Source organism: Streptomyces sp. MspMP-M5, from assembly GCF_000373585.1.
Classification (GTDB): Bacteria; Actinomycetota; Actinomycetes; order Streptomycetales; family Streptomycetaceae; genus Streptomyces.
In genome coordinates, this window is sequence record NZ_KB891855.1 from 171,073 (window position 1) to 216,614 (window position 45,542).

General features: G+C 72.0%; 41 protein-coding genes and 2 pseudogenes (1 of these 43 running past the window's edge). 31 read left to right on the top strand and 12 right to left on the bottom strand.

The genetic code is table 11. The features are described 5' to 3' along the window. On the bottom strand, window positions 1-527 hold the 5' portion of the coding sequence (locus tag B073_RS0105945; RefSeq protein WP_018537178.1) for a response regulator. The gene continues 145 nt to the left of window position 1, outside the view; only the first 527 of its 672 coding nucleotides appear in the window; its start codon is at window positions 525-527; its stop codon lies off the left edge, out of view. A gap of 250 nt (window positions 528-777) precedes the next feature. Then, window positions 778-1,692, bottom strand: coding sequence for a PD-(D/E)XK nuclease family protein (locus B073_RS0105950; RefSeq protein WP_018537179.1), 915 nt, complete (start codon window positions 1,690-1,692; stop codon window positions 778-780). Window positions 1,693-1,882: 190 nt separating this feature from the next. On the opposite strand from B073_RS0105950, the gene B073_RS0105955 reads away from it, so the two are divergent. The 3 genes from B073_RS0105955 to B073_RS0105965 all read left to right on the top strand — a co-directional run bounded on the left by B073_RS0105955 (window position 1,883) and on the right by B073_RS0105965 (window position 5,169). Then, window positions 1,883-3,187 (top strand): site-2 protease family protein, encoded by a 1,305-nt coding sequence (locus B073_RS0105955; RefSeq protein WP_018537180.1) that lies wholly within the window; start codon window positions 1,883-1,885, stop codon window positions 3,185-3,187. A gap of 209 nt (window positions 3,188-3,396) precedes the next feature. Continuing rightward, entirely contained in the window at window positions 3,397-4,380 is a 984-nt protein-coding gene (locus B073_RS0105960) for a tRNA (adenine-N1)-methyltransferase (RefSeq protein ID WP_018537181.1), read from the top strand. 201 nt (window positions 4,381-4,581) lie between these two features. Then, window positions 4,582-5,169, top strand: a complete 588-nt coding sequence (locus tag B073_RS0105965; protein ID WP_018537182.1) for a hypothetical protein — start codon at window positions 4,582-4,584, stop codon at window positions 5,167-5,169. Between the two features lie 99 nt (window positions 5,170-5,268). On the opposite strand, the gene B073_RS0105970 is transcribed toward B073_RS0105965, so the two are convergent. Further along, window positions 5,269-5,562 (bottom strand): ferredoxin, encoded by a 294-nt coding sequence (locus B073_RS0105970; RefSeq protein ID WP_018537183.1) that lies wholly within the window; start codon window positions 5,560-5,562, stop codon window positions 5,269-5,271. A gap of 249 nt (window positions 5,563-5,811) precedes the next feature. Between B073_RS0105970 and arc the strand changes: the two genes are divergently transcribed. The 6 genes from arc (at window position 5,812) to prcA (ending at window position 12,171) form a co-directional block, all read left to right on the top strand. Beyond that, complete coding sequence (gene arc / locus B073_RS0105975) at window positions 5,812-7,578, top strand: proteasome ATPase (protein ID WP_018537184.1); 1,767 nt, start codon at window positions 5,812-5,814, stop codon at window positions 7,576-7,578. Between the two features lie 273 nt (window positions 7,579-7,851). Then, window positions 7,852-9,363 (top strand): depupylase/deamidase Dop, encoded by a 1,512-nt coding sequence (gene dop, locus B073_RS0105980; RefSeq protein WP_346267773.1) that lies wholly within the window; start codon window positions 7,852-7,854, stop codon window positions 9,361-9,363. Between the two features lie 177 nt (window positions 9,364-9,540). Further along, window positions 9,541-9,759: a ubiquitin-like protein Pup gene (locus B073_RS0105985; RefSeq protein ID WP_018537186.1), complete on the top strand. Its 219-nt coding sequence runs from the start codon at window positions 9,541-9,543 to the stop codon at window positions 9,757-9,759. Window positions 9,760-9,811: 52 nt separating this feature from the next. After that, window positions 9,812-10,417, top strand: coding sequence for an endonuclease VII domain-containing protein (locus B073_RS0105990; protein ID WP_037810975.1), 606 nt, complete (start codon window positions 9,812-9,814; stop codon window positions 10,415-10,417). Next, window positions 10,369-11,214, top strand: a complete 846-nt coding sequence (prcB, locus tag B073_RS0105995; RefSeq protein WP_026247106.1) for a proteasome subunit beta — start codon at window positions 10,369-10,371, stop codon at window positions 11,212-11,214. The genes B073_RS0105990 and prcB overlap by 49 nt, the downstream gene beginning before the upstream one ends. 69 nt (window positions 11,215-11,283) lie before the next feature. Beyond that, on the top strand, window positions 11,284-12,171 hold the full coding sequence (gene prcA, locus B073_RS0106000) for a proteasome subunit alpha (RefSeq protein ID WP_018537189.1): 888 nt from the start codon (window positions 11,284-11,286) through the stop codon (window positions 12,169-12,171). A 57-nt stretch (window positions 12,172-12,228) separates the two neighbouring features. On the opposite strand, the gene B073_RS0106005 is transcribed toward prcA, so the two are convergent. Further along, window positions 12,229-13,320 (bottom strand): LacI family DNA-binding transcriptional regulator, encoded by a 1,092-nt coding sequence (locus B073_RS0106005; protein WP_018537190.1) that lies wholly within the window; start codon window positions 13,318-13,320, stop codon window positions 12,229-12,231. Between the two features lie 126 nt (window positions 13,321-13,446). On the opposite strand from B073_RS0106005, the gene B073_RS0106010 reads away from it, so the two are divergent. The 11 genes from B073_RS0106010 (at window position 13,447) to B073_RS0106060 (ending at window position 24,929) form a co-directional block, all read left to right on the top strand. Further along, on the top strand, window positions 13,447-14,706 hold the full coding sequence (locus B073_RS0106010) for an MFS transporter (RefSeq protein ID WP_026247107.1): 1,260 nt from the start codon (window positions 13,447-13,449) through the stop codon (window positions 14,704-14,706). Between the two features lie 9 nt (window positions 14,707-14,715). Beyond that, window positions 14,716-16,077, top strand: coding sequence for a Pup--protein ligase (pafA, locus tag B073_RS0106015; protein WP_016570833.1), 1,362 nt, complete (start codon window positions 14,716-14,718; stop codon window positions 16,075-16,077). A 154-nt stretch (window positions 16,078-16,231) separates the two neighbouring features. After that, window positions 16,232-17,242 (top strand): FKBP-type peptidyl-prolyl cis-trans isomerase, encoded by a 1,011-nt coding sequence (locus B073_RS0106020; protein ID WP_018537192.1) that lies wholly within the window; start codon window positions 16,232-16,234, stop codon window positions 17,240-17,242. A 69-nt stretch (window positions 17,243-17,311) separates the two neighbouring features. Then, window positions 17,312-17,686: an FKBP-type peptidyl-prolyl cis-trans isomerase gene (locus tag B073_RS0106025; protein WP_018537193.1), complete on the top strand. Its 375-nt coding sequence runs from the start codon at window positions 17,312-17,314 to the stop codon at window positions 17,684-17,686. A 114-nt stretch (window positions 17,687-17,800) separates the two neighbouring features. Beyond that, window positions 17,801-18,811 (top strand): helix-turn-helix transcriptional regulator, encoded by a 1,011-nt coding sequence (locus B073_RS0106030; RefSeq protein ID WP_018537194.1) that lies wholly within the window; start codon window positions 17,801-17,803, stop codon window positions 18,809-18,811. A gap of 14 nt (window positions 18,812-18,825) precedes the next feature. After that, the gene (locus B073_RS0106035; RefSeq protein ID WP_018537195.1) at window positions 18,826-19,776 is read left to right on the top strand and encodes a helix-turn-helix transcriptional regulator; all 951 of its coding nucleotides are present in this window, start codon (window positions 18,826-18,828) and stop codon (window positions 19,774-19,776) included. A gap of 72 nt (window positions 19,777-19,848) precedes the next feature. Continuing rightward, window positions 19,849-20,097, top strand: coding sequence for a hypothetical protein (locus B073_RS0106040; RefSeq protein ID WP_018537196.1), 249 nt, complete (start codon window positions 19,849-19,851; stop codon window positions 20,095-20,097). A 90-nt stretch (window positions 20,098-20,187) separates the two neighbouring features. Next, a complete protein-coding gene (locus B073_RS0106045; RefSeq protein ID WP_018537197.1) occupies window positions 20,188-20,397 on the top strand; it encodes a hypothetical protein in 210 nt (69 codons plus the stop codon). Between the two features lie 205 nt (window positions 20,398-20,602). Beyond that, window positions 20,603-20,899: a Sec-independent protein translocase subunit TatA gene (gene tatA / locus B073_RS0106050; protein ID WP_018537198.1), complete on the top strand. Its 297-nt coding sequence runs from the start codon at window positions 20,603-20,605 to the stop codon at window positions 20,897-20,899. Window positions 20,900-20,961: 62 nt separating this feature from the next. Then, window positions 20,962-21,915, top strand: coding sequence for a twin-arginine translocase subunit TatC (tatC, locus tag B073_RS0106055; protein WP_018537199.1), 954 nt, complete (start codon window positions 20,962-20,964; stop codon window positions 21,913-21,915). 197 nt (window positions 21,916-22,112) lie between these two features. Continuing rightward, on the top strand, window positions 22,113-24,929 hold the full coding sequence (locus B073_RS0106060) for a DEAD/DEAH box helicase (RefSeq protein WP_018537200.1): 2,817 nt from the start codon (window positions 22,113-22,115) through the stop codon (window positions 24,927-24,929). Between the two features lie 230 nt (window positions 24,930-25,159). Here B073_RS0106060 and B073_RS0106065 read toward each other — a convergent pair whose 3' ends face one another. Beyond that, window positions 25,160-26,011, bottom strand: coding sequence for a siderophore-interacting protein (locus B073_RS0106065; RefSeq protein WP_018537201.1), 852 nt, complete (start codon window positions 26,009-26,011; stop codon window positions 25,160-25,162). Window positions 26,012-26,089: 78 nt separating this feature from the next. Further along, on the bottom strand, window positions 26,090-27,004 hold the full coding sequence (locus B073_RS0106070; RefSeq protein WP_018537202.1) for a 5'-3' exonuclease: 915 nt from the start codon (window positions 27,002-27,004) through the stop codon (window positions 26,090-26,092). 258 nt (window positions 27,005-27,262) lie between these two features. Between B073_RS0106070 and B073_RS0106075 the strand changes: the two genes are divergently transcribed. The 4 genes from B073_RS0106075 (at window position 27,263) to B073_RS0106090 (ending at window position 32,793) form a co-directional block, all read left to right on the top strand. Further along, window positions 27,263-28,408 (top strand): quaternary amine ABC transporter ATP-binding protein, encoded by a 1,146-nt coding sequence (locus B073_RS0106075; RefSeq protein WP_018537203.1) that lies wholly within the window; start codon window positions 27,263-27,265, stop codon window positions 28,406-28,408. Beyond that, window positions 28,401-31,001, top strand: coding sequence for an ABC transporter permease/substrate binding protein (locus B073_RS0106080; RefSeq protein ID WP_018537204.1), 2,601 nt, complete (start codon window positions 28,401-28,403; stop codon window positions 30,999-31,001). The genes B073_RS0106075 and B073_RS0106080 overlap by 8 nt, the downstream gene beginning before the upstream one ends. Window positions 31,002-31,274: 273 nt before the next feature. Then, a complete protein-coding gene (locus B073_RS0106085) occupies window positions 31,275-31,694 on the top strand; it encodes a hypothetical protein (RefSeq protein ID WP_026247108.1) in 420 nt (139 codons plus the stop codon). 355 nt (window positions 31,695-32,049) lie between these two features. Next, entirely contained in the window at window positions 32,050-32,793 is a 744-nt protein-coding gene (locus B073_RS0106090) for a helical backbone metal receptor (RefSeq protein WP_018537206.1), read from the top strand. Between the two features lie 4 nt (window positions 32,794-32,797). Here B073_RS0106090 and B073_RS0106095 read toward each other — a convergent pair whose 3' ends face one another. After that, complete coding sequence (locus B073_RS0106095; RefSeq protein WP_018537207.1) at window positions 32,798-33,934, bottom strand: TDT family transporter; 1,137 nt, start codon at window positions 33,932-33,934, stop codon at window positions 32,798-32,800. A 70-nt stretch (window positions 33,935-34,004) separates the two neighbouring features. Here B073_RS0106095 and B073_RS0106100 point away from each other — a divergent pair, with 70 nt between their 5' ends. Continuing rightward, a complete protein-coding gene (locus B073_RS0106100) occupies window positions 34,005-34,964 on the top strand; it encodes a LysR family transcriptional regulator (protein ID WP_051093925.1) in 960 nt (319 codons plus the stop codon). Window positions 34,965-35,030: 66 nt separating this feature from the next. Next, a pseudogene (locus B073_RS39210) lies at window positions 35,031-35,444 on the top strand (cupin domain-containing protein); the annotation flags it as partial. Between the two features lie 18 nt (window positions 35,445-35,462). Here B073_RS39210 and B073_RS46225 read toward each other — a convergent pair. The 4 genes from B073_RS46225 to B073_RS0106125 form a co-directional block, all read right to left on the bottom strand. Continuing rightward, window positions 35,463-35,600 carry a hypothetical protein gene (locus tag B073_RS46225; RefSeq protein ID WP_018537210.1) on the bottom strand — a complete coding sequence of 46 codons (138 nt, stop codon included), beginning with the start codon at window positions 35,598-35,600 and terminating at the stop codon, window positions 35,463-35,465. 34 nt (window positions 35,601-35,634) lie between these two features. Next, the gene (locus B073_RS0106115) at window positions 35,635-36,345 is read right to left on the bottom strand and encodes a gamma-glutamyl-gamma-aminobutyrate hydrolase family protein (protein ID WP_018537211.1); all 711 of its coding nucleotides are present in this window, start codon (window positions 36,343-36,345) and stop codon (window positions 35,635-35,637) included. 42 nt (window positions 36,346-36,387) lie between these two features. Continuing rightward, window positions 36,388-37,860, bottom strand: a complete 1,473-nt coding sequence (eat, locus tag B073_RS0106120) for an ethanolamine permease (protein WP_018537212.1) — start codon at window positions 37,858-37,860, stop codon at window positions 36,388-36,390. Between the two features lie 190 nt (window positions 37,861-38,050). Next, on the bottom strand, window positions 38,051-38,782 hold the full coding sequence (locus B073_RS0106125) for a FadR/GntR family transcriptional regulator (RefSeq protein WP_018537213.1): 732 nt from the start codon (window positions 38,780-38,782) through the stop codon (window positions 38,051-38,053). A 73-nt stretch (window positions 38,783-38,855) separates the two neighbouring features. Between B073_RS0106125 and B073_RS0106130 the strand changes: the two genes are divergently transcribed. From B073_RS0106130 to B073_RS0106145, 4 genes are all read left to right on the top strand, one after another. Continuing rightward, the gene (locus B073_RS0106130) at window positions 38,856-40,223 is read left to right on the top strand and encodes a glutamine synthetase family protein (RefSeq protein ID WP_018537214.1); all 1,368 of its coding nucleotides are present in this window, start codon (window positions 38,856-38,858) and stop codon (window positions 40,221-40,223) included. A gap of 9 nt (window positions 40,224-40,232) precedes the next feature. Then, the gene (locus B073_RS0106135) at window positions 40,233-41,600 is read left to right on the top strand and encodes an aldehyde dehydrogenase family protein (protein WP_018537215.1); all 1,368 of its coding nucleotides are present in this window, start codon (window positions 40,233-40,235) and stop codon (window positions 41,598-41,600) included. After that, the gene (locus tag B073_RS0106140; RefSeq protein WP_018537216.1) at window positions 41,601-42,401 is read left to right on the top strand and encodes a 3-oxoacyl-ACP reductase; all 801 of its coding nucleotides are present in this window, start codon (window positions 41,601-41,603) and stop codon (window positions 42,399-42,401) included. A 75-nt stretch (window positions 42,402-42,476) separates the two neighbouring features. After that, entirely contained in the window at window positions 42,477-43,763 is a 1,287-nt protein-coding gene (locus tag B073_RS0106145; protein ID WP_018537217.1) for a haloacid dehalogenase-like hydrolase, read from the top strand. Window positions 43,764-43,814: 51 nt separating this feature from the next. Here B073_RS0106145 and B073_RS0106150 read toward each other — a convergent pair whose 3' ends face one another. Continuing rightward, window positions 43,815-45,038, bottom strand: a complete 1,224-nt coding sequence (locus tag B073_RS0106150; protein WP_018537218.1) for an amino acid deaminase/aldolase — start codon at window positions 45,036-45,038, stop codon at window positions 43,815-43,817. A 215-nt stretch (window positions 45,039-45,253) separates the two neighbouring features. Between B073_RS0106150 and B073_RS47550 the strand changes: the two are divergent. Next, window positions 45,254-45,542 (top strand): annotated as a pseudogene (locus tag B073_RS47550) (hypothetical protein); the annotation flags it as partial.

A 45,542-nucleotide genomic window follows, 5' to 3' on the forward strand; every position in this document is an offset into this window, starting at 1 on the left:
GCGTTGGACAACCCGCGGGCCACCAGCTTCAGCACCTCCACCTCCCGCTCGGTGAGCGTGTGGAGGGTGTCCGGCACCTGCTCCTCGCCCGACGGCAGATGCCCCGCGTACTTGTCCAGCAGCCGCCGGGTGATGCTCGGCGCCAGCATCGCCTCGCCCGCCGCCACCACCCGGATCGCCTGCACCAGCTCATTGGCAGGGGCGTCCTTCAGCAGGAACCCGCTGGCCCCGGCCCGCAGCGCCTCGACGACGTACTCGTCCAGGTCGAACGTGGTCAGCACCAGCACCTTCGCCGGACCGTCCTTCGCCGGGCCGGTGATCTGCCGGGTCGCCTCGACCCCGTCCATCCGCGGCATCCGGATGTCCATCAGCACCACATCGGGCTGCAGCGCCCGCACCTGCTCCAGCGCCTGGAGCCCGTCGCCCGCCTCGCCGACGACCGCCAGATCCTGCTCGGCCTCCAGAATCATCCGGAAACCCGTACGCAGCAGGGGCTGGTCGTCGACCAGCAGGACGCGGATGGCCACAAGTTCTCCTTCGGCGGGACGAGATCTCCTCGATCCGCTCCATTCTGCCCTGCGGACCACCCCCACCGTCCGCCGGGCACACCGGCCACGCCTCCCAGGGGCAACCCCCGGCCGGATCAGCCCTCGCCGCCCACCGGCAGCGGCTGTGTCTCCCCGGGGGTCAACCCCCGGACCCCGGTCGGGTCAAACGCCGCCGCTCACCGGCAGCGGCTGTGTCCCTCCGGGGGCAACCCCCGGACCCCCGGCCGGGTCAAACGCCGCCGCTCACCGGCAGCGGGTACACCGGGGGAGTGCCGCCGAATTCCGGGCAGTGCGCCTGGTGGTCGCACCAACCGCACAGCTTCGTCGGCCGCGGCCGCCAGTCGCCGCTCTCCGTCGCCTGCCGGATCGCCTCCCACAGCGCCAGCAACTTCCGCTCCACGCCCCGCAGATCACGCTCGTCAGGGTCGTACGTCAGCACCTCGCCGCTGCCCAGATACACCAGTTGGAGCCGGCGCGGCACCACACCCCGCAACCGCCACACCACCAGCGCGTAGAACTTCATCTGGAACAGCGCGCCCTCGGCGAACTGCGGCCGCGGCGCCTTGCCGGTCTTGTAGTCCACCAGCCGGACCTCGCCCGTCGGTGCCACATCGACCCGGTCGATGAACCCCCGCAGCCGCAGCCCGGAATCCAGCACCGTCTCCACATACAGCTCGCGGTCGGCCGGCTCCAGCCGCGTCGGATCCTCCAGCGTGAACCACCGCTCCACCAGCGCCTCGGCCTCCGCCAGCCACTGCGCCAGCTGCGCCCCGTCCGCGTCCTGCGCGAACAGCTCGGCCAACTCCGGGCGCTTGGCCAGCAGCTTCTCCCACTCGGCCGGCACCAGCGCGCGGGCCCCGGCCGCCGTACGCTCCACCGCGGGGGCGTCGAAGAGCCGCTCCAGCACCGCGTGCACCACCGTGCCCCGGGTCGCCGCCGGACTCGGCTTCTCCGGCAGCTTGTCGATCACGCGGAAGCGGTAGAGCAGCGGGCACTGCATGAAATCGCTCGCCCGCGACGGCGACAGCGCCACCGGCGGCTGCGCCCCGCCCCGCGCCGGCCCCGCACCCTGCGCCGGCACCGCGGCCGCCACCGGCCCGTCACCCGGCGCGCCCGCCTCGGTCTTCTCCGTGCTCCGTCCCATGCCACAGAACCCTACGGCCCGCCACCGACAATCGCCGAAGCGTCACCGGCGGTGGAGACCCCGCCCGGCCGCCCCCGCCGCGGCCCGCGGCCGGAAGCTCCGCATACCATCGACGTCGGGCACCTTTGCCCTGCATGATCGAGTTGTCAGACAGTGCAGGTGCCGAAGCCGTATTCAACGAGGGGACGCCGTGGACGAGAGCGGGAAGCCGCAGGACCCCCAGGAGTCCGGGCAGGACCGGCCGCCCCGGCCGACGGAACACACCCCCGACGGAGCACGGCCGCAGCCACCGGCCCCGCCGGCGGGCCCCCAGGGCACCGGACGGAGCCGCCCCGAGCGCAAGGCCCCCGGAGGCGGCATCCTCATGGGCCGCCCCTTCGGCGTGCCCGTCTACGTCGCACCCAGCTGGTTCCTGGTCGCCGCCCTGATCACCTGGGTCTTCGGCGGCCAACTGGAGCGCGTCCTCCCCGAGCTAGGCGCCGCCCGCTACCTCGTCTCCCTCTTCTTCGCGGTCGCCTTCTACGCCTCCGTGCTCGTCCACGAACTCGCCCACACCGTCGCCGCCCTGCGCTTCCGGCTCCCCGTCCGCCGCATCCAGCTCCAGTTCTTCGGCGGCGTCTCCGAGATAGAGAAGGAGACCGAGAGTCCCGGCCGGGAGTTCGTCCTGGCCTTCGTCGGCCCGCTCCTCTCCCTCGTCCTCGCCGGCGTCTTCTACGTCGGCATGAAGCTCGTCGAACCCGGCACGGTCCCCGGCGTCCTGCTCGCCGGCCTGATGATCTCCAACCTCATCGTCGCCGTCTTCAACCTCCTCCCCGGCCTCCCACTGGACGGCGGCCGGATGCTGCGCGCCGTCGTCTGGAAGCTCACCGGCAAGCCCATGAGCGGCACCATCGCCGCCGCCTGGGTCGGCCGCGCACTGGCCGTCACGGTCCTCATCGGTCTGCCGCTGCTCACCCACACCGGCGCCCTCGGCCGCGCCCCCGAGGAGATCGGCGGCGCCGACTCGCTCACCGACGCCCTGCTCGCCGCGATCCTCGCCGCCATCATCTGGACCGGCGCCGGCAACAGCCTCCGCATGGCCCGCCTGCGCGAACGCCTCCCCGACCTCACCGCCCGTACACTCACCCGCCGCGCCATCCCCGTCGAGAACGACACCCCGCTCTCCGAGGCGCTGCGCCGCGCCGACGACGCCGGCGCCCGCGCCCTGGTCGTCGTCGACCGCCAGGGGTTCCCCACCGCCCTGGTCCGCGAGGCCGCCATCGTCGGCATCCCCGACCACCGCCGCCCCTGGGTCGCCGTCGGCACCCTCGCCCAGGACCTCAAGGACGGCATGCGGGTCGCCGCCGAACTCGCCGGCGAGGACCTCCTGGACCACCTCCGCGCCACCCCCGCCACGGAATACCTCGTCGTCGAACCCTCCGGCGAGATCTACGGCGTGCTGTCCACCGCCGACGTGGAACGCGCCTTCGTCGCCGCCATGGCCCGCACCCCCTGACCAGCCGACCCGGGCCACCGCCGCCCCGCCCACAACCGCCACGACCGGCCGGCACCCGCACCGCCACCACCGCCGCACACCACGCTTCCGCGCCGCCCCCGCTGGGTAACCCCCAGGCCGGGGGCCCGCCCCCGTTCGACGGGCCTCTTTTCCGGGCCGCCCCGCCGCCCGTGGTACGGCGGACGCCAAACGGCCGGTAGGCTGGTCACATGTCCGAACCGACCGGTGCCGCCCGCCGTCGCGGGCCCTTCAAGGTCGGGGACCAGGTCCAGCTCACCGACCCCAAGGGACGCCACTACACCTTCACGCTCGAAGAGGGCAAGAGCTTCCACACCCACAAGGGAGCCTTCCCCCACGACGAGCTGATCGGCGCGCCCGAGGGCAGTGTTGTCCGTACCACCGGAAACGTCGCCTACCTCGCGCTGCGTCCCCTGCTCCCCGACTACGTCCTGTCCATGCCCCGCGGCGCCGCCGTGGTCTACCCCAAGGACGCGGGGCAGATCCTGGCGATGGCCGACATCTTCCCCGGCGCCCGCGTCGTCGAGGCGGGGGTGGGATCCGGCTCGCTCAGCAGCTTCCTGCTGCGCGCCATCGGCGACGACGGCATGTTGCACTCCTACGAGCGCCGCGCCGACTTCGCCGAGATCGCCACCCAGAACGTGCAGCGCTACTTCGGCGGCCCGCACCCCGCCTGGACGCTCACCGTCGGCGACCTCCAGGACAACCTCTCCGACACCGACGTCGACCGCGTCATCCTGGACATGCTCGCCCCCTGGGAGTGCCTGGAGGCCGTCTCCAAGGCCCTGGTGCCCGGCGGCATCCTCTGCGCCTACGTGGCGACGACGACGCAGCTGGCCCGCACCGTGGAGGCGATCCGCGAACACGGCACCTTCAACGAGCCGTCGGCCTGGGAGACCATGGTCCGCACCTGGCACGTCGAGGGCCTCGCCGTCCGCCCCGACCACCGCATGATCGGCCACACCGGCTTCCTGCTGACCGCCCGCCGCCTGGCCGACGGCGTCGAGCCCCCGCTGCGCCGCCGCCGCCCCGCCAAGGGCGCGTACGGCGAGGACTACACGGGGCCGGGCGGGCGGGAGAAGGCGTCGGAGAAGCGCGTCGCAGGCAAGCCCGACGGCGCCAGCGCGACCGACCTCACCGCCGACCTCGCCGACGGCTCGCCCGAGCACGGCTGACCGCCCGGCAGGCCGCCGAACCGACCGGCGCCGCCGATGAGTTCCCCTTCACGGGAACCGCCGGCGGCGCCGCTTCGTTCCCCCTGCGGGCAGGCGCGGAAAACTCCGCAAAGTCCGTCCCCGCCGGTTCCTTGCCGCTGCCCGCTGTGGAACGATGCTGGGCACTCCCACCGCCACAGCACCTCACAGGAGTTACCCCACGTGCAGCCCTTGGCAGGCCAGGACCTGTTGCACACCCAGCCCCACCTCATGCACTGGCTCGCCACCGCCACCGCCATCTCGGCGGTGATCGCGGTCTCGTCCCTCCTGCAACCCACCGGCGCCCTCGCCACGACCACCGGCCCGTCGTCCACCGAGGCCGCCCCCGGCACCGCCGCCCCCGACCCGAGCCGGGTCGCCTTCCCGGTGAACTGTGGCCCCAGCCGCCTCGACGTCGTCCGCAAGGTCTCCGGCGACCTCGACGGCACCGGCGGCACCCAGACCGTCGCCGTGGTCCGCTGCCACAGCGAGGCCGGCACCCCGCCCAGCGGCGTCTACGTCCTCGCCCAGGCACCCGGCCCCAAGGCGTCACCCCGTGTCGTGGCGACCCTCCTGGCGCCCTCCCAGCGCCTCTCGGTCCAGGACATCACGCTCGACGGCCGCGTCGTCTCCGCGGCCGTCCAGGGCTACTCCTCACCCGACGTGCCGCGCTACCTCCCGGACGTGCACAAGACCCTCAAGTGGCAATGGCAAGGCGGGAAGTTCGTCCAGAGCGAACTCCCCGCCAATACCGCAACAGACGGTGCCTGACTCCTCACACGCCGTATGTGCGTCCGGTGTTCCGTCACACCGCGCCTACGCCGTATCTACGCCGCGTCCGCGCGGTGTCTACGGCGCGGGCGCGGCCCGTCACTCCGCGTCCGGCCCGTAGACCTCGACGAGGTCCGTGACCCGGCGCACGTGGATGCACTCGCCGGGGCACTCCTTGGCCGAGTCCCGCACGTCGTTGAGCAGCGGCAACGGGACGCGCGTTGTGGCGCCCTTGTCCTGCAGCAGCTCGTCGTCGGGGCTCTTGACATACGCCAGACCGTCGATGTCCAGCTCGAAGACCTCCGGCGCGTACTGCGCGCAGATCCCGTCCCCGGTGCACAGATCCTGGTCGATCCAGACTTCCAGCTCCGGTGCTTCGTCCTGCGCGGTCATCTCGCCTGCCGTTCCTGCGTACGTGAACCGTTTTTGTCTAAGTGGCGCCAGCCCTGACGGGTGTTGACCGACTCGACGATACAACCGGTCGCTTTCCGATGTTGTTGGGTGGGTATTCCCCTGGCGTGAGGACGTGCGCAAGGGTGAAGATCGGACACACCCCGACAGTCTTTTCGATCTAGGGGTTTCAACCTGCACCGGCCCAGGTAGGGTCTGGAAGCGTCCAGCTCCTTGGAGGAGGTGAGGACCGTGGCAGCCCACGACGACGACATCAACCGCGGCATCCGGCCGGGGCGCGGGTCTGAAGATCCAGCCGGTCAGGTTGCCTATCTTGAGCAGGAGATCGCCGTCCTGCGACGCAAGCTCGCCGACTCTCCGCGGCACACGAGGATTCTCGAAGAGCGGATCGTCGAGCTGCAGACCAACCTGGCCGGCGTCTCCGCCCAGAACGAACGCCTCGCCAACACGCTCCGCGAGGCCCGCGACCAGATCGTCGCCCTCAAGGAAGAGGTCGACCGGCTCGCACAGCCACCGGCCGGCTTCGGTGTCTTCCTGCGGGCGAACGACGACGGCACCGTCGACATCTTCACCGGGGGCCGCAAGCTCCGGGTGAACGTCAGCCCCAGCGTCGAGGCCGACGACCTCCGGCGCGGCCAAGAGGTGATGCTCAACGAAGCACTCAACGTGGTCGCGGCCATGGAGTTCGAGAGCGCCGGCGACATCGTCACCCTCAAGGAGATCCTCGAGGACGGCGAGCGCGCGCTGGTCATCGGGCACACCGACGAGGAGCGGGTGGTCCGGCTCGCCGAGCCACTGCTGGACATCACCATCCGCCCCGGCGACGCCCTGCTCCTCGACTCCCGCTCCGGCTACGTCTACGAGGTCATCCCCAAGAGCGAGGTCGAAGAGCTGGTCCTCGAAGAGGTCCCGGACATCGACTACACCAAGATCGGCGGTCTGAGCGGCCAGATCGAGCAGATCCGCGACGCGGTCGAACTCCCCTACCTTTACCCGGACCTCTTCAAGGAGCACGAACTCCGCCCGCCCAAGGGCGTCTTGCTCTACGGCCCGCCCGGCTGCGGCAAGACCCTGATCGCCAAGGCCGTCGCCAACTCCCTTGCCAAGAAGGTCGCCGAGGTGACCGGGCAGCCCGCCGGGAAGAGCTTCTTCCTGAACATCAAAGGCCCCGAGCTGCTCAACAAGTACGTCGGCGAAACCGAGCGGCACATCCGCCTGGTCTTCCAACGCGCCCGGGAGAAGGCCAGCGAGGGCACACCCGTCATCGTCTTCTTCGACGAGATGGACTCGCTCTTCCGCACCCGCGGTTCCGGAGTCAGCTCGGACGTGGAGAACACCATCGTCCCCCAGCTGCTCTCCGAGATCGACGGCGTCGAGGGCCTGGAGAACGTCATCGTCATCGGCGCCTCCAACCGCGAGGACATGATCGACCCCGCGATCCTGCGCCCCGGCCGCCTCGACGTGAAGATCAAGATCGAGCGTCCGGACGCCGAGGCCGCCAAGGACATCTTCTCGAAGTACCTCACGGAAAACCTCCCGCTGCACGCCGACGATCTCGCCGAACACGGAAATTCCCGCAAGGCGGCGGTCAGCGGAATGATCCAGTCGGTCGTCGAGCAGATGTACGCGGAATCCGAGGAAAACCGCTTCCTGGAGGTCACCTACGCCAATGGCGACAAGGAAGTCCTCTACTTCAAGGACTTCAACTCCGGCGCCATGATCGAGAACATCGTGGGCCGCGCCAAGAAGATGGCCATCAAGGCGTTCCTCGAGCACAATCAGAAAGGTCTGCGGGTCTCCCACCTCCTCCAGGCATGCGTGGACGAGTTCAAGGAGAACGAGGACCTGCCCAACACCACCAACCCGGACGACTGGGCCCGGATCTCCGGAAAGAAGGGCGAGCGGATCGTCTACATCCGCACCCTCGTCACCGGAAAGCAGGGCGCGGACACCGGCCGCTCCATCGACACGGTGGCGAATACCGGCCAATACCTGTAACACCGCTCGCCGGCTGCGGATGTCCTGCACGGGGCGTCCGCAGCCGGACGCTTTTCCGGGGGCGACCCACCGCCCCGGCGAACCGGCGACGGAACAGGGAAAACCGGACGGAGCAATGACTGTAATGATCTCCCCAGCGCCGCAAAGGCGTTCTAGGCTCTTCGGTACCGCTGTGTCCCACTGTGCGGGCGCGGGGGCCGGACACGGACCGGAAGCGCAGCGGTTGAGGAGCGCCCGCCCCACCCTGGGGCGCCGCCGGGCAAGGAGGGCCGCATGACCGTACGGCGAGTAATGGGAATCGAGACGGAGTACGGGATCTCCGTCCCCGGCCACCCGAACGCCAATGCCATGCTCACCTCATCCCAGGTCGTCAACGCCTACGCGGCCGCGATGCACCGGGCACGACGTGCCCGCTGGGACTTCGAGGAGGAGAACCCGCTGCGGGACGCCCGCGGCTTCGACCTCGCCCGCGAGGCCGCCGACTCCAGCCAGCTCACCGACGAGGACATCGGCCTGGCCAACGTCATCCTCACCAACGGCGCCAGGCTCTACGTCGACCACGCCCACCCCGAGTACAGCGCCCCCGAGGTCACCAATCCGAGGGACGCCGTCCTCTGGGACAAGGCCGGCGAACGGATCATGGCCGAGGCCGCCGAACGCGCCGCCCAGGTCCCCGGCGCCCAGCCCATCCACCTCTACAAGAACAACACCGACAACAAGGGCGCCTCCTACGGGACGCACGAGAACTACCTGATGAAACGGGAGACCCCGTTCTCGGACATCGTGCGCCACCTCACGCCGTTCTTCGTCTCCCGGCAGGTCGTCACCGGCGCCGGACGCGTCGGCATCGGCCAGGACGGCCACGAACACGGCTTCCAGATCAGCCAGCGCGCCGACTACTTCGAGGTGGAGGTCGGCCTGGAGACGACCCTCAAGCGGCCCATCATCAACACCCGCGACGAACCGCACGCCGACGCCGAGAAATACCGCCGGCTGCACGTGATCATCGGCGACGCCAACCTCTCCGAGATCTCGACGTACCTCAAGCTGGGCACCACGGCACTGGTGCTGTCCATGATCGAGGACGGCTTCATCGCCGTCGACCTCGCCGTCGACCAGCCCGTACGCACCCTCCACCAGGTCTCCCACGACCCGTCGCTGCGCCACCTGATCACGCTCCGCAGCGGCCGCACACTGACCGCGGTACAGCTCCAGATGGAGTACTTCGAGCTGGCCCGCAAGTACGTCGAGGACCGCTACGGCGCGGACGCCGACGAGCAGACCCGGGACGTGCTCTCCCGCTGGGAGGACGTGCTGGGCCGGCTGGAGAACGACCCGATGAGCCTGTCGGGCGAGCTGGACTGGGTCGCCAAGCGGGAGCTGATGGAGGGCTACCGCCGCCGTGACGGCCTGGACTGGGACTCCGCCCGGCTGCACCTCATCGACCTCCAGTACGCCGACGTACGCACCGAGAAGGGCCTCTACAACCGCCTGGCCGCCCGCGGCAGGATGCAGCGGCTGCTGGACGAGACCGCGGTGGAACGGGCCGAGCTGAAGCCTCCGGAGGACACCAGGGCCTACTTCCGCGGCCGCTGCCTGGAGCAGTACGCCGACGACGTGGCCGCCGCCTCATGGGATTCGGTCATCTTCGACCTGCCCGGCCGTGACTCCCTGCAACGGGTGCCCACGCTGGAGCCGCTGCGCGGGACCCGGAAGCACGTGAAGGAACTCCTGGATCGCTGCCGGACGGCGGAAGAGCTGGTCAGGACGTTGTCCGGGCGCTGAAGCGGGGCAGGTTCATGGCAATTCCGTCGTGATCGACGGCTGAAAAGGCCGCGCCGCGGGAATCATCGAGGTGACTCCCGGGCGTTGCAGCAAGTGCAGGGCCGATGTCGGACCCTGCTTGTAGGGTCGGATCTTGAAGGTCACATCGAGCGGGGCAAACCGAGCGGGGTGAGGGATATGGCGACCAAGGACAGCGGCGGCGGACAGCAGCGGGCCACCCGGTCGACCGAAGAGGTCGAGGAGCAGACCCAGGACGCGCAGGTCTCGGACGACCTCAAGGAACGCCAGGAGAAGCTGAACGACGACGTGGACTCCGTTCTGGACGAAATCGATGACGTACTTGAGGAGAATGCCGAGGATTTCGTGCGTTCCTTCGTGCAAAAAGGCGGAGAATAGGGGTCGCGGGAGGGTTATTACCTTCGAACTGAAGGAATCGGGGGGATTCGGAGTGGCTGAGGAGCCAGGCGCGAAGCAGTGCACGGGCTGCAAGCGGGACCTGTCCGCCGCGGCATTTGCGCGGGACAAGAACCGGCGTGATGGTCTCCAGGTGCGGTGCCGGGAGTGCGTGGCGGAGTACAGTGCCGCGCGCTACCGGCGCCGCCGGGTGGCGATGGGAAAGCAGGTCCGGGAGCAGGTGGACGTCCCGGCCGGCCACAAGCTCTGCCGGACATGCGGTGCGGTCAAGCCGCACAGTGCATGGCATCGCAACGCCACGGCGCCGGACGGCTTGTCGACCCGCTGCAAGGCATGCCGGGCGGTCCAGGGGCGCCAGGATCACCTGAAGCGCCAATACGGCATCACCGAAGCCGAGCGCGATGCTCTGGTCAAGGAGCAGTGGGGGCTCTGCGTGATCTGCCTGGAAGCCGACGCCGCGCATGTGGATCACGATCACAAGACGGGTAAAGTCCGAGGCGTACTGTGCTTCAGCTGCAACGCCGCCTTGGGCCAATTCAAGGATCGGCCGGACGTCTTGAGGCGCGCGGCCGAGTATCTGGAAGGAAACGTGTGGAAGCCAATACTCGAAGCACCGGGCGTCTACCGGCTGCCTTCCTGACGCCCGGATCGTCCTCGTTCATGGACTTTCTCAGTGAGCACTCGCCCGAGCTGCTGCCGGGCAAGCGCCCGCTGCCGACCGTGCAGGGTGCCTTCGAGGCCCCGCACGGCACGACGATCGTGGCGGTCTCGTTCCCCGGCGGCGCGGTGCTCGCCGGTGACCGCCGGGCGACGATGGGCAACGTCATCGCCCAGCGCGACATGGAGAAGATCTTCCCGGCGGACGAGTACAGCGCAGTGGGCGTCGCCGGAACCGCTGGTCTCGCCATCGAGATGGTCAAGCTGTTCCAGCTGGAGCTGGAGCACTTCGAGAAGGTCGAGGGGGCCCAACTCTCCCTGGAGGGCAAGGCGAACCGGCTCTCCACGATGATCCGCGGCAACCTCGGGATGGCCATGCAGGGCCTCGCCGTGGTGCCGCTGTTCGCCGGCTACGACCTCGACCGCGAGAAGGGCCGGATCTTCTCGTACGACGTCACCGGCGGGCGTTCGGAGGAGCACGGGTTCGCGGCCACCGGCTCCGGCTCGGTCTTCGCGCGCAGTGCGCTGAAGAAGCTGTTCCGGGAGGACTTCACGGAGCATCAGGCCGCCACCGCCGTCGTCCAGGCGCTCTTCGACGCCGCCGACGACGACTCGGCGACCGGCGGGCCGGACATGGCGCGGCGGATCTACCCGATCGTCACGGTGATCACCGAAGAGGGCTTCAAGAGGCTGACCGAGGCCGAGGTCTCGGAGATCGCCCGCGCCGTGCACGAGCGCCGCCTCGACCAGCCCGACGGCCCGCGCGCCGCGCTGCTCTGACGGGGCGGATGATTTGCGGTGCGCCCCCAGACAGCGAGAGAGCTTTTGACAGGAAGGGACGGATAGCCGGTGTCGACGCCGTTCTATGTCTCACCCCAGCAGGCCATGGCCGACCGCGCCGAGTACGCCCGCAAGGGCATCGCGCGCGGCCGCAGCGTCGTGGTGCTGCAGTACACCGACGGCGTGCTCTTCGTCGCCGAGAATCCCTCCCGGGCCCTGCACAAGGTCAGCGAGATCTACGACCGGATCGCCTTCGCGGCGGTCGGCAAGTACAACGAGTTCGAGAACCTCCGGATCGGCGGCGTCCGTTACGCCGATCTGCGCGGTTACACCTACGACCGGGAGGACGTGACCGCCCGCGGGCTGGCCAACGTCTACGCCCAGACGCTCGGCACGATCTTCTCCAGTGCGGCCGAGAAGCCGTATGAGGTCGAGCTGATCGTCGCCGAGGTCGGCACCGGACCCGAGGACGACCAGATCTACCGGCTGCCGCACGACGGTTCCATCGTGGACGAGCACGGTTCGGTCGCGGTGGGCGGCAACGCCGACCAGATCAGCAGTTATCTCGACCAGCGGCACCGGGAGGGGATGACGCTGGCGGAGGCGCTGCGGCTGGCGGTCGACTCGCTCGCCCGGGACACCAACGGCGGCGAGCGGACGCTGACCGCCGAGCATCTCGAGGTCGCGGTGCTGGACCGTACCCGCCCGCAGAAGCGGAAGTTCAAGCGGATCCTGGGGCGTCAGCTGTCCCGGCTGCTGGAGGAGCCGGCGGCCGCGGCGGGGGAGAAGGGCGCGCCCGCGGGGGATGCGGGGGAGTCCTCGGGTGCCTCCGCGGCCGGTGGGAACGGCAAGGGCGCCGGCAAGGGCGCCGGCAAGGGCTCGGCCGCGGGGAAGAACGGTTCCGGCGCGGCGGATGCGGACGGTGGCGAGCCGGAGTCCGGTTCCGCGGACGACTGAGGATCGCGATATTCCGTTTCCGGGCGGGTTGCCCGGATCGCGCGCCCCGGTGGGTCATCACCCGCCGGGGCGCGCGGTGTTGTGCGGGGCGGCGTCCGGCGGCGGTGCCGTGGAGCCGCGTGGGACGAGGGTGACGGGGAGGGTGGTGGCGTCGGCCGGGACGCCGTCCAGGACGGCCATCAGGGCCCGTAGTCCGGCCTCGCCGAACTCCTCGGCGGGGAGTCGAACGGTCGTCAGTTCCGGTTCCACGGCGACCGCGAGGGCGAGGTCGTCGTAGCCGGTGACCGAGATGTCCTCGGGGATCCGCAGGCCGAGGCGGCGGACGGCCTTGCAGGCGCCGGCGGCGATGATGTCGTCGTCGCAGAGCAGGGCGGTGGGGCGGGGGCCGGGGGCGGTCAGCGCGGTGTGGGCGGCGCGCAGTCCGGCGTCGACGCCCAGCGCGGTGGGGACGCGGCGCAGCACGACGTCCGGGACGCCGGCCAGGGCGTCGGCGAGGGTGCGGGCGCGGACGGCGAAGGTCCAGGAGTCGATGTCGGCCGCGAGGTGGGTGATCCGGCGGTGGCCGAGGCCGGTGAGGTGGGTGGCCAACTGCCGTACGCCGTCGGCGATGTCGAGGTTCACGGTGGCCGAGGCGGCGGTGTCGCCGGGGTCGCTGTCGAGCATGACCAGTGGCAGTCCGGCGGTGCGCAGTGCGGTGAGGGCGTCGGCCGCCATGGAGGAGGCGATGACGCCGTCGAGGGCGGCGGAGGCGGAGGCGAACGGGTCGCGGGCCGGGCCGATGCCCTGGGGGGAGGGGTAGAGGACGACGCCGAAGTCGTGGTCGGCGGCGATCCGGGCGGCTCCGGTGTAGACGCGTGCGAAGAATTCGGTGGTGAGGGCGGGGACCACGAGCAGGGTGGTGCGGGTGCGGCCGGTGCGCAGGCTGCGGGCGGCGAGGTTGGGGCGGTAGCCCAGCTCGCGGGCGGCGGCGCGGACGGCGTCGGCCTTGCCGGGGGAGACCCGGCCGCGCCATTTGTCGCCGAGGACGAGGGAGACCGCGGCCTGGGAGACGCCGGCGGCGCGGGCGACGTCGCGGCTGGTGATTCGGGTGGTGGGCCGGCCGGGGGTGCCTTCCGGGGGCGGTGGGGCGGCGGCCTTGTGGCTGGTCACCGGGTGCGTCTCTCCTTGGGCCGGCGCTGCGGGGGTGGACCTGCGGGTTGCCGCCATGGTACGTATGACGGCGGACGTTATACGTAACACGTCCCGGGGTGCCGGACCGGGCGGAGAGGGGCAGCGGTGGCCGCGGGATATGCGGATTTGCTCAGGACCCGGTATGCCGCCCGGCTGCTGACCGGGACCCTGGTCGGCAGGCTGCCGAACGCCACCGCGCCGCTGGCGCTGGTCCTCTTCGTGCGGGCCCAGGGCGGCAGTTACGCCCTGGCCGGCGCGCTCTCCGCCGTCTACGGCGTCTGCACCGCCCTCGGCCAGCCGCTGCTGGGCCGCGCGGTGGACGTCCACGGGCAGCCGCGGGTGATGCTGCCCGCCTCGGTGGTCTCCGCGCTGGGCATGGCGCTGCTGGCCGCCGTCGGGGTGGCGCCGCGGTGGGCCGCCTGCCTGGCCGTGGCGATCGCCGGGTTCTTCACCCCGCCGTTGGAGGGCGGGCTGCGGGCGCTGTGGCCGGTGGTGCTCCGGCGGGCGGATCGGGTGCATGCCGCGTACGCGCTCGACGCGGTGGCGCAGGAAGTCATGTTCGCGGTCGGGCCGTTGCTGGTCACGCTGTGCGTGGCAGCCTGGTCGCCCGGGGCGGCGCTGCTGGTGATCAACGCGATCGGGGTGCTCGGCGCGCTCTCGGTCGTGGTCTCCGCGCCGTCGCGGGAGTGGCGCAGCGCGCCCCGGGAGGCGCACTGGCTGGGTGCGTTGCGGTCGGCCGGGATGCTGGTGCTGATCGGTGCGTTCTTCTTCGTGGGGCTGGCGCTGGGGTCGATCGGGGTGGCGGCGGTCGGGTATGCCGACGGGCACGGCGGCGGGATGGTCTCCAGCTGGCTGCTCTCCGCGCTCGGTGTGGGCGCGCTGGCCGGTGGTCTGGTCTACGGGGCCAGGCAGTGGCCGGGGCGTCCGGAGTCCCGGCTGCGGCTGTTGGTGGCGCTGCTGGCGCTGGGCTATCTGCCGCTGTTCCTGGTGCCCGGGGTGGTGGGGATGACGGTGCTCAGCGGGCTTGCCGGGGTGTTCCTGGCGCCGGCGCTGGCCTGTGCGTTCGTGGTGGTGGACCGGCATGCGCCGGCGGGGACGGTGACGGAGGCGTTCTCGTGGCTGGTGACGACGTTCGGTGTGGGTTCGGCGGTGGGGGCTTCGGTGGCCGGGCCGGCGCTGGAGGGGGGTGGGCCGGCGGCGGGGTTCGCGGTCGCGGGTGCCTCCGGAGTGGCCGCGCTGGTGGTGCTTTTGTCGATGAAGCGATTGCTCGGGGATCCGGTGGTGCCCGCCGTGGGTGCGGTCCGGGCGGAAAATGATCGAAACGGGGCCGTCGAACCCGGTTTCAGAGCAGGCCATCAGGCGTAATGTTCAGTCATGGACCGCCGCATTTTCGGGCTGGAGAACGAGTACGGCGTCACGTGCACGTTCAGGGGACAGCGCCGACTGTCGCCTGACGAAGTGGCGCGGTACCTCTTCCGCCGTGTCGTGTCATGGGGCCGCAGCAGCAATGTCTTCCTGCGGAACGGCGCGCGCCTGTACTTGGACGTGGGGTCACACCCGGAATACGCAACTCCCGAGTGCGACAACGTGACCGAGCTGGTCACTCACGACAAGGCCGGCGAACGCATTCTCGAAGGTCTGCTCGTCGACGCCGAACGCCGCCTGCACGAGGAGGGAATCGCGGGCGACGTCTATCTCTTCAAGAACAACACCGATTCGGCGGGAAACTCCTACGGCTGCCATGAGAACTATCTCGTGGCCCGGCACGGTGAGTTCTCCCGGCTCGCGGACATCCTCATTCCGTTCCTGGTCACCCGGCAGCTGCTGTGCGGCGCCGGCAAGGTGCTGCAGACGCCGCGCGGTGCGGTCTACTGCGTCAGCCAGCGCGCCGAGCACATCTGGGAGGGCGTCTCGTCGGCGACCACCCGGTCCCGGCCGATCATCAACACCCGGGACGAACCGCACGCGGACGCCGAGCGCTACCGCCGGCTGCACGTCATCGTCGGTGACTCCAACATGTCCGAGACCACGATGATGCTGAAGGTCGGGGCCACGGATCTGGTGCTGCGGATGATCGAGGCGGGCACCGTCATGCGCGATCTGACGCTGGAGAACCCGATCCGGGCGATCCGTGAGGTGAGCCATGACACCACCGGTCAGCGCAAGGTGCGGCTGGCCAGCGGGCGTGAGGCGTCGGCGCTCGAAGTGCAGCAGGAATACTACGAAAAGGCCGTCGATTTCTGCGATCGCCGCGGAATCCGTACCGGTACGGTCGAGCGTGTCCTGGAGTTGTGGGGGCGCACTCTGGAAGCGGTCCGGGACCAGGAACTGGACCGGATCGCGACCGAGATCGACTGGGTGATGAAACATCAGCTCATCGAGCGTTACCGCGCGAAGCACAACATCAGCATGTCCCATCCGCGGGTGGCGCAGATAGACCTCGCGTATCACGACATCCACCGCCGTCGGGGGCTTTATTACCTCCTGGAGCGGAAGGGGCAAGCGGCGCGGATCTGCAACGACTTGAAGATCTTCGAGGGCAAGTCGGTGCCGCCGCAGACGACGCGTGCGCGGTTGCGCGGGGACTTCATTCGCCGGGCCCAGGAACAGCGCCGTGATTTCACGGTCGACTGGGTTCATCTGAAGCTGAACGACCAGGCGCAGCGGACGGTCCTGTGCAAGGACCCGTTCCGTTCCGTCGATGATCGGGTGGAGAAGTTGATCGCCGGGATGTGAGCGTCCGGAATGCGTGCGGATGCGCCGGGAGCGTGAATGCTCTCGGCGCATCGTCGTGTCGTGGCGGCCTGCTGTGTTCACCGGAGGCGGCCACAGCGACAGGTCGTAGAGTGGCGGGCATTGCCCACCTTCCCCACGAGCCCGAGTTGGACAGATGCTGAATTCTTCCGGGGGGCGCCGCCCCTTCGCCACGCACACCCGCCGTGCCGCCGCTGCCGCGCTGGCGGTGCCCGTTCTGCTCCTCACCGCCGCCTGCGGGTCCGACGACGGCGCGACCTCCGACGCGGCGGTCGCCAAGGTGACGGGCAAGCCCGGTGCGAAGCCGACGATCTCCGTGCCCAAGGACGCCAAGCCGGCGGACAAGGCCGTCACCAAGACCCTGGCCGAGGGCAAGGGCGCGGTCGTGAACAAGGGTGATCTGGTGCGGCTGGACTTCTCCGCGCAGACGATGAAGGGCCAGAACCTCGGCAGCAGCTGGACGCCGCAGCCGGGCGCGAAGCCGGGTGGCCCGCGTACCCAGGTCGTCACCGAGGTCACCGACCAGCTGACGCAGCAGATGCTGCCGCCGAAGGTGCTGACGGCCGCGGCCGGGCAGAAGGTCGGCGGCCGGTTCGAGGTCGAGGGCACCGCCAAGGCGCTGATCGGCGAGGGCCTGAACCCCCAGTCGGGGATCAAGCCGGAGGACGGTCTGGTCTGGGTCGTCGACGTGGTCGGCGCGAAGAAGGTGGACAAGAAGGCGAAGGCCGAGGGCAGCCAGGCGGCGCCGGAGGACGGGATGCCGGAGGTCAAGGCCGCGGACGACAAGGCCGCCGCGATCACCGTCCCCAAGGGGGAGAAGGCGCCCACCGACCTCAAGCAGCAGGTGCTGATCAAGGGCAAGGGTCCGGAGGTGAAGGCCGGTGACGGTCTGATCGCCCAGTACACCGGGGTGAAGTGGGAGGACGGGAAGAAGTTCGACTCGTCGTGGGACCACGGCGGTGCGACGGCCTTCCAGATCGGTACCGGGCAGGTCGTCCAGGGCTGGGACCAGGCGCTGGTGGGCAAGCACGTCGGGGACCGGGTGGAGATCGTGATCCCGCCGAAGCTGGGTTACGGCGCCAGCCCGCAGCACGAGCTGGCGAAGAACACCCTGGTCTTCGTGGTCGACATCGTCGGCACGGTCTGACCGGGCGGCCCCGCGGATCTGCAAGACTGGCCCGGTAAATCGAAAAGATTCGCAAGTAGGAGCACATTCGTGAGCATCGACAAGCCCGAGATCGACTTCCCCGAGGGCCCGGTCCCCACCGACCTGGAGATCGTGGACCTGTGGGAGGGCGACGGGCCGGTCGCCAAGGCCGGGGACATGGTCTCCGTGCACTACGTCGGCGTCTCCTTCAGCACCGGTGAGGAGTTCGACGCGAGCTGGAACCGCGGCAAGCCGCTCCAGTTCCAGCTGGGCGCCGGCCAGGTCATCCAGGGCTGGGACCAGGGTGTGCAGGGCATGAAGGTGGGCGGCCGTCGCCGGCTGACCATCCCGCCGCACCTCGCCTACGGTGAGCGCGGCGCCGGCGGTGGCCGGATCGCGCCCGACGAGACGCTGATCTTCGTGTGCGACCTGGTCTCCGTCTGAGACCTCGTACGACGCCGAGAGGGTCCGTGCCGGCCGGCACGGACCCTCCGCTTTTGCCGGACGCACCCAGGGCGGTACGGTCACCCGTTGGGAGCCGAACGAGAAAGGGCGTCGATGGCGATTGCCAAGGCCGAGCGGCTGATGAATCTGGCGCTGTGCCTGCTGGGGACGCGACGCCCGCTGACCAAGCACGAGCTGCGGTCGTCCATCGAGGCGTACGTCGAGGCGTTCGGGCCGGGCGCGGGGGCGGGTTTCGGGTCGGGCGGCAGCGCCGGTGACGACGCCTTCAACCGGATGTTCGAGCGGGACAAGGACGACCTGCGCGAGCTGGGCCTGGTCATCGAGACCGTGGACGGCATCGACGGCGAGGTGGGCTATCTGGCCCGCCGCGACAGCAACCGGCTGCCCCCGATCACCCTGGACGCCGAGGAGTCCGCGGCCCTCGGACTGGCCGCCAAGGTCTGGCAGCAGGCCCGGCTGGCCGGTGCGGCCAGCGGCGCGCTGCAGAAGCTGCGGGCGGCGGGGATGCCGCTCGCCGGGGAGCCCGACGAGCCGGACGCCGGGCCGCCGCACAGCGCGCTGGAGCCCCGTATCCCCACCCATGAGGCGGCGTTCGAACCGCTGATGCTGGCGTGCCGGGACCGCCGCCCGGTCGTCTTCGACTACCGCAAGTCCAACGCCGCCCATCCCGAGCCGCGGCACGTCGAGCCCTGGATCCTGGAGTGCTGGCGCGGCCACTGGTACGTCGCCGGCTGGGACCGGGACCGCGGCGCCGAGCGGGTCTTCCGGCTCTCCCGGATCACCGGCAAGGTCCGTTCCCGGCAAGGCAAGTTCACCGCGCCGGTGCCCGACCACGTCACCGTCCGCGAGACCGTCGAGCGCTGGGCGGGGGAGACCGCCACCGGTACCGCGCGGATCAAGCTCCGCACCGGGCACGGCTATCCGCTGCGGGCCCGTGCGCTGGCCGTCCGCGAGCTGGACGGCGACTGGGACGAGCTGGAGATCCCCTACGGGCACGGACTCGACGCCTGGCTGGTGGAGTTCGGGCCGGACGTGGTCGTGCTGGCGCCGGCGGAGCTGCGGGCCGAGGTCGTCGACCGGCTGCGCGCGGTGGCCAAGGGCTGAGAGGGGCACGGAACATGGCTGCGAACGCGATCGACCAGACCCGCCGGATGCTGTCGCTGGTGACGTATCTGCGCGAGCGCCCCGGCGCCCGCGTCGAGGACGTCGCCCGTGCCTTCGGCATCTCCGAGGACGAGCTGATCGCCGACCTCGACGTGCTGCCGATGTGCGGGACGAGCTTCCGCGGCGGCGATCTGATGGACATCGACACCGACGGCGACCGGATCTGGTGGCACAACCCCGACGATGTCGCCGAGCCGCTGCGGCTGGCCGCCGACGAGGCCACCGCGCTGCTGGTCGCGGCCCGTGCGGTGGCCACCCTCCCGGGGCTGCGCGAGGGCGACCGGCAGGCGCTGCTGCGGGCCACCGCCAAGCTGGAGGCGGCGGCCGGGGAGGCGGCCGGGGCCAGCTCCCGGCTGTCGGTGACCTTCGAGTCGGAGGGCGGGGTCTTCGCCGATGTGGACCGCGCCATCGCCGAGCGGCGCCGGCTGTGGCTGCGGTACTACTCGCCGGCCCGTGACGAGCTGACCGAGCGTGAGGTGGACCCGATCCGGCTGTTCGCAGTCGGCCACACCTACATGGAGGCGTGGTGCCGGCTCTCCGAGGCCCGGCGCACCTTCCGGCTCGACCGGGTCGCCGAGATCAGGCTGCTGGACGCGCCCGCCGACCCGCCGCCGGTCGAGCTGCGCGACCTCTCCGAGGGGCTGGTGCAGCCCGCGGCCGAGGATCCCGAGGTCGCCGTCGAGGTGGGGCCCGGCGGGCGCTGGGTCGCCGAGTACTACCCGCACGACAGTGCCGAGGAACTCCCCGACGGGGGCCTGCGGATCACGTTGCGCACGCCCGATCCGGCGTCGTTGCGGCGGCTGGCGTTGCGGCTGGGCCGGGACGGCCGGATCGTGTCACCGCCGGCGCTGGCGGCGAGCGCCCGGGAGGCCGCCCGGCAGGCGCTTGCGGCGTACGGCGAGTGAGGCCGGCCCGCCCCGGAGGCGGGCCGGCGCACCGATGACCGTAGGAGAAGGCAGCGAAGGATGACGACCACGATGGCGACGACCACTCTGGCGGACATGGCCGCTCCGGTGTTCTTCAAGGCGGCCTGCCCGGAGTGCCGGGGGTGCTTCGAGCTGGCCTCGGACGCCTTCCGGCTGGCCATCGGCGCCAGCCGCAGCACCACCTTCTACGCCTTCACCTGCCCCGACTGCGGGCGCGCGGTGCGCAAGCCGGCCGGGGAGCGGATCGTGGAGCTGCTGACCGGCGGCGGGGTGCGCACGCTGCGGCTGCACATCGGCTGACCGCCGGCCGGGCTGCGTCATCGCGTGGCGCGTAGCGCGCCGGCCGCCGGGCCGTCCGGGCCGGGCCGGGTGGCCCGATAGGCTCGTCCCATGTTCTGGCCCATGCTCGCTGTCGCCCTCGGTTTCCTGGGGATCGCCGTCCTCGGCGTCCTCGCCGTCCGCGTCTTCGCGGAGGTGCGGCGGCTGGCCCGGGAGGTGGGCACGGCGACCGCGCGGATCCAGCGGGCCACGGAGGATCTGGAGCGGGCCGCGGTGCCGCTCGCCTCGCGGCTCCACGACGTGGCACGCGACCGGACCTGAGGGCGGCGCTCTGCTGTCGGGGTCGTCCGGAAGGTAGGCTGCTCAACGGTTCGAACGATGAGGCGGCGCGGGCAATCCACAGGATGCACGGGGATTGCCGGACGTTCACCGCCGAACGTTACGATCGAGGGACCACCAGGACGCCAGTCCGACCCCATCGGCAGGCACCACAGGAGACGCCGCCCCGGCGAGAAGGTAGTCGCACATGCTAGCCAACCTGAGGCTCCCCGAGATTCTGCTGATCATCGCCGTGATCTTCCTGCTGTTCGGGGCGAAGAAGCTTCCGGACATGGCGCGTTCGCTCGGCAAGTCGGCCCGCATCCTCAAGAGCGAGGCCAAGGCGATGAAGAAGGAGAGCGAGGCGGAGCGCTCGGCCGACGGCAGTGCGGCGCAGGCGCCCGCCGACGCCGCCCAGCAGGCCCCTCGTACGATTCAGGCCGCGCCCGGTGACGTGGCCAGCTCGCGCCCCGTGTCCGAGCCGAACCGCACCACCCAGAGCTGACCGAGCCGATCCGGCCGCGCCGACGCCGTCGGTGCGGCTGACGTACGAGACGAGGAAGTGGGTTGCTCAAGTCTGCCCGCAATCAGCAGAAGGACCCCGAGGGGCGGATGCCCCTCGCGGCGCATCTGCGTGAGCTGCGCAACCGGCTGCTGAAATCGGTACTGGCGATCCTCGTGGTCACGGCCGTCGCCATGTGGAAGTACGAGCCGATCGCGCAGTTCATCACGGGGCCGACCATCGCGGCCGTCGGCTGCCCGACGGGTGGCGGGCACCCCCACCCCTGCGCGCAGATCGTGGCGAACGGCTTCATCGCGCCGTTCACGATCATGCTCAAGCTGTCGCTGACGGTCGGCCTGGTCGCCGCCAGCCCGCTGTGGCTCTACCAGCTCTGGGCGTTCCTCGCGCCCGGTCTGCACCGGCACGAGAAGAAGTACGCGCTGGGCTTCGTGGGCGCAGGCGTGCCGCTCTTCCTCGGTGGCGCCTACCTCGCCTACGCGGTGCTGCCGACCACGGCCGGTGCCCTGGTCGGGCTGACCCCCGGCGACTGGTCCAATCTCTTCCCGGCCGACGACTTCTTCGACATCGTCACGCGGATGGTGCTGGTCTTCGGCTTCTCCTTCGAGCTGCCGCTGCTCCTGGTGCTGCTGAACTTCGGCGGTGTGCTCACCGGCAAGCGGGTGCTGAGCTGGTGGCGGTTCATGGTCATGGGGATCACGATCTTCGCGGCGGTGGCCACCCCGACCGGTGACCCGCTGACCATGTCGCTGCTGGCGGCGCCGATCGTGCTGCTGTATTTCGGCGCCGTGGGCATCTGCCTCTTCAACGACCGCCGGCGGCGGCTGGCCAACCCCGACCGGGCACTGGCCGACGACGAGGCGTCCGAGCTCGACCTGACCCCGTCCGAGGTCGAGGCGATCGAGCCGGTCGCGCCGAGCCGGATGCTGCCGGAGAAGTCCGGCGGGGAGGGCGCCGACGGTGCCGATGGCGGACGCCGCGGGTACGACGACGTCACCTGAGGCGACGGGTAGTCGCAAGGTCACGTGAAGTGACGTACCGCGGACCGGATTTCGCGGCCCCCGTGCTCTGTGAGCCGGGGGCCGCGCCGTATGCGGACGGAGCCCGGGGCGAGGTGCCGTCGGGCGCCGGCGGTGGGTAAAGGGCCGCCATAAAGATCCGGTCGATGTCAGAGGTGGCCGGTAGGCTCGTAAGCACGATGACCGAGGACATGTCCCCTGCTGAGCGCTATGCCGCCGCGAAAATCCGCGCGGCGGAGCAGGCCACCGCACTCGCGCCGTTCCGGGAGCTGTACGACTTCGAGCTGGATCCGTACCAGATCGAGGCGTGCCAGGCCCTGGAGGCGGGCAAGGGTGTGCTGGTCGCCGCTCCCACCGGATCCGGCAAGACGATCGTCGGCGAGTTCGCCGTCCACCTGGCCCTGGCGCAGGGCCGAAAATGCTTCTACACCACGCCCATCAAGGCGTTGTCCAACCAGAAGTTCCAGGATCTGGTCAAGCGCTACGGCCCCGAGAAGGTCGGCCTGCTGACCGGTGACAACAGCGTCAACGGCGAGGCCCCGGTGGTCGTGATGACCACCGAGGTCCTGCGGAACATGCTCTACGCCGGCTCGCAGTCGCTGGCCGGCCTGGGCTATGTGGTGATGGACGAGGTGCACTACCTCTCCGACCGGTTCCGCGGTGCCGTCTGGGAGGAGGTGATCATCCACCTCCCGGACTCGGTGACGCTGGTGTCCCTGTCGGCGACGGTCTCCAACGCCGAGGAGTTCGGCGACTGGCTGGACACCGTCCGCGGCGACACCGAGGTGATCGTCTCCGAGCACCGCCCGGTCCCGCTGTGGCAGCACGTCCTCGCGGGCCGCCGGATCTACGACCTCTTCGAGGAGCGGGACGGCGCCGCCGGCGGCCGCCGCGAGGTCAACCCCGACCTGGAGCGGCTGGCGCGGATGGAGAACAGCCGGCAGACGTTCGGCCGGGACAAGCGGCGCGGCCGCGCCCTGCGCGAGGCCGATCGCGAGCGGGAGCGGCGGCAGCGCGCCCGGATCTGGACGCCGAGCCGGCCCGAGGTGATCGAGCGGCTGGACAACGAGGGGCTGCTGCCGGCGATCACCTTCATCTTCAGCCGGGCCGGCTGCGAGGGGGCCGTCCAGCAGTGCCTGTACTCCGGCCTGCGGCTCAACGACGCGGAGGCCCGGGAGAAGGTCCGCCGGATAGTCGAGGCCCGGACGGCCGGCATCCCGGACGACGACCTGCATGTGCTCGGCTACTTCGAGTGGCTGGAGGGCCTGGAGCGGGGCATCGCGGCGCACCACGCCGGGATGCTGCCCACCTTCAAGGAGGTCGTCGAGGAGCTGTTCGTCAAGGGCCTGGTCAAGGCCGTCTTCGCGACCGAGACGCTGGCGCTGGGCATCAACATGCCGGCGCGGTCGGTGGTGCTGGAGAAGCTCGTCAAGTGGAACGGCGAGCAGCACGCCGACATCACCCCCGGCGAGTACACCCAGCTGACCGGCCGGGCCGGACGGCGCGGGATCGACGTCGAGGGCCATGCGGTGGTGCTGTGGCAGCGCGGGATGGACCCCGGCGCGCTGGCCGGTCTCGCCGGCACCCGGACGTACCCGCTGCGCTCCTCCTTCAAGCCGTCGTACAACATGGCGGTCAATCTCGTCTCGCAGTTCGGGCGGCACCGTTCGCGGGAGCTGCTGGAGATGTCGTTCGCGCAGTTCCAGGCCGACAAGTCGGTGGTCGGCATCACCCGCCAGGTCCAGCGCAACGAGGAGGGCCTGAGCGGCTACCGCGAGGCGATGGTCTGCCACCTCGGCGACTTCGAGGAATACGCCCGGCTGCGGCGGGAGTTGAAGGACCGTGAGACCGATCTCGCCCGGCAGGGCGCGGTCCAGCGGCGGTCCGCGGCCGCGGCGGCACTGGAGAAGCTCCGGCCGGGCGACGTCATCCATGTGCCGACGGGCAAGTACGCCGGGCTGGCGCTGGTGCTGGATCCCGGCATGCCCTCCGGGCGGAGCAACGGTCACCGCGGCGTGGACGCCCACGACGGCCCGCGGCCGCTGGTGCTCACCGCCGAGCGGCAGGTCAAGCGGCTCGGTTCGATCGACTTCCCGGTGCCGGTGGAGGCCCTGGAGCGGATGCGCATCCCGCGCTCGTTCAACGCCCGCAGTCCGCAGTCGCGCCGCGATCTGGCGTCGGCGCTGCGCACCAAGGCCGGCCATCTGGTGCCGTCGCGGCACCGCAGGCCCCGTGCGGAGGCGGCCGACGACCGCGAGATCGCCCGGCTGCGCAAGGAGATCCGCTCCCATCCCTGCCATGGGTGCGACGAGCGGGAGGACCACGCCCGCTGGGCGGAGCGCTACCACCGGCTGCTGCGGGACACCCGCCAGCTGGAGCGCCGGATCGAGGGCCGCACGAACACCATCGCGCGCACCTTTGACCGGATCTGCGCGCTGCTGACCGAGCTGGACTACCTCGAAGGCGACACCGTCACCGACCAGGGCCGCCGACTCGCCCGGCTCTACGGCGAGTTGGACCTCCTGGCCAGCGAGTGCCTGCGGGACGGCATCTGGGAGGGCCTCGGGCCCGCCGAGTTGGCGGCCTGCGCCTCGGCGCTGGTCTACGAGGCGCGGCAGGCGGACGACGCGGTGGCGCCCAAGCTGCCGGCCGGCCGGGCGCGGGACGCCCTGGCGGAGATGGTGCGCATCTGGGGCCGGCTGGACGCCCTGGAGGAGGAGCACCGGATCAGCCAGGCCGAGGGCGTCGGCCAGCGCGAGCCCGATCTGGGCTTCGCCTGGGCCGCGTACCGCTGGGCCTCCGGCGCCGCCCTCGACGAGGTGCTGGGCGAGGCGGACATGCCGGCCGGCGACTTCGTCCGCTGGTGCAAGCAACTGGTCGACATCCTCGGACAGATCGCCGTGGCGGCACCGGCCGACGGCACGGTCGCACGGTCCGCCCGCAAGGCGATGGACGGCGTACGGCGCGGGGTCGTGGCGTACTCGTCGGTCGGCTGACGGGACACCGGTCGCGCCGCCGCAGGGGCGTTCCGCGGCGGCGCGACCGGCGTCAACGGCCGTGGGGGAGCGGCCAGCAGAGCCGTTACGGATGCGACCCAGGCGATCAGCTGGGCCCAGATCGCGCCGGCGCCGCCGTCGAGGGCCAGGAGCTTCTGGAAGCCGGCACGGAGAAGGGCGGCGCGGGCTCGTCGTGAGCCGCGCCGCCCTCGGGCCGGCGGGGTGGCGGGTCAGGCGGCCGCCGCGGGCTCCTGCTCGGCCTCGACCTGCTGGTTCCAGGCGCGCTTGCCGGCCTGCCAGCCGTCCTCGTCGTGACCGGTGCGCCAGTAGCCGGAGATCGACAGCGCCTCGCGGGGGACGGCGTGCTCGACCCGGAGCAGCCGGCGCAGCTCCTTGACGAAGCCCGCCTCGCCGTGGACGAAGGCGTGCACGCGGCCCGCGGGGAAGTCCAACGCCCGTACGGCGGCGACCAGTTCGCGGCCGTACGGGGCACTGCCGCGGTACAGCCAGGTGATCTCGGCGCCGGGCGGTGCGGTCAGCTCCTGCCGCTCCTCGGGGCCGGCGACCTCGATGAAGGCGTGCACCGTGGCGTCCGCCGGCATCCGGTCCAGCGCGGCGGCGAGGGCCGGCAGGGCGCTCTCGTCACCGGCGAGCAGGTGCCAGTCGGCCGTCGGGTCCGGGGCGTAGGCGCCGCCGGGGCCGAGGAACATGATCTCGTCGCCCGGCCGCGCGGCCAGCGCCCACGGCCCGGCCAGCCCGGTGTCGCCGTGCACGACGAAGTCCACGGTCAGCTCGCGCGCCCGCGGGTCCCAGGCGCGCACGGTGTAGGTGCGGGTCCGGGGCCACTGGTCGCGCGGCAGCTCGGCGCGGATGCGGCCCATGTCGAACGGCTCGGGGTAGTGGACCTGCGGCAGCGGGAAGACCAGCTTGACGTAGTGGTCGGTGTACTCGCCGGCGTCGAACGCGGCCAGTCCGTCGCCGCCCAGGACGACGCGCATCATGTGCGGGGTGAGCCGCTCGGTGCGCCGCACCCGGGCGCGGTGCAGTGTGGGCGTGCTGCGGGCCGGTCGCTCTGCTGCCACGGTGTCTCCCCTGACGCGGTCGAGGGCGGCGCACCCAGTGGGCCGGCGCCGCCGCTTAGGCATACCTAACCTAACAGGTCATCGGGCGAGGGCGATCAGCAACCGCTGCAACGCGCCACCCAGGCCCCACCGGGCGGCCAGTGCCTCCAGCCGCTCCGGGTCGGCCGGCTCGTCCGGCAGGGCGAGGTCGGCGTCCGGGACCGGCACGTCGGCCGCCACCCGGACGACCTTCGGGGCGACGGCCAGATAGGGCCCCGCCTCGACGATCCGCCTGCGCTGCGCCGGGGTGATCCTTGAGGCCGGGTCCTGGGCGGCGGCCATGATGCCGGCCAGGTCGCCGTAGGTGGCCAGCAGCTTCGCGGCGGTCTTCTCGCCGATGCCCGGGACGCCCGGCAGGCCGTCGCTGGGGTCGCCGCGCAGCAGCGCCAGATCCGCGTAACCCGGGCCGTCCACGCCGTACTTCTCGCGCAGCAGTGCCCCGTCGGTGAGTTGGAGGGTGCCGACGCCCTTGAGCGGATAGAGCACGCGGACGCCGCGGGCGTCGTCGACGAGCTGGAAGAGGTCGCGGTCGCCGGTGACGATGTCGACCGGCCCCTCGGCCCGCGCGGTCAGGGTGCCGATGACGTCGTCGGCCTCGTAGCCCGCGGCGCCGATCCGGGCGATGCCCAGCGCGTCGAGCACCTCCTCGATCACCGGGACCTGCGGGGAGAGGGTGTCCGGGATCTGCTCCTCGTCAGGCTCGGGGGACCCGGCGGGGGCCTCCTCGGCGACCCGGTGCGCCTTGTAGGAGGGGATCAGATCGACCCGCCACTGGGGGCGCCAGTCGAAGTCCATGCAGGCGACGAGGTCGTCGGGGTGGTGGTCCTGGACGAGCCGGGCGATGAAGTCCAGCAGACCGCGCACCGCGTTCACCGGGGTGCCGTCCGGGGCCCTGACCGATTCCGGTACCCCGAAGTAGGCGCGGAAGTAGAGGGAGGCGGTGTCGAGGAGCATCAGGCGTCGAGTCACACCCCGCATGATGCCGTATGCCCCAAACGTGCCTGGATTGTGAGGTGAATCACCGATCGGTTTGAGCCTGATGAACCCGGGCAGGCGCGCAGCCGGTGCGGACCCGGCTGCGCATGTCGACCGGCAGCCGGTGACGACGAGCCGAACTCGTCCCGCACTACGACCTGCCGGCCCATCGGTCAGACCCCGCGGGAGGTGGCAGGTCGTTTCTCGTGCGACGAGACCCCGACAAGAGAGGTATATGTGTCCAGGCTGCAAGCCGAGCACCTCTTCAAGGTGTTCGGCAGACGACCCGAGGACGCCGTCCAAAGACTTCAGACCGGCGCCGGCCGGGACGAACTGCGGGCCGAAGGCACCACCGCCGCGGTGATCGACGCCTCCATCGAGGTGGGCGAGGGCCAGATCTTCGTCGTCATGGGTCTGTCCGGATCCGGCAAGTCCACGCTGCTGCGCATGCTGAACGGGCTGCTGGAGCCGACCTCGGGCACCGTCCGCTTCGACGGCCAGGACCTCACCTCGCTCAGCGACAAGGAACTGCGCGCCGTCCGCTCCCGGAAGATCTCCATGGTCTTCCAGCACTTCGCGCTCTTCCCGCACCGCAGCGTGCTGGAGAACGCCGCCTACGGCCTGGAGGTCCAGGGCGTGCCGCGCGCCGAGCGGGAGCGGCGTGCGACCCGGGCACTGGAACTCGCCGGGCTCAAGGGCTGGGAGAAGTCCTGGCCGGACGAGCTCTCCGGCGGTATGCAGCAGCGGGTCGGCCTGGCCCGCGCGCTGGCCACCGACGCCGATCTGCTGCTGATGGACGAGTCGTTCAGCGCGCTCGACCCGCTGATCCGCCGCGACATGCAGGACCAGCTGCTGGAGCTGCAGAAGACGCTGAAGAAGACCATCGTCTTCATCACCCACGACCTCAACGAGGCGATGCGGCTGGGCGACCGGATCGCGGTGATGCGCGACGGCCGGATCGTCCAGACCGGCAGCGCCGAGGACATCCTCGTGCGGCCGGCCAACGACTACGTCGCCTCCTTCATCCAGGACGTCGACCGCAGCCGGGTGCTGACGGCCGGTGCGGTGATGGCCGAGGTCGGCACCGTGCTCGGGATGACCGCCCCGGACGGGGCGAAGCTCACCACCGCCGCCGAGTTCCGGGCCGCCGCGCCCGCCACCGTCGGCGTGGACACCCCGCTCGCCGACCTGTTCAGCGCCTGCTCGGCCAGCTCCGTACCGGTCGCGGTGACCGACGAGCGCGGCGAACTGGCCGGCGCGGTCACCGCGGACCGGCTGCTGGCCGTCCTCGGCGAGCCGGGCCGGCCTAACGCCCCGGCCGCGGTACCCGCCCAGGCCGGTCCCTCCTCCGAGGCCGAGGGGACGGTGGCCGCCGATGCCTAGGATCCAGATAGGCAGCTGGGCGAACGACGCCGTCAACTGGCTGCGGGACAACCTCGACTGGTTGTTCAACCTCATCACCACCGTCCTGAACGGCCTCTACAACGCCATCCACACCGTCCTCGCGGCCCCCGAACCGCTGCTCCTGGCGGGCATCCTGGCGGTGCTCGCCTGGTGGCTGCGCGGGCTGCCGGCCGCGGTGCTCACCTTCCTCGGCTTCGCGCTGATCGACTCCATCGAGCAGTGGAACCCGACCATCGAGTCGCTCTCGCTGGTGCTGGTGGCCTGCCTGATCACCGTCGTGGTCGCGGTGCCGCTGGGCATCTGGGCGGCCCGCAGCCGGATCGTCGGCGGCATCCTGCGCCCGGTCCTGGACCTGATGCAGACCATGCCGGCGATGGTCTACCTCATCCCCGGCATCCTCTTCTTCGGCCTCGGGGTCGTCCCCGGCATCGTCGCCACCATCGTCTTCTCCATGCCGCCCGCGGTGCGGATGACCGAGCTGGGCATCCGGCAGGTGGACGAGGAACTCGTCGAGGCGGCCGAGGCGTTCGGCACCCACCCGCGGCGCACCCTGCTGCGGGTCCAGCTGCCGTTGGCGCTGCCCACGATCATGGCCGGTATCAACCAGGTCATCATGCTCGCGCTGTCCATGGTCGTGATCGCCGGCATGGTCGGCGGCGGCGGCCTCGGCGCGTCCGTCTACAACGCCATCAGCTCGGTCAACGTCGCGCTGGGCGCCGAGGCCGGCCTCGCCGTGGTCATCCTCGCCATGTACCTGGACCGGATGACCGGCGCGCTCAACCAGCGGGTCTCGCCGCTCGGCCGGCGGGCCCTGGCCAAGGCGCAGGCGGCGCTGGGTCGTTGGAAGTTCCTGCACTGGCGGCCGGCGACCTCGGTGGCCATGGTCGGCGTCGTCGTCCTGGCGCTGCTGGCCGGCGGGATGCGCTTCATGGGCGACGGCGGCAGCGGCTCCGGCGGCGGCAACGGCAAGCCGATCACCCTGGGCTATGTCAACTGGGACGAGGGCAAGGCCACCACCTACCTCTGGAAGGAGATCCTGGAGGAGCGCGGCTACAAGCCCAAGGTCCAGGCCCTGGAGGCCGGCCCGCTCTTCGCCGGGCAGGCCCGCGGTGACATCGACGTCCAGACCAACGCCTGGCTGCCGGTCACCCACGCCGAGTACTGGCAGAAGTACAAGGACAAGCTGGAGGACCTCGGCACCTGGTACGACAAGACCTCCCTGGAGATCGCCGTACCGTCGTACGTCAAGGACGTCAGGACGCTGGACGATCTCAAGGGGAAGAGCGCCGAGTTCGGCGGCCGGATCACCGGTATCGAGCCGGGCGCCGGCGAGATGAAGATCCTCAAGGACAAGGTCCTGCCGGAGTACGGCCTGACCGGCGACTACAAGGTGCAGGAGTCCAGCACCGCCTCCATGCTGAGCGAGCTGGACCGCGCCATCCACGACAAGAAGCCGATCGCGGTCACCCTGTGGTCCCCGCACTGGGCGTACGACAAGTACCAGCTCACCAAGCTCAAGGACCCCAAGGGCGCCTTCGGTTCCGGCGACGGCCTGCACCTGCTGGGCCGCAAGGGCTTCAGCAAGGACATGCCCGAGGTCGCCAGGTGGATGAAGAACTTCCACCTGGACGAGAAGCAGCTCACCAGCCTGGAGAACGCCATCAAGACGGCCGGCGAGGGCCATGAGCAGGACGGCGTGCGCAGCTGGCTGAAGAAGAACCCCGGCCTCGTCGAGAAGGTCGCCCCGTCCGCGCACGCCACCTACGCCAAGGGCGCGGACGCCGGCAAGGCACCGAACATCGGCTACCCGGCCTGGGACGAGGGCATCGCCACCGCCTACCTGTGGAAGAACGTCCTGGAGAAGCGCGGCTACCACCCCAACCTGCGCAACCTCGACATCGGACCGATGTGGACCGGCCTGTCCACCGGCCAGATCGACGTGGAGACCGACGGCTGGCTGCCGGTCGCCCAGAAGCAGTACTGGGACAAGTACCAGAACGACCTGGCCGACGTCGGTGCCTGGTACGACAAGACCTCGCTGGAGATCGCGGTGCCGTCGTACGTCAAGGACGTCAAGTCCATGGACGATCTGCGGGCCCACAAGGACGAGTTCAAGGGCAGGATCGTCGGCATCGAGCCGGGCACCGGTGAGATGCAGCGTCTGAAGAGCACCGTGCTGCCCGCCTACGGCCTGACGGACTTCGAGGTCACCTCGGCCGGCACCAGCGCGATGCTCGCCGAGCTGGACCGGGCGTACCACAAGCAGGAGCCGATCGCGGTCGTCCTGTGGTCGCCGCACTGGGCGTACAGCAAGTACCAGCTCACCAAGCTCGCGGACCCCAAGGGCACCTGGGGCGCCAACAACCAGATCAAGACGCTCGGCAACAAGAGCTTCCCGAAGAAGTTCCCCGAGTTCCACGGCTGGCTGAAGAACTGGAAGATGACCCCCGACGAGCTCGGCAGCCTGGAGAAGGACATCCAGGACGCCGGAAAGGGCAACGAGGACAAGGGCGTCGAGAAGTGGATCGACGACCATCCGGGCATCGTGGACAAGATGGCGCCGGTGAAATAGCCGGTGCATTGCCGGTGAGACAGCCGGTGAGCCGGGGTGCGGGCCGGTTGGCCCTGACCTCGGATCACGGGTACGTGGTGGCGCGCCTCGCCCCGGCTACGGCCGGCGGCGGGGCGCGCCGGCGTTTCCGGGCCCGGCCGGCGGGCCGGTCGCGCGGGGCCACCCGAGCGGGTGCGCCTGCCTGGCCGCACGGGCCGGGCGGTGGTTCGCTCGCCCTGGGCCGGTGTCCGTCCTCGGCGGCCGGAGCGGCCGCGGCCGGCCCCGGAGCCGATCGTGCAGCCTGCCCGTCCCGCCGCCGCCGTGCTGCTCGGCCTGCTCGCGCTCGGTGCGGCCGCGCCCGCCGCCCGGGCCGGAGCCGCGCCGGATCCGGTGGTGGCCGGCGAGCGGGTCAGCATCAGCGACGGCGGGCGGTGCGGGCCGGCCCGGGAGGCCACCGCGGCCTCGGAGCTGTTCGGGGCGGTGGCGCTGCGTCCCGGGGCCCGGGGGATGGCCGCGGAGGTCCGGGTCGGCGAGGAGGCGGCGCCGGGCCGCTACCGGGTCACCATCGAGTGCGGGCGCGGTGGGGCCCGGCACGTGGACACCGTCACGGTGACCGAGGGGCGGGCGGAGGGGGTCGGGGTGGCGCAAGTGGTCGGCGGGTTGGCGTTGTTGGCGGTGGCGGGTGGGGCGTATCGCCTCTGCCGGCGGGGGTGACGGTTCGCTGCGCTTGGCCGGCTTCCCACGTTGTCGGCTGTCCCGCCGTGGTTGTCTTTATGCGCCTGCGGCGCCGGTTCGCTGCGCTTGGCTGGTCTCCCACGTTGTCGGCTGTCCCGCCGTGGGGTGTTTTTGCGCCTGCGGCGCGTTGCCGCTGCGCGGGGCTGTTGGGTGCGGTGACGGGCCTGCGGGGCAGGGGTGTGCCGGACTGCTTCGCTTTACGTCCGGCACACCCCTGCCCCTCCGGCCCGTCCCCTCCCGTGGGTGGGTGGAAAGACGGTGGGTGGGGGTCGGTGTGGGTGGGGCGGTGCGGGGTGTCTCAACGGGTGGGAGGCGGCGGGCATACGGTGGGGGAATGGTGTTGCGGGTGGTGTCGCTGGTGCCGTCGTTGAGTGAGGCGGTGGGGGTGAGTGCGCCGGGGGTGTTGGTCGGGGCTACGGACTGGTGCAGTCGGCCGGTGGGGCTCGATGTGGTGCGGGTCGGGGGGACGAAGAACCCCGATGTCGAGCGGATCGTCGGGCTGGGGCCGGATCTGGTGGTGGCCAACGAGGAGGAGAACCGGGCGCAGGACCTTGAGGCGTTGCGGGGGGCCGGGCTGGAGGTCATGGTGACCGAGGTGCGGAGTGTGGAGCAGGCGTTTCGGGAGTTGGGGCGGGTGCTGGTGGCGGGCTGCGGGGTGGCCCGGCCGGGGTGGTTGGCGGCGGCGGAGGACGCCTGGCGGGCGTTGCCGGTGCGGCCGCCGGAGCGGGGTGCGGTGGTACCGGTGTGGCGGCGGCCCTGGATGGTGCTGGGGCGGGACACCTTCGCCGGGGACGTGCTGGCCCGGCTGGGGGTGCGCAACGTCTATGACGGCCATGCGGAGCGGTATCCGCGGATCGCGCCGGACGAACTCAACGCCGCCTCGGCGGATCTGGTCGTGCTGCCCGACGAGCCGTATCGCTTCACGGCGAGGGACGGGCCGGAGGCGTTTCCGGGGCTGCCCGCGGCGCTGGTCAGCGGGCGCCATCTGACGTGGTACGGGCCCTCGTTGGTGGAGGCGCCGGAGGTGCTGGCGGCGGCGCTGGACGGGGCGGCGCTGCTCCGGCCCGGCGGGGCGTGAGCCGTTACGCCGGCGGCCGGGGCGGGGACAGCAGGGTGCCGCGCAGCAGTCCGTGGGCGGTGCGGGTGCCGGCCACGGCGACGGCCGTCACGAGGAACGCGTACAGCGCGATCGCGAGCCAGCCGAAGGCGTGCAGGCCGGTGTGCCGGGCCAGGGTCGCGGCGCCGGTGACGCAGGTGCCGACCGGGAAGGTGAAGGCCCACCAGGTCATCGCGAAGCCCATGCCGTGCCGGACGGCGCGCACCACGAGGGCCGCGGCCAGCGCCAGCCACAGCAGGGCGAAGCCCATCACGGGGACCCCGTAGAGCACCGCGAAGGCGCTCATGGCGTGTGCGGAGGCGGGGGTGACGAGGCCGGGGGCGGCGTCGGCGAGGTTGTTCACGGCGGTGGTGGACTGGCCGAGCGGGCCGAGGACGAGGAAGAGGGTCGGGGTGAGGGCGAGCGGCAGCGGCCCGTGGTGGAACAGCCGGCTGAGCACCATCGGCACGATGGCCAGGGTCGCCAGCAGCGACATCCCGAACAGCGCGTAGCAGGCCAGCAGCATGGCCTCGCGCGGCTGGCCGGCCGGCAGGTGCGGTATCAGGGCGGGGCCGAGCGCCGCCGAGACCATCGGGGCGACCACCGGCAGCAGCCACACTGGCGAGGCGCTGCCCTGGGTGATGCGGTGCCGGGCCACCATCAGATACGGGACGCCCACGGCGGCGGCCAGGCCGACCAGCGTTCCGGCGGTCCACAGCACGGCGTCGGCGGCGACCGCGGCGGGCTCGCCGAGCAGGTCCCGGCCGACCGCGAGAGTGCCGCCGCCGACCGCGAGCAGCGCCATCGACAGGCACCCGTAGAACGGGGCGACGGCGGGGTCGAGCAGGTGGTGGCGGGCCTGGTCGCGGTGGCGGGCCCAGTGGACGGTGCGTGCGGTCAGCAGGGTGAGCAGCATCAGGGCGGACAGGGCCCACACCGCCAGGTATGCGGTGCGGAGGCCGGGGGCGGTGAGCGGCAGCACCGCGCCGGCGTTGGCGACGATCGCGGTGCCCATCACGGAGGCGTACCAGTTCGGGCCGAGGTGACGGACCGAGCGGCCGGTGCCGGGGGCGTCGCCGCTGGTGGCGGGACGGACGGAGGGGGCGGGAGCGAGCGTTGTCATGGCTTCAGCGTCGCCCGGGGCCGGCGCGCCCGCCAGGGATCTTGTTTCTATGGCCACATAAGGTGGGTTTATGAGTGCGGAGACTTTTGGGCGGCGGCCGGAGCCGACGGAGGCCGGCTCCGGTGGGCCGCTGCACCACCGGGTGCCGGACCTCGGGGCGATGGAACTGCTGCTGGCCGTCGCCCGGCTCGGCAGCCTGGGCCGGGCCGCCCGGGCGCAGGGCATCACCCAGCCCGCCGCCAGCAGCCGGATCCGGGCGATGGAGCGGCAGCTGGGGGTGGCGCTGGTCGAGCGGTCGCCGCGGGGGTCCCGGCTCACCGACGCCGGGGCGCTGGTGACCGACTGGGCGCGCCGGGTGGTGGAGGCCGCCGAGGAGTTCGAGGCGGGCACCCAGGCGCTGCGCGGGCGGCGTGACTCCCGGCTGCGGGTCGCGGCCAGCATGACCATCGCCGAGTACCTGCTGCCGGGCTGGCTGATCGCGCTGCGTGCCCAGCGCCCGGGGACGGCCGTGTCGCTGCTGGCGGGCAACACCCAGGCGGTCGCCGCGCGGCTGCTGGCGGGCGAGGCGGACCTCGGTTTCGTGGAGGGGCTGGACGTCCCGGAGGGGCTGGACGGGGCGGTGATCGGGCATGACCGGCTGATCGTGGTGGCCGCCCCGTCCCACCCGTGGACCCGGCGGCGCACCGAGCTGACCCCCGCCGAGCTGGCCGCGACCCCGCTGATCCTGCGGGAGCGCGGTTCGGGCACCCGGCAGGTGCTGGACGCGGCGCTGGCCGGCGCCGGCGGGCTGGCCGATCCGCTGCTGGAGCTCGCCTCCACCACCGCGGTGAAGTCGGCGGTGGTCAGCGAGGCGGCTCCGACGGTGCTGAGCGAGCTGGCGGTCCGCGAGGAGCTGACCGCCCGCCGCCTGGTGGAGGTGCCGTTGCGCGGGTTGCGACTGGGCCGCGAGTTGCGCGCGGTGTGGCCGGCCGGCCATCGTCCGGCGGGGCCGGCCCGGGATCTGCTGGGGTTGACACGGCGGACGGCCTGATGTGGCAGGGGTGCTGATACGAGGGGCTACCGGTTGGTGGGCTTCGGCGTCGGGTGGTTGTCAGTTCGCCCCAGCATGCGCTCGCTCCAGCGCATCGCCGACGCCCTGGAGACCACCGCGGTACGGCTGCCGGCCGCCGCCGACGGGCCGCGCACCGTCGATGTGGTGCGCGCCGGTTCGGCGGCGGTCCCCGAGGACGGCGAGACCGGCCGGGTGCGCCCGCTGGTCCGGGGCCAACAGCAGCCGCATGCCCTGGAGTTCACCGGCCCGCACGACTGGCGGCGGGAATTCCGGCACCCGCACGACGAGTTGATGTACGTCGTGGCGGGCGCGGTGGAGGCCGACGCGGACGGCCGGCGCGACGAACTCGGGCCGGGCGACACCCTCTACTGCTCCGGCGGGGTCACCCACCGCCGGCGTGCGCCGGCCCCGTACAGCCGGGTGCTGCTGGTGGGCGTGGCGGACGACTTCCGGGGCTGAGGAGCCGGGCGGACCGGCTCAGCCGCCGGGTGCGGGCGGCGCGTCGGTGCCCGCGTCGTCCGTCCCGACGGCGTCCGGGAGGGCGGCCTCGTCGGAGCCGGTGTCGGGGACGAGGGTGGCGGGCAACTGCCCGGCCTCGTCGGCCTGGTCACTCACTCGTCCAGGGCCTGCCCGCCGGGCCGTCCGGGGATCACACCCCGGAGGGGGCCGCCGTGCGGGCCGCGGCGACCAGGGCGTCCATCACCCGGGTGTCGTCGCCGGCCTCCGGATGCCACTGCACCGCCAGTGTGAAGGCCGCCGCGTCCGGCAGCTCCACCGCCTCGACGGTGCCGTCCTCCGCGTAGGCCGAGGCCACCAGCCCACGGCCGAGCCGGTCCACGGCCTGGTGGTGGTAGGTCGGGACGGCCACCGGCTCCGGCAGCGCCGCGGCCAGCAGCGTGCCGGGCACCGGCTTGATCTCGTGCCGGGCGAAGACCCCGGGCGGGCCGGAGTGCCCGTCCAGGTGCTGGACGAGGGTGCCGCCGAGTGCCACGTTCAGCAGCTGCAGCCCCCGGCAGATGCCCAGCAGCGGCACTCCGGCCGTCAACGCCGCCTCGATCAGGGCCAGTTCCCAGGCGTCCCGGTCGAGCGCGGGCGGGCCGGTGCGGGGGTGCGGCTCCGCACCGTAGCGGGCCGGGGCGACGTCGGCGCCGCCGGCGATCACCAGTCCGTCGAGCCGGGCGACGGTCGCCGCGGCGGTCTCCGGGTCGCCGGGCGGCAGCAGCGCCGCCAGCCCGCCCGAGCGCCGCACCAGGCGCGGATAGCCGGCCGGCACCAGCGCGGCGGGCAGCGTCCACACCCCCCAACGGGCCTCTTCCTGATAGGTGCTGATGCCGATGAGGGGCGGCTGCGGCTGGGACATCGGATGGTCCTCCCTGCGGTGCGGTGTGGTGCGGTCCGGTGGTCAGTCGCGTTCGAGTTCGGCCTCGGCGGCGGCCAGTGCCGCGAACTCCTCCTCGGGCGCCGCGGCCACCAGCCGGTGACGGGAGTAGAAGGCGAAGTAGGCCAGGGCGACCCCGTAGACGCCGAGCGCGATGAACGCGGCCTCCTTGTCGACCAGGAACGTCGCCACCAGCGCCGAGCATGCCAGGACGAAGGCGACGGCGGAGGTCAGCATGCCGCCGGGCGTGCGGTACGGGCGGTGCAGACCGGGTTCGCGGCGGCGCAGCACGAGGTGCGAAAGGGCCATCAGCGCATAGGAGATGGTGGCCCCGAAGACCGCGACATTGAGCATCCGGGCGCCGTCGCCGGTCGCCGCGGCGAGCCCGAAGCCCAGCGCGCCGGGGACCAGCAGCCCCAGGTAGGGGGCCTTGCGGCGGCTGGTCAGGGAGAGGAAGCGGGGCAGATAGCCGGCCCGGGAGAGCGCGAACAGCTGCCGGGACCCGGCGAAGATCAGGGAGAAGAAGGACGCCACCAGCCCGGCCAGTCCGGCGTAGTTGACGATCCGGCCGACCGTGGTCGGCCTGCCGTGCGGCTGGAGCGCCTGCACCAGCGGGTCGCCGACGGACCGGATCGCGTCCGAGCCGCGCGCCCCGGTCGCCGCGACGAAGGTGATCAGCGCGAGCAGCAGCAGGATGCCCATCGCCGCGGCCATCGCCCGGGGCAGCGTGCGGGCCGGGTCCTTGGTCTCCTCGGCCGCCAGCGGGACGCCCTCCACGCCCAGGAAGAACCACATCCCGAACGGGAACGCCGCCCAGATGCCCAGCACCCCGAACGGCAGCCACGAACTCGCCCCGAACGCCCCGGACTTGACCGGGATGTCGTTGAGCGCGTCCACATGGAAGTCGCTGAGCGCGGCGACCGCGAAGACCAGCAGCGCGGCGACCGCGATCGCGGTGACGATCAGGCTGAACCGCAGCGCCTCGCCCACGCCCCACAGATGGATGCCTATGAAGAGCACGAAACAGGCGAGGTAGACGGGCCAGCCGGAGTGCAGTCCGAACAGTCCCAGCGACTCGACGTAGTCGCCGATGAAGATCGAGATCGCGGCCGGCGCCAGTACGTACTCGATCAGGATCGCGGTGCCGGTCAGAAAGCCGCCCCAGGTGCCCAGTGCCCGCCGGGCGAAGCCGTAGCCGCCGCCCGCGGTGGGCAGGATCGAGGCCAGTTCGGCGAGTGCGAAGACCAGGCAGGTGTACATCAGGCCCATCAGGACCGCGGCGATCGCCAGACCGCCGAAGCCGCCCTGCGCCAGACCGTTGTTCCAGCCCGAGAAGTCGCCGGAGACGACATAGGCCACCCCGAGGCCGGTCAGCAGCAGCGGGCCGGCGCTGCCGCGGCGCAGCGTCCGGCGCTCCAGATAGGCGTCGCCGTCCGGCGGGCCGCCACCGGGGGACGCGGCGGTCGCTGCGGTCTGCGCACGGGTGCTGTCGGCCATGAGCCGCTCCTGCCTTGCGGGGACAACCGGAGTAAAGGTTTAGCCGCATACCTTTGCCGTCCGGGTGGCTCAGCGCAAGACCCAGGCGTAAAAGACCGGTGACGCGATGGTGCAGAGCGGGCGGCGCGGGAAATGCAGGGCATGCGGGACATGCGGGGCACGCGCCCGGCGGCGGCCGGCCCGCGCGCCGCTACAGGACCGGGGAGGCCAGGAAGCCGCGCAGCAGTGCCGCGGTGCCGCAGCAGTGCTCCCGCATCACCTCGCGGGCCCCGTCCGCGTCGCCCTCCAGTACCGCCTCCACCAGCGCCGCGTGCTGGTTCTGCGAGTGCTCCAGGTTGCGCACCAGCAGCGGGATGCAGTCCAGCAGCTCGTTGACGCGAGCCCGGACGGCGGCGTACTGGGCGGCCAGCGTCGGCGATCCGGACAGCTCGGCCAGGGTCAGGTGGAGCAGCGTGTCGCGCCGGCGGTAGTCGGCCAGCGGCGCGTCCTGGGTGGCGGCCAGCGCCTCGCGCAGCCGCTCGGCCTGCTCGTCCGGCAGGCCGTGGGCGGCGCACAGCCCGGCCGCGCCGACCTCCAGCACCTCGCGGAAGCGGAGGATGTCCTCCACGTCGGTCCGGTCCACCCGGCGGCGCAGCTCCGCCTCGTCCGGTCCCTCGGTGCGGACGCGTACGAAGGTGCCGCCGTAGCGGCCGCGCCGGCTCTCCACCAGGCCCTCGTCCTGGAGGACCTTGAGCACCTCGCGCAGGGTGACCCGGCTGATCTGCAGCCGCTCCGCCAACTCCCGCTCGGCGGGCAGCCGTTCGCCCTGCGGCACCAGTCCGAGCCGGACGATCTGGAGTATCTGCTCCAGGGCCTCCTCGAAGCCGTTGCCTGCCCGCACCGCCCGCAGCACCGGCGCCAGCCGGTCGGCCGCACCGTCCATCGGAACCCCTTCCCAATCAATGGTTCGTGTGCATACCTTATGACCTCCGGATGCACCGACAGGAGGCACCACCGTGGCAGACCGCAGGCCCCCCCTCTCCGTCGAGGAGCTCACCGCCCTCGTCGACAACGGGGAGATCGACACTGTCGTCCTCGCCTTCACCGATATGCAAGGCAGGCTCCAGGGCAAGCGGTTCGCCGCCCGCTACTTCCTCGACACCGTCCTCGAACACGGCACCGAGGGCTGCAACTACCTCCTCGCCGTCGACGTCGACCTCAACACCGTCGACGGCTATGCGATGTCCTCCTGGGAGCGCGGCTACGGCGACTTCGCCATGCACGGCGACCCCGCCACCCTCCGCCGCACCCCCTGGAACCCCGGCACCGCCCTGATCACCGCCGACCTCGCCTGGCACGACGGCTCCGCGGTCGCCGCCTCCCCCCGGCAGATCCTGCGCCGCCAGCTCGACCGGCTGGCCGAGCGCGGCTGGCGCGCGTACGCCGGCACCGAGCTGGAGTTCATGCTCTTCAAGGACTCCTATGAGGCGGCCTGGTCGCGCGGCTACCGGGAGATGACCCCGGCCAACCAGTGGAACGGCGACTACTCCGTCCTGGGCACCGGCCGGGTCGAGCCCGTCCTGCGCCGGATCCGCAACGAGATGGGCGCGGCCGGCATGACCGTCGAGTCCGCCAAGGGCGAGTGCAACCTCGGCCAGCACGAGATCGTGTTCGTCTACGACGAGGCGCTCACCACCTGCGACCAGCACAGCATCTACAAGACCGGCGCCAAGGAGATCGCCGCCCAGGAGGGCATGGCGCTCACCTTCATGGCGAAGTACGACGAGCGCGAGGGCAACTCCTGTCACATCCACCTCTCGCTCCAGGACGAGCAGGGCCGGCCGGTGCTGGCCGACGACCGCGACCCCTACGGCATGTCGCGGACCATGCGGCACTTCCTCGCCGGCCAGCTCGCCGCGATGCGCGACTTCACGCTGCTCTACGCCCCCAACATCAACTCCTACAAGCGGTTCCGCCCCGGCTCCTTCGCGCCCACCGCCGTCGCCTGGGGCCCCGACAACCGCACCTGCGCCCTGCGGGTCGTCGGCCACGGCCGCGCCCACCGCCTGGAGAACCGCCTGCCGGGCGGCGATGTGAACCCCTATCTCGCGGTCGCCGGCATGGTCGCGGCCGGCCTGTACGGCATAGAGCACGAGCTGGAGCTCCCCGACGCCACCACCGGCAATGCCTACGCCGGCGACGCCGCGCACGTCCCCACCACCCTGCGCGAGGCCGCCGAGCTGTGGGAGCGCAGCCCGATCGCCCGCGCCGCCTTCGGCGACGAGGTCGTCGACCACTACCGCCACATGGCCCGCGTCGAACAGGACGCCTACGACGCCGCCGTCACGGACTGGGAGCGGTTCCGCTCCTTCGAGCGCATGTAAGGAACGCCCGTGCTGCAAGAGCTGACCATCCTCAATCCGGCGACCGAGGAGGTGGTGGCCACCGTCCCCACCACCTCCCCCGACCAGGTCGACGCGGCGGTCCGCCGGGCCGCGGCCGCCCAGGAGACCTGGGCCGCGGTGGCCCCCGGCGACCGGGCCCGGCTGCTGCGCCGCTTCGCCGACGTCGTCGACGCCCAGATCGAGCCGCTGGCCCGACTGGAGCTGCGCGAGGCCGGCCACCCCCTGGGCAACGCCCGCTGGGAGGCGGGCAACGTCCGCGACCTGCTGCACTACGCCGCCGGGGGAGTGGAGCGCCTGACCGGCAGTCAGATCCCGGTGCCCGGCGGCCTGAACCTCACCGTCCAGGAGCCGCTCGGCGTCGTCGCCGTCATCGCCCCCTGGAACTTCCCGATGCCGATCGCCGCCTGGGGCACCGCCCCCGCCCTCGCGGCCGGCAACGCCGTCCTCCTCAAGCCCGCCGAGACCACCCCGCTCACCGCGCTCCGGCTCGCCGAACTCGCCCTGGAGGCCGGGCTCCCCGAGGGCCTCTTCCAGGTCCTGCCCGGCGAGGGCCCGGTCACCGGCAGCGCGCTCGTGGACCACCCCGGCGTCGCCAAGGTCGTCTTCACCGGCTCCACCGCCACCGGCCGCCGGATCGCCGCCCAGTGCGCCGCGCAGACCAAGCGGCTCACCCTCGAACTCGGCGGCAAGAGCCCCAACATCGTCTTCGCCGACGCCGACATCGAGGCCGCCGCGGCCGCCGCCCCCGGCTCCTTCCTCGACAACACCGGCCAGGACTGCTGCGCCCGCAGCCGCATCCTCGTCCAACGCAGCGTCTACGACCGGTTCCTGGAGCTGCTGGAGCCCGCCGTCAAGGCGTTCACCGCCGGCGACCCGGCCGACCCCGCCACCCAGATGGGCCCGCTGATCTCGGCCGCCCAGCGCGACCGGGTCCGCTCCTACGTCCCCGAGGACGCGCCGGCCGCCATCCGCGGCGAGGCCCCGTCCGGCAAGGGCTTCTGGTACCCGGCCACCGTCCTGGAGGGGCGCCCCGAGGACCGCACCGCCGTCGAGGAGATCTTCGGCCCGGTCGCGGTGGCCCTCCCCTTCGACGACGAGGCCGACGCGATCCGGCTCGCCAACGCCACCGACTACGGCCTCGCCGGCTCCCTGTGGACCCGGGACGTCGGCCGCGCGCTGCGCGTCTCGCGGGCCGTCGCGGCCGGCAACCTCTCCGTCAACTCCCACAGCGCGGTGCGCTACTGGACCCCGTTCGGCGGCTTCAAGCAGTCCGGACTCGGCCGCGAACTCGGCCCGGACGCGCTGACCGCCTTCACCGAGACCAAGAACATCTTCATCAGCACAGAGGAGCGCTAAGTGACCGACCAGACCGCCGTGTGCCGCCGCCTCGTCGGCCGTACCGCCGTGATCACCGGAGCCGGCAGCGGCATCGGCCTGGCCACCGCCCGCCGGCTGGCCTCCGAAGGCGCCCACGTCGTCTGCGCCGACATCGACGAGACGGCCGGCAAGGCCGCCGCCGAAGAGGTCGGCGGCACCTTCGTCCAGGTCGACGTGACCGACGCCGAGCAGGTCGAGGCGCTCTACCGGACCGCCTACGAGACCTACGGCTCGGTGGACATCGCCTTCAACAACGCCGGTATCTCGCCGCCCGACGACGACTCCATCCTCACCACCGGCCTGGACGCCTGGAAGCGCGTCCAGGAGGTCAACCTCACCTCGGTCTACCTCTGCTGCAAGCACGCCCTGCCCTATATGCAGCGCCAGTTCGCCGAGACCGGGCGCGGCGGCTCCATCATCAACACCGCGTCCTTCGTGGCCGTGATGGGCGCCGCCACCTCGCAGATCAGCTACACCGCCTCCAAGGGCGGCGTGCTGGCGATGTCCCGCGAACTGGGCGTGCAGTTCGCCCGCGAGGGCATCCGCGTCAACGCGCTCTGCCCGGGCCCGGTCAACACCCCGCTGCTGAAGGAGCTGTTCGCCAAGGACCCCGAGCGCGCCGCGCGCCGCCTGGTGCACGTCCCGGTCGGCCGGTTCGCCGAGCCCGAGGAGATCGCCGCCGCGGTCGCCTTCCTCGCCAGCGACGACTCCTCCTTCGTCAACGCCGCCGAGTTCCTCGTCGACGGAGGCATCGCGGGCGCCTACGTCACCCCCCTGTAGGCTCCCTGATCAGTATGGGGCCGGCACCACCGGGTGCCGGCCCCGCCGTGCTTCCCCCCTGACCACGGAGGACACATGACCGCTCCCCTCAGGCGGCTGCTCGCCCTCGGCCTCGCCGGCACCGCCGCACTCACCGCCCTCACGGCCACCACGCCGGCCACCGCCGCCGCCCCGGCCCAGGGCCCCCAGCGCGCCCGCTGCCCGCAGCTCTCCAAGAACCTGCCCTGGTACGGCGACAACCGCGCCAAGCTCCAGAAGATGATCGACGAACGCGGCACCTGCTCGGGCCACGGCGGCCCCCGCCCGGTCGCCGCCTTCGACTGGGACAACACGGTCGTCAAGAACGACATCTCCGACGCCACCCTGGCCTGGATGCTGCGGCACGACAAGCTGCCCCGGCCCACCAGCTGGCGGGACACCAGCCCCTGGCTCAGCCCCGCCGCCGACCGCGCGCTGACCCGGGCCTGCGGCACCGGCACCCCCGGCCGCCCGCTGCCCACCTCCCGCAACACCGCCTGCGCCGACGAGATCATGGAGATCCGCGGCTCGGCGAAGACCATGAGCGGCGCCGAGGCGTTCGCCGGCGACTGGAACCACCGCCGCACGGTCCCCGACTACGCCTGGATACCGCAGCTGTTCGCCGGCCTGAAGCCCGCCACCCTCACCGCGTACGCCAAGCGCGCCCGCGCCGAGAACCTCGCCGCGCCCGTCGGCGCCGTGCAGACCGTCGGCACCCACAAGCTGGCCGGCTACGTCCGCTACTACGACCAGCAGAAGGACCTGATCCGCACGCTCAAGCGGGCCGGCTTCGACGTCTACATCGTCTCCGCGTCGTCCGAGACCGTCGCCGAGGCGTGGTCCGGCGGCGTCGGGGTGGACGCCCGGCACACCCTGGGCATCCGCAGCCGCGTCCGCGACGGCCGGCTCACCACGACCATCGCCGGCTGCGGTGACGTCAAGGACGGCCCCGGCGAGGTCATCCCGTACGTCGACGGCAAGCGCTGCTGGATCAACCAGGAGATCTTCGGCATCAAGGGCGCCGAGGCGTGGCGCAAGCAGGACCCCGCGCACCGCATCGCGCTCGGCGGCGGCGACGCCAACACCGATGTCACCTTCGTCGGTGACGCCACCGGCGCCCACCTGGCCATCAACCGCAACAAGGACGAGTTGATGTGCCGCGGCTACGACAACGCCGACGGCCGCTGGGTGGTCAACCCGATGTTCATCGACCCGCTGCCCCGCAAGTCCGGTGTGTACCCCTGCGCCACCAAGGGCTACACCAACACCGACGGCACCCTCGGCCCGGTCCGCCGCCCCGACGGCACCGTCGTCGCCGACCAGCGGGACCGGATCCACGGCTGACACCGGGCCTCCGGACGCCGGACGGGGGCCGCACCGCCACCCGTGACACCGTCACAGGAAGGTGCGGCCCTCGCCCCGGTACGTCGGCACCGTCGCCACCACCCGGTCGCCCTCGACCAGGTGCAGCTGTGCGAACCGCTCGCACAGCTCACCGGCCTTGGCGTGCCGGAACCACACCTTGTCGCCGACCGCCAGCCCGTCCGCCGCCGCCCCCAGCAGCGGCGTCTGCACCTCGCCCGGCCCTTCCTGCGGGTCGTAGCGCAGACCGGCCGGCAGATACGGCTCCGGCAGCCGGTCCGCACCGGCCACCCCCGACGCCGGATAGCCGCCGCCCAGCACCGTGACGACACCCGGCCCCGGCCGCCGCACCACCGGCTGGGCGAACAGCGCCGCCGGACGCCCTTGGAACGACCGGAAGTTGTCGAACAGCCGCGGCACATACAGCCCCGAACCGGCCGCTATCTCCGTCACGGCCGCCTCCGCCGCGGTGTGCTGCACGCTCCCCGTCCCGCCGCCGTTGACGAACTCCAGCCGCGGCGCCACTGCCCGCACCGCCCGCACGGCCTCCCAGCGCCGCCGCGCCAGCTCCTTCCGGGCCGCCGCCTGCATCACCCGGATCGCCCGCGAGAACACCGGCTTCCCGGCGACCTCGTCGCCCACCCCCGCCACATGCCCCTCGTAGGCCATCAGCCCCACCAGCCGGAAACCGGGCCGGCGCACCACCGCCGCCGCCAGCGCGGCCAGCGCCGCCGGCTCCCGCAGCGGCGAGCGCCGCGCCCCGACCCGGACCTTCCCGGCCAGCAGCCGGTACGAGGTGTCCAGCTCCAGGCAGACGCGCACCTCCTCGCCGCGGCCCGGGCCGGCCGCCCGCGCGGCGTCGATCAGATCCAGCTGCGAGGGGTCGTCGACCGTCACCGTCACCGCCGCCGCCGACGCGGCGTCCCCGGTCAGCTCGGCGAAGCCGTCCCGGTCCGCCGACGGATAGGCCAGCAGCACGTCCGGGAAGCCCGAGCGCGCCAGCCACAGCGACTCGGCGAGCGTGAAGCTCATGATCCCCGCGAAGCCGTCCCGCGCCAGCACCCGCTCCAGCAGCGCCCGGCAGCGCACCGACTTGCTCGCCACCCGGATCGGCTTGCCCTGCGAACGGCGCACCAGATCGGCGGCGTTGGCGTCGAAGGCGGCCAGATCCACGACGGCCAGCGGCGCGTCGAGAGCGGCGGTCGCCCGGTCGTAGGCGGCTTTGTCGGCATACGTGCCGGCGGAGGGCTGCGACATGGCCGCAGCCTGCCAGACACCGCTACCGCGGGGTAAGGGGACGAACCGCGCCGGAAGTGACGCCGGGGCGTCCAGGGGTTGGAGCACCGGGCGCGCCAGCCCTTACAGTGGCTCGACACCGCAACCAGCAGGTCAGCGGCGTGATGTCCGGATACGAGCCACCCTGCCCCGATTGCTTGTCGGGTCCGGGGCACACCGTGCGAGGGGGAGCGCTGGTGAGCGCCGATGCCGATTACGCCGATGCTCCGCGCATCCCACCCATACCCCCGCGCCCGCCCCGCCGCCCGTCCCGGCCGCCGGCCGACCTGGACCCGAAGACCACCGTCCTGCGCCCGGTCCCCGCCGACGCCGACGCTGCCGTCCCGCCGCCGGCCGCCCCCGCCGCCCGCCGGCCGCTCCCCGCCGAGACCCCCCGGACCCCCTCCGCGAGCCCGGCCCCCGCCGCCCCGCCGGCCCCGCGCACCCCGCCAGCGACACCGCCGCCTTCCACCTCGCCAACAGCGG

Bases quoted from the DNA above. Each gene is read 5' to 3' on its own strand.
- B073_RS0105950 (WP_018537179.1), bottom strand. From the start codon at position 1,692: ATGGGACGGAGCACGGAGAAGACCGAGGCGGGCGCGCCGGGTGACGGG.
- B073_RS0105960 (WP_018537181.1), top strand. From the start codon at position 3,397: ATGTCCGAACCGACCGGTGCCGCCCGCCGTCGCGGGCCCTTCAAGGTC.
- B073_RS0105970 (WP_018537183.1), bottom strand. From the start codon at position 5,562: ATGACCGCGCAGGACGAAGCACCGGAGCTGGAAGTCTGGATCGACCAG.
- dop (WP_346267773.1), top strand. From the start codon at position 7,852: ATGACCGTACGGCGAGTAATGGGAATCGAGACGGAGTACGGGATCTCC.
- B073_RS0105985 (WP_018537186.1), top strand. From the start codon at position 9,541: ATGGCGACCAAGGACAGCGGCGGCGGACAGCAGCGGGCCACCCGGTCG.
- pafA (WP_016570833.1), top strand. From the start codon at position 14,716: ATGGACCGCCGCATTTTCGGGCTGGAGAACGAGTACGGCGTCACGTGC.
- B073_RS0106020 (WP_018537192.1), top strand. From the start codon at position 16,232: ATGCTGAATTCTTCCGGGGGGCGCCGCCCCTTCGCCACGCACACCCGC.
- B073_RS0106030 (WP_018537194.1), top strand. From the start codon at position 17,801: ATGGCGATTGCCAAGGCCGAGCGGCTGATGAATCTGGCGCTGTGCCTG.
- B073_RS0106035 (WP_018537195.1), top strand. From the start codon at position 18,826: ATGGCTGCGAACGCGATCGACCAGACCCGCCGGATGCTGTCGCTGGTG.
- B073_RS0106040 (WP_018537196.1), top strand. From the start codon at position 19,849: ATGGCGACGACCACTCTGGCGGACATGGCCGCTCCGGTGTTCTTCAAG.
- B073_RS0106045 (WP_018537197.1), top strand. From the start codon at position 20,188: ATGTTCTGGCCCATGCTCGCTGTCGCCCTCGGTTTCCTGGGGATCGCC.
- tatA (WP_018537198.1), top strand. From the start codon at position 20,603: ATGCTAGCCAACCTGAGGCTCCCCGAGATTCTGCTGATCATCGCCGTG.
- B073_RS0106060 (WP_018537200.1), top strand. From the start codon at position 22,113: ATGACCGAGGACATGTCCCCTGCTGAGCGCTATGCCGCCGCGAAAATC.
- B073_RS0106070 (WP_018537202.1), bottom strand. From the start codon at position 27,004: ATGCTCCTCGACACCGCCTCCCTCTACTTCCGCGCCTACTTCGGGGTA.
- B073_RS0106080 (WP_018537204.1), top strand. From the start codon at position 28,401: ATGCCTAGGATCCAGATAGGCAGCTGGGCGAACGACGCCGTCAACTGG.
- B073_RS0106090 (WP_018537206.1), top strand. From the start codon at position 32,050: ATGGTGTTGCGGGTGGTGTCGCTGGTGCCGTCGTTGAGTGAGGCGGTG.
- B073_RS0106095 (WP_018537207.1), bottom strand. From the start codon at position 33,934: ATGACAACGCTCGCTCCCGCCCCCTCCGTCCGTCCCGCCACCAGCGGC.
- B073_RS0106100 (WP_051093925.1), top strand. From the start codon at position 34,005: ATGAGTGCGGAGACTTTTGGGCGGCGGCCGGAGCCGACGGAGGCCGGC.
- B073_RS0106115 (WP_018537211.1), bottom strand. From the start codon at position 36,345: ATGTCCCAGCCGCAGCCGCCCCTCATCGGCATCAGCACCTATCAGGAA.
- eat (WP_018537212.1), bottom strand. From the start codon at position 37,860: ATGGCCGACAGCACCCGTGCGCAGACCGCAGCGACCGCCGCGTCCCCC.
- B073_RS0106125 (WP_018537213.1), bottom strand. From the start codon at position 38,782: ATGGACGGTGCGGCCGACCGGCTGGCGCCGGTGCTGCGGGCGGTGCGG.
- B073_RS0106145 (WP_018537217.1), top strand. From the start codon at position 42,477: ATGACCGCTCCCCTCAGGCGGCTGCTCGCCCTCGGCCTCGCCGGCACC.
- B073_RS0106150 (WP_018537218.1), bottom strand. From the start codon at position 45,038: ATGTCGCAGCCCTCCGCCGGCACGTATGCCGACAAAGCCGCCTACGAC.